The sequence below is a fragment of the Croceibacterium salegens genome, assembly GCF_009827435.1.
GTDB lineage: Bacteria > Pseudomonadota > Alphaproteobacteria > Sphingomonadales > Sphingomonadaceae > Croceibacterium_B > Croceibacterium_B salegens.
Map to the genome: position 1 here is coordinate 1 of NZ_WTYM01000032.1, position 57,343 is coordinate 57,343.

51 protein-coding genes (1 of these 51 cut by a window edge) are annotated in these 57,343 nt (G+C 65.4%); 29 read left to right on the plus strand and 22 right to left on the minus strand.

The genetic code is table 11. The features are described from left to right. From GRI89_RS05575 to dhaK, 5 genes are all read left to right on the plus strand, one after another. Positions 1-351, plus strand: a 351-nt coding sequence (locus tag GRI89_RS05575; RefSeq protein ID WP_159793063.1) for a DUF6152 family protein, incomplete at its 5' end; no start/stop codon positions are given. A 212-nt stretch (positions 352-563) separates the two neighbouring features. After that, positions 564-1,442, plus strand: a complete 879-nt coding sequence (locus tag GRI89_RS05580; RefSeq protein ID WP_159793065.1) for a class II fructose-bisphosphate aldolase — start codon at positions 564-566, stop codon at positions 1,440-1,442. After that, positions 1,435-2,178 (plus strand): HAD-IA family hydrolase, encoded by a 744-nt coding sequence (locus GRI89_RS05585; RefSeq protein WP_159793067.1) that lies wholly within the window; start codon positions 1,435-1,437, stop codon positions 2,176-2,178. The genes GRI89_RS05580 and GRI89_RS05585 overlap by 8 nt, the downstream gene beginning before the upstream one ends. A 14-nt stretch (positions 2,179-2,192) precedes the next feature. Continuing rightward, positions 2,193-2,867, plus strand: a complete 675-nt coding sequence (gene dhaL, locus GRI89_RS05590) for a dihydroxyacetone kinase subunit DhaL (protein ID WP_201290873.1) — start codon at positions 2,193-2,195, stop codon at positions 2,865-2,867. 28 nt (positions 2,868-2,895) lie between these two features. Then, complete coding sequence (gene dhaK / locus GRI89_RS05595) at positions 2,896-3,888, plus strand: dihydroxyacetone kinase subunit DhaK (protein ID WP_159793069.1); 993 nt, start codon at positions 2,896-2,898, stop codon at positions 3,886-3,888. Positions 3,889-5,230: 1,342 nt separating this feature from the next. On the opposite strand, the gene GRI89_RS05600 is transcribed toward dhaK, so the two are convergent. Then, the gene (locus GRI89_RS05600; protein ID WP_159793071.1) at positions 5,231-6,469 is read right to left on the minus strand and encodes an RsmB/NOP family class I SAM-dependent RNA methyltransferase; all 1,239 of its coding nucleotides are present in this window, start codon (positions 6,467-6,469) and stop codon (positions 5,231-5,233) included. A 55-nt stretch (positions 6,470-6,524) separates the two neighbouring features. Between GRI89_RS05600 and GRI89_RS05605 the strand changes: the two genes are divergently transcribed. Next, positions 6,525-6,683 (plus strand): DUF1674 domain-containing protein, encoded by a 159-nt coding sequence (locus tag GRI89_RS05605; protein WP_159793072.1) that lies wholly within the window; start codon positions 6,525-6,527, stop codon positions 6,681-6,683. A gap of 9 nt (positions 6,684-6,692) precedes the next feature. On the opposite strand, the gene hemH is transcribed toward GRI89_RS05605, so the two are convergent. Genes hemH through GRI89_RS05620 form a run of 3 tightly spaced genes read right to left on the minus strand, consistent with a single transcriptional unit; the run spans position 6,693 to position 10,963 of the window. After that, positions 6,693-7,718 (minus strand): ferrochelatase, encoded by a 1,026-nt coding sequence (gene hemH, locus GRI89_RS05610; protein WP_159793074.1) that lies wholly within the window; start codon positions 7,716-7,718, stop codon positions 6,693-6,695. Beyond that, complete coding sequence (locus GRI89_RS05615) at positions 7,715-9,988, minus strand: xanthine dehydrogenase family protein molybdopterin-binding subunit (RefSeq protein ID WP_328598107.1); 2,274 nt, start codon at positions 9,986-9,988, stop codon at positions 7,715-7,717. Before GRI89_RS05615 ends, hemH begins: the two co-directional genes overlap by 4 nt. 3 nt (positions 9,989-9,991) lie before the next feature. Continuing rightward, positions 9,992-10,963 (minus strand): Mrp/NBP35 family ATP-binding protein, encoded by a 972-nt coding sequence (locus GRI89_RS05620; protein WP_159793076.1) that lies wholly within the window; start codon positions 10,961-10,963, stop codon positions 9,992-9,994. Between the two features lie 135 nt (positions 10,964-11,098). Between GRI89_RS05620 and hflK the strand changes: the two genes are divergently transcribed. From hflK to GRI89_RS05635, 3 genes are all read left to right on the plus strand, one after another. Beyond that, positions 11,099-12,199, plus strand: a complete 1,101-nt coding sequence (gene hflK / locus GRI89_RS05625) for an FtsH protease activity modulator HflK (protein WP_159793078.1) — start codon at positions 11,099-11,101, stop codon at positions 12,197-12,199. After that, positions 12,199-13,053 (plus strand): protease modulator HflC, encoded by an 855-nt coding sequence (gene hflC / locus GRI89_RS05630; RefSeq protein WP_159793080.1) that lies wholly within the window; start codon positions 12,199-12,201, stop codon positions 13,051-13,053. The genes hflK and hflC overlap by 1 nt, the downstream gene beginning before the upstream one ends. A gap of 117 nt (positions 13,054-13,170) precedes the next feature. Beyond that, positions 13,171-14,697, plus strand: coding sequence for a Do family serine endopeptidase (locus GRI89_RS05635; RefSeq protein ID WP_328598112.1), 1,527 nt, complete (start codon positions 13,171-13,173; stop codon positions 14,695-14,697). Between the two features lie 13 nt (positions 14,698-14,710). Here GRI89_RS05635 and GRI89_RS05640 read toward each other — a convergent pair whose 3' ends face one another. Beyond that, complete coding sequence (locus GRI89_RS05640; protein WP_159793082.1) at positions 14,711-16,873, minus strand: transglycosylase domain-containing protein; 2,163 nt, start codon at positions 16,871-16,873, stop codon at positions 14,711-14,713. Positions 16,874-17,078: 205 nt separating this feature from the next. Here GRI89_RS05640 and GRI89_RS05645 point away from each other — a divergent pair, with 205 nt between their 5' ends. After that, the gene (locus GRI89_RS05645) at positions 17,079-18,926 is read left to right on the plus strand and encodes a patatin-like phospholipase domain-containing protein (protein ID WP_159793083.1); all 1,848 of its coding nucleotides are present in this window, start codon (positions 17,079-17,081) and stop codon (positions 18,924-18,926) included. 3 nt (positions 18,927-18,929) lie between these two features. Here the strand turns inward: GRI89_RS05645 and msrB are convergent, their stop codons facing one another. The 7 genes from msrB to GRI89_RS05680 form a co-directional block, all read right to left on the minus strand. Continuing rightward, complete coding sequence (msrB, locus tag GRI89_RS05650; protein WP_159793085.1) at positions 18,930-19,334, minus strand: peptide-methionine (R)-S-oxide reductase MsrB; 405 nt, start codon at positions 19,332-19,334, stop codon at positions 18,930-18,932. 171 nt (positions 19,335-19,505) lie between these two features. Then, positions 19,506-20,177 carry a glutathione S-transferase family protein gene (locus GRI89_RS05655; RefSeq protein ID WP_159793087.1) on the minus strand — a complete coding sequence of 224 codons (672 nt, stop codon included), beginning with the start codon at positions 20,175-20,177 and terminating at the stop codon, positions 19,506-19,508. A 70-nt stretch (positions 20,178-20,247) separates the two neighbouring features. After that, complete coding sequence (locus GRI89_RS05660) at positions 20,248-20,607, minus strand: hypothetical protein (RefSeq protein WP_159793089.1); 360 nt, start codon at positions 20,605-20,607, stop codon at positions 20,248-20,250. Positions 20,608-20,664: 57 nt separating this feature from the next. Then, positions 20,665-21,405, minus strand: coding sequence for a ParA family protein (locus GRI89_RS05665; protein ID WP_159793091.1), 741 nt, complete (start codon positions 21,403-21,405; stop codon positions 20,665-20,667). A 101-nt stretch (positions 21,406-21,506) separates the two neighbouring features. Next, positions 21,507-22,421: an SDR family NAD(P)-dependent oxidoreductase gene (locus tag GRI89_RS05670; RefSeq protein WP_159793093.1), complete on the minus strand. Its 915-nt coding sequence runs from the start codon at positions 22,419-22,421 to the stop codon at positions 21,507-21,509. After that, positions 22,418-22,912: a nuclear transport factor 2 family protein gene (locus tag GRI89_RS05675; protein WP_159793095.1), complete on the minus strand. Its 495-nt coding sequence runs from the start codon at positions 22,910-22,912 to the stop codon at positions 22,418-22,420. The genes GRI89_RS05670 and GRI89_RS05675 overlap by 4 nt, the downstream gene beginning before the upstream one ends. Beyond that, positions 22,909-23,508, minus strand: coding sequence for a nuclear transport factor 2 family protein (locus tag GRI89_RS05680; protein WP_159793097.1), 600 nt, complete (start codon positions 23,506-23,508; stop codon positions 22,909-22,911). The genes GRI89_RS05675 and GRI89_RS05680 overlap by 4 nt, the downstream gene beginning before the upstream one ends. A 135-nt stretch (positions 23,509-23,643) precedes the next feature. Between GRI89_RS05680 and GRI89_RS05685 the strand changes: the two genes are divergently transcribed. The 7 genes from GRI89_RS05685 (at position 23,644) to GRI89_RS05715 (ending at position 32,374) form a co-directional block, all read left to right on the plus strand. Further along, positions 23,644-25,047 carry an MFS transporter gene (locus GRI89_RS05685; protein ID WP_159793099.1) on the plus strand — a complete coding sequence of 468 codons (1,404 nt, stop codon included), beginning with the start codon at positions 23,644-23,646 and terminating at the stop codon, positions 25,045-25,047. An 81-nt stretch (positions 25,048-25,128) separates the two neighbouring features. Continuing rightward, on the plus strand, positions 25,129-25,887 hold the full coding sequence (locus GRI89_RS05690) for a nuclear transport factor 2 family protein (protein WP_159793101.1): 759 nt from the start codon (positions 25,129-25,131) through the stop codon (positions 25,885-25,887). Between the two features lie 93 nt (positions 25,888-25,980). Next, complete coding sequence (locus tag GRI89_RS05695; protein WP_159793103.1) at positions 25,981-27,411, plus strand: NAD-dependent succinate-semialdehyde dehydrogenase; 1,431 nt, start codon at positions 25,981-25,983, stop codon at positions 27,409-27,411. Continuing rightward, positions 27,408-28,463: an amidohydrolase family protein gene (locus tag GRI89_RS05700; protein ID WP_159793105.1), complete on the plus strand. Its 1,056-nt coding sequence runs from the start codon at positions 27,408-27,410 to the stop codon at positions 28,461-28,463. The genes GRI89_RS05695 and GRI89_RS05700 overlap by 4 nt, the downstream gene beginning before the upstream one ends. 28 nt (positions 28,464-28,491) lie before the next feature. Then, the gene (locus tag GRI89_RS05705) at positions 28,492-30,123 is read left to right on the plus strand and encodes an MFS transporter (RefSeq protein WP_159793107.1); all 1,632 of its coding nucleotides are present in this window, start codon (positions 28,492-28,494) and stop codon (positions 30,121-30,123) included. 116 nt (positions 30,124-30,239) lie between these two features. Continuing rightward, the gene (gene mdlC, locus GRI89_RS05710; RefSeq protein WP_159793109.1) at positions 30,240-31,778 is read left to right on the plus strand and encodes a benzoylformate decarboxylase; all 1,539 of its coding nucleotides are present in this window, start codon (positions 30,240-30,242) and stop codon (positions 31,776-31,778) included. Beyond that, complete coding sequence (locus GRI89_RS05715) at positions 31,778-32,374, plus strand: 2-hydroxychromene-2-carboxylate isomerase (RefSeq protein WP_159793111.1); 597 nt, start codon at positions 31,778-31,780, stop codon at positions 32,372-32,374. The genes mdlC and GRI89_RS05715 overlap by 1 nt, the downstream gene beginning before the upstream one ends. A 15-nt stretch (positions 32,375-32,389) precedes the next feature. Here GRI89_RS05715 and GRI89_RS05720 read toward each other — a convergent pair whose 3' ends face one another. Further along, positions 32,390-33,502, minus strand: a complete 1,113-nt coding sequence (locus GRI89_RS05720) for a hypothetical protein (protein WP_159793113.1) — start codon at positions 33,500-33,502, stop codon at positions 32,390-32,392. Positions 33,503-33,538: 36 nt separating this feature from the next. Beyond that, on the minus strand, positions 33,539-34,612 hold the full coding sequence (locus GRI89_RS05725; RefSeq protein WP_159793115.1) for a hypothetical protein: 1,074 nt from the start codon (positions 34,610-34,612) through the stop codon (positions 33,539-33,541). Between the two features lie 151 nt (positions 34,613-34,763). Here GRI89_RS05725 and GRI89_RS05730 point away from each other — a divergent pair, with 151 nt between their 5' ends. Next, positions 34,764-36,422 carry a GMC family oxidoreductase gene (locus GRI89_RS05730; protein WP_159793117.1) on the plus strand — a complete coding sequence of 553 codons (1,659 nt, stop codon included), beginning with the start codon at positions 34,764-34,766 and terminating at the stop codon, positions 36,420-36,422. Positions 36,423-36,435: 13 nt separating this feature from the next. Here the strand turns inward: GRI89_RS05730 and GRI89_RS05735 are convergent, their stop codons facing one another. Further along, on the minus strand, positions 36,436-36,732 hold the full coding sequence (locus tag GRI89_RS05735; RefSeq protein ID WP_159793119.1) for a hypothetical protein: 297 nt from the start codon (positions 36,730-36,732) through the stop codon (positions 36,436-36,438). Between the two features lie 29 nt (positions 36,733-36,761). Further along, positions 36,762-38,147 carry a L,D-transpeptidase family protein gene (locus tag GRI89_RS05740; protein ID WP_159793121.1) on the minus strand — a complete coding sequence of 462 codons (1,386 nt, stop codon included), beginning with the start codon at positions 38,145-38,147 and terminating at the stop codon, positions 36,762-36,764. Positions 38,148-38,309: 162 nt separating this feature from the next. On the opposite strand from GRI89_RS05740, the gene GRI89_RS05745 reads away from it, so the two are divergent. Further along, positions 38,310-39,194, plus strand: a complete 885-nt coding sequence (locus GRI89_RS05745) for a DMT family transporter (RefSeq protein WP_159793123.1) — start codon at positions 38,310-38,312, stop codon at positions 39,192-39,194. Here the strand turns inward: GRI89_RS05745 and GRI89_RS05750 are convergent. Continuing rightward, positions 39,191-39,367, minus strand: a complete 177-nt coding sequence (locus tag GRI89_RS05750) for a hypothetical protein (RefSeq protein ID WP_159793125.1) — start codon at positions 39,365-39,367, stop codon at positions 39,191-39,193. The genes GRI89_RS05745 and GRI89_RS05750 overlap by 4 nt on opposite strands. 228 nt (positions 39,368-39,595) lie before the next feature. Between GRI89_RS05750 and acnA the strand changes: the two genes are divergently transcribed. From acnA to GRI89_RS05770, 4 genes are all read left to right on the plus strand, one after another. After that, entirely contained in the window at positions 39,596-42,268 is a 2,673-nt protein-coding gene (acnA, locus tag GRI89_RS05755; RefSeq protein ID WP_159793127.1) for an aconitate hydratase AcnA, read from the plus strand. Between the two features lie 80 nt (positions 42,269-42,348). Beyond that, a complete protein-coding gene (locus tag GRI89_RS18240) occupies positions 42,349-42,975 on the plus strand; it encodes a prolyl hydroxylase family protein (protein ID WP_159793129.1) in 627 nt (208 codons plus the stop codon). A 66-nt stretch (positions 42,976-43,041) separates the two neighbouring features. Beyond that, complete coding sequence (locus GRI89_RS05765; protein WP_159793131.1) at positions 43,042-43,755, plus strand: prolyl hydroxylase family protein; 714 nt, start codon at positions 43,042-43,044, stop codon at positions 43,753-43,755. A gap of 38 nt (positions 43,756-43,793) precedes the next feature. Further along, positions 43,794-44,870: a hypothetical protein gene (locus tag GRI89_RS05770; RefSeq protein WP_159793133.1), complete on the plus strand. Its 1,077-nt coding sequence runs from the start codon at positions 43,794-43,796 to the stop codon at positions 44,868-44,870. Positions 44,871-45,433: 563 nt separating this feature from the next. Here the strand turns inward: GRI89_RS05770 and ruvB are convergent. Continuing rightward, positions 45,434-46,471, minus strand: a complete 1,038-nt coding sequence (gene ruvB, locus GRI89_RS05775) for a Holliday junction branch migration DNA helicase RuvB (RefSeq protein WP_159793135.1) — start codon at positions 46,469-46,471, stop codon at positions 45,434-45,436. Positions 46,472-46,548: 77 nt separating this feature from the next. On the opposite strand from ruvB, the gene GRI89_RS05780 reads away from it, so the two are divergent. Next, positions 46,549-46,884, plus strand: coding sequence for a GIY-YIG nuclease family protein (locus GRI89_RS05780; RefSeq protein WP_159793137.1), 336 nt, complete (start codon positions 46,549-46,551; stop codon positions 46,882-46,884). 38 nt (positions 46,885-46,922) lie between these two features. Here the strand turns inward: GRI89_RS05780 and ruvA are convergent, their stop codons facing one another. Beyond that, positions 46,923-47,528: a Holliday junction branch migration protein RuvA gene (ruvA, locus tag GRI89_RS05785; protein WP_159793139.1), complete on the minus strand. Its 606-nt coding sequence runs from the start codon at positions 47,526-47,528 to the stop codon at positions 46,923-46,925. Positions 47,529-47,936: 408 nt separating this feature from the next. On the opposite strand from ruvA, the gene aroC reads away from it, so the two are divergent. Continuing rightward, entirely contained in the window at positions 47,937-49,007 is a 1,071-nt protein-coding gene (gene aroC / locus GRI89_RS05790; protein WP_159793141.1) for a chorismate synthase, read from the plus strand. Here aroC and GRI89_RS05795 read toward each other — a convergent pair. Together GRI89_RS05795 and GRI89_RS05800 are read right to left on the minus strand one after the other, a co-directional pair. Next, entirely contained in the window at positions 49,004-49,438 is a 435-nt protein-coding gene (locus GRI89_RS05795) for a DUF1801 domain-containing protein (protein ID WP_159793143.1), read from the minus strand. The genes aroC and GRI89_RS05795 overlap by 4 nt on opposite strands. Position 49,439: 1 nt before the next feature. Further along, positions 49,440-50,204 (minus strand): enoyl-CoA hydratase-related protein, encoded by a 765-nt coding sequence (locus tag GRI89_RS05800; protein ID WP_159793144.1) that lies wholly within the window; start codon positions 50,202-50,204, stop codon positions 49,440-49,442. 210 nt (positions 50,205-50,414) lie between these two features. On the opposite strand from GRI89_RS05800, the gene ahpC reads away from it, so the two are divergent. The 3 genes from ahpC (at position 50,415) to katG (ending at position 55,170) form a co-directional block, all read left to right on the plus strand. Further along, positions 50,415-50,981 carry an alkyl hydroperoxide reductase subunit C gene (ahpC, locus tag GRI89_RS05805; protein WP_159793146.1) on the plus strand — a complete coding sequence of 189 codons (567 nt, stop codon included), beginning with the start codon at positions 50,415-50,417 and terminating at the stop codon, positions 50,979-50,981. Between the two features lie 235 nt (positions 50,982-51,216). Continuing rightward, positions 51,217-52,806: an alkyl hydroperoxide reductase subunit F gene (gene ahpF, locus GRI89_RS05810; protein ID WP_159793148.1), complete on the plus strand. Its 1,590-nt coding sequence runs from the start codon at positions 51,217-51,219 to the stop codon at positions 52,804-52,806. A gap of 171 nt (positions 52,807-52,977) precedes the next feature. After that, complete coding sequence (gene katG / locus GRI89_RS05815; RefSeq protein WP_159793149.1) at positions 52,978-55,170, plus strand: catalase/peroxidase HPI; 2,193 nt, start codon at positions 52,978-52,980, stop codon at positions 55,168-55,170. A gap of 95 nt (positions 55,171-55,265) precedes the next feature. Here katG and GRI89_RS05820 read toward each other — a convergent pair whose 3' ends face one another. Beyond that, a complete protein-coding gene (locus GRI89_RS05820) occupies positions 55,266-56,366 on the minus strand; it encodes a BamA/TamA family outer membrane protein (protein ID WP_328598108.1) in 1,101 nt (366 codons plus the stop codon). Between the two features lie 178 nt (positions 56,367-56,544). On the opposite strand from GRI89_RS05820, the gene GRI89_RS05825 reads away from it, so the two are divergent. Continuing rightward, positions 56,545-57,343 carry the 5' portion of a porin family protein gene (locus GRI89_RS05825; protein WP_159793153.1) on the plus strand. It continues 404 nt past the right edge of the window, so the window shows 799 of its 1,203 coding nt (coding positions 1-799); it begins with the start codon at positions 56,545-56,547; the stop codon falls past the right edge of the window.

Genomic DNA, 57,343 nt, shown 5'->3' on the forward strand with positions numbered 1-57,343 from the left:
GCCCACCACTCGTTCGCCGCTGAATTCGACCGTAACAAGCCGATCAAGCTGGAAGGCTCGGTCGTGAAGTTCGAGTGGGTCAACCCCCACTCGTGGATCCACATCAAGCTTCCCAACGGCCAGGTCTGGCGCGTTGAGGGCGGTGCCCCGTCGGCTCTGCTGCGTCGCGGCTGGAACAGGAACTCGCTGCCGGCCGGCACCAAGATCATCGTCCAGGCCTTCCAGGCCCGCGACGGCGATACCCGCGCCAGCGCCGCGGAAATCAGCTTCCCCGACGGCCGCGAGCTCTCGCTCGGCAACCCGACGACCGAAGCGGTCGCCGCCGCCGCCAAGCGCGCCGAAGGCAACTAAGCCGGATTATCCGCCCGCCGCGCAGGCTGCGCAGCGGGCGGATGCAGGAGTGCCGTGGCCGCCTGCGGCTGCGGCATTTTTGTTGCCCGCCCGGCCTGCGAAGTGCCGCAGCGCCGGGTCCGATGGACAAGACTCGGGCGGCCTGCTCGGCTAGGCTGCCTCGAAGCGAATCGCCTTCGCCAGCGGGGGTGAGGACAGGGAGTTATGGCACCATGCCACTGGTGAATATGAAGCCGCTGCTGCGCCACGCGATGGACAACGGCTATGCTGTCGCGGCGTTCAACCTGGTCGATTACGGTACGACGAAGGCCATGGTCGCGGCGGCCGAGGAACTCAACGCCCCGGTGATCTGCCAGACCAGCGCCAAGACCATCCAGTACTGGAGCCATCGCGAGATCGTCTCGTGGGTGCGCACCGTCGCCGACGATTCCGCCGTGCCGGTCGTGCTCCACCTCGATCACTGCAAGGACCTCGCGATGATCGAGGCCTGCGCCCGCGAAGGCTGGACCTCGATCATGATCGACGCATCGAGCATGCCCTTCGATGAGAACCTCGAAGTCTCCAAGCGCGTGCGCGACATCGCCGAGAAGTACGGCGTCGGCATGGAAGCCGAACTCGGCCAGATCATGGGCGTCGAAGACGACATGCACGTCGCCGAGGAGGACTCGGTCCTGACCGACCCCGAAGACGCCAGGGTGTTCTGCGATGCGCTCGACCTTTCCGCCTTCGCCTGTGCCGTCGGCACCGCGCACGGCTTCTACAAGGGCGAGCCCAAGGTCGATTTCGACCGCATCGAGGCGATCAACAAGGCGACCCGCACGCCGATGGCGCTACATGGCGGCACCGGCCTCTCGGACGATACCTTTGCCAAGGCGATCGCCCGCGGTAGCGCCAAGGTGAACATCTCGACCAACCTCAAGCACGTCTTTGTCGACAGTTTCGTCCAGTACACCAAGGACAAGCCCGGCGACTACGAGCCGCTCCGCGTGATCGATGCGCAGTACAAGGCCTGCAAGGACCTGTTCGGCGGCTTCATCGAGAAGTTCGGCGGCAAGGACCGTGCTCCCGCTTTCATGGCGCAGCATGGCTGAGGCGCGGATGATCGAGGCACTGATCTTCGACTGCGACGGCGTGCTCGTCGATACCGAGCGCGATGCGCACCGGGTCGGCTTCAACAAGGCCTTCGGCGAATTCGGCATCGACGCCGAATGGAGCGTCCAACTCTATGCGAATCTGCTGCTCACCGCGGGCGGCAAGGAACGCATGAAGGTCTATTTCGACGAGTTTGGCTGGCCCAATGACAAGGTCGCCGAATACGGCGGCAGGGACGAGCTGATCGCCGCCTTGCACAAGGAAAAGACCCGCATAACCTCGAAGCTCGTTTCGAGCCTGCCGGTTCGCCCGGGCGTGTTGCGGCTTGTCGATGAAGCGATTGATGCAGGTGTTCGGCTGGGCGTTTGCACCACTTCGAACCCGAAATTCATCGATGCCGTGCTCGACCTGTTCGGCCCGGCGCGGAAGGCGAAATTCGAGTTCGTCCATGCCGGGGACGTCGTCTCGAAGAAGAAACCCGCCCCGGAAATCTACGAGCTGGCCAAGCAGTCGCTCGGCCTGCCGCCCGAACGCTGCGTGGTGATCGAGGACAGCCGCAACGGCCTGCTCGCCGCCAAGGGCGCGGGCTTCCCGTGCCTCGTCACCACCAGCACCTACACCGTCGACGAGGACCTGTCCGAAGCCGACCGCATCGTCCCCGAACTGGGCGACGAACCGAATATCAACGTGACGCTCGCCGACCTGGACGAGCTGGCCGCGGCCCACGCGGCCTGAGGGAGAGAGTGGGAATGTCCGATATTACCCAGGCGATGATCGAGAAGGCGCTGCAGACCACCGCCGAGACGGTCCTGCGCAACGAACACTATTTTTCCGACCTCGACGGCCTCGCCGGCGACGGCGACTTCGGCACTTCGCTGGCCTCGGGCTTCAAGGCCATGAACCGCGAATGGGACGAGATCGACAAGAGCTCGATCGGTACGATGCTGCTCAAGATTTCGATGATCTGCTCTAAGCACGTTGGCGGCAGCTCGGGTCCGATCTGGGGCACCGGCTTCATGAAGGCCGCAATGCCGACGCGCGGCAAGACCGAGATCACGCTCGCCGAAGCGGCCGAGCTGCTGCAGAGCGCCATCGACGGGATCATGGCCCGCGGCGGCGCCAAGCGTGGCGACAAGACGCTGCTCGATGCGCTGTTCCCGGTGCAGGAAGCCATGGCCGCACACTCCGCTGCCGGTGACACCGCCTCCGCGCTCAAGGACGCCGCCGCCGCCGCCGACGCAGCGGTCGACGAGACCCGCTCGCTGCGCGCCGGCCGCGGCCGCGCCAGCCAGGTAGGCGAGCGCAGCACCAACACCCCCGACCCCGGCATCGTCGCCATCGCCACCATCCTGCAGGACTGGTGCAAGGCGTTCGGCGTGGAGAGCGCACCGACGGCCGAGGAAGTCAAGAAAGCCATCGCCTGATTTCAAATTCGACGGAGAGGAAAGACCGATGAAGAAGTTCGTCAACGACCCCGAACAGTTCGTACCCGAGTTCATGGCCGGCGTTGTCGCCGCCAATCCGGACCTGCTGGAAGCGATCCCGGAATTCCAGCTGATCAAGCGCAAGAACGTCGATGCCAGCAAGGTGGCCATCGTCCAGGGTTCGGGTTCGGGCCACGAGCCGGCGCACGTCATGGCCGTCGGCCCGGGCATGCTGACCGCCGCCTGCCAGGGTCCGGTCTTCGCCGCCCCGCCGGTCGACGCCTGCTACGAGACGATCAAGTCAGTCGCGACCGATGCCGGCGTGCTGGTGCTGGTCAACAACTACCAGGGTGACCGCATGGCGTGGGACATGGCCTGCGAAATGGCCGAAGCCGACGGCGTCACACTCAAGCAGTTCTGGATCAACGATGACGTCGCGGTGCAGGACAGCCTCTACACCGTCGGCCGCCGCGGCGTGGCCGGCAACTTCTTCGTTTTGAAGGCCTGCGGGGCTGCCGCGGAAGCCGGTGCCGACCTCGATGCGGTCTATGCCATTGCCGACAAGGTCAACTCGAACGTGCGCACGATGGGCCTGGCGCTGACCAGCTGCATCCCGCCGGCCAAGGGTACGCCGATCTTCGACATCGGCGACGACGAGATGGAAGTCGGCGTCGGCATCCATGGCGAACCGGGCCGCGAGCGGGCCAAGATCAAGCCGGCTGACGAGATCGTCGAGATGCTGTTCGATGCCGTCGCCAACGACCTGCCCTACAACTCGGGCGACCGCGTGGCGCTGATGATCAACGGCCTCGGCGGCACCCCGCCCGCCGAGCTCTACGTGCTGTACAACAAGGCCGCGCAGCTCTGCGCCGATCGTGGCCTGACCATCGCCCGCAACTATGTCGGCGAATACTGCACCGCGATCGAAATGGCAGGCTGCTCGCTGACCCTGCTCAAGCTCGACGATGAGCTGGAAAAGCTGCTGGCCGCTCCGGCGACGACAGCCTGCCGCATCTTCTGAGCCGCAAGGCTTGGCAACGAAAAGGGCCCGCCAGCCGGCAAGCTGGCGGGCCCTATCTTCGTTGCGCCTACTTATCGAGAACCAAAAACATTGCTGTCCACAAAATTCAGAGGCAGGCAATCCGCAAGCTAGAACGGCGCCTATGGAAACGTGCGCGGTTCTCTCGAAAAGATTATCCTCGCGCCACCCCATGAGGCCTTTGGAGGGGAGAGGAACGGCGATCATATGCGCCAGTTCGAAATCTATTGTAAATAGCAGTGCCTAGCCAAGCTCATCAATTAATGGCGCCTCGCCGATCGAATCGTGCGCATGACATCAAACGATCAGCATTATGTTGAGCCGGGAGTAATCGATTGTAGAGGGCAATTCGATCGGATCTCCGATCCTGTTCAGTGTAAGCCGAGCTGAGAGAAGTGCATTCTTCAGGAGATTCGAGTAGGCTACCATCTGCCCTCCATGCCGGAATGCGCTTTAGTGATGGGTTGCACCCAGCTCGGTGCCCGGATCAGATTTGATTGGAACAACGTAAATTGTAAGGAATGAAGGATTAGCCTGCTCTATTAAACGACGATAGATTTGTTTCAAGATTATCGCAGCCAAGGGGGCGCCGTCTTGGATCAATGCTGTCCAGCTAGGTGGATCCACCGCAAGACTACACGTCAGCTCCTTTCTGCCGGCAACTCGAGTGTGGCCAAAACGACTGCTCGTCGGTGCCATGACATGAACTGCATCCCTGGCGAGGACGATGTCACCTGCGGGACATGCTTCTGCATTCCCTGCCACGGCCGCCTATGGTTCGATTTCCTCTGCTATGACTGGTATGACTGGAGAGTCTCCGGCCACCAGTAGAGTTTTGCATACGAGGCACAAATCTATCTGCATCTGACGCTCGCGATTGAGCAGCACCTTACGTTACGAATCTTCGCTTGTAGCAGCAAAGAAGTCCACAACACCCGCGACAGAAAACCGAGGAAAGGCCAGCAGTTGCAGGCAGCTGAAGTATATAGCACTGAATTCACAGCACGGAATTCATGGTCGCAATACGATGGTCGGATGTCCAACTTGAAGCAAATCGATACGCAATGGGCGATATCTTCGCGACCTGTAACATATATGCCAAATTTGCTTCTAGTGGAGTCAAAATCACCTCCTGCAGCGATCATTTATTACGCAAGCACGTCGTTCGTGAGCACCTTGATTCGAAAGCACCTAAGCAATGACACCTACATCGTTTACCAAGAATTCCGTCGTTTCAGTTACAAAGCGTACGATAGCCTTCGGCAAGTCCCTGCATTGCCTAAGCTCCTGTTCTAGAGTGCTTTAAATGAATAATCGACGACGGTTAGTCGATCGCTAACCACCGCGCGATGAAGAAACCGTCAAGGCCTCCCTCGTCGGCGAGCATGCCCGGGTCGGTCATCACCCAACCCTCGGGTGTCGGCTGCAATCCGGCGGGCAGTTCCTCCGCACGGACCGGGTCCGGCGTCAGCGAAACGCCGTCGGCCTGCGCCTCGCCCTCGGCGCTTTCCAGCGAACAGACGGCGTAAACCAGCCGCCCGCCCGAGGCGAGCCAGGTGGCGGCGCGGGCGAGCAGGGCGGCTTGCAGTTCGGCCATTTCCTCGATGTGCCGCTCGCGAATGCGGTGAAAGACGTCGGGGTGGCGGCGGCAAGTGCCGGTGGCGGTGCACGGCGCGTCAAGCAGGATGGCGTCGAAGCGGTGCTTCGGTTCCCACTCCAGCACATCGGCGCGGACCGGCGAGGCCTTGAGACCGGTGCGCTTGAGGTTGTCCTTGAGCAGGTCGAGCCGCCGCGCGCTCATGTCGAGCGAAGTCACCTTCCAGCCCGCCGCGGCGAGCTGCAGGGTCTTGCCGCCTGGCGCGGCGCAGAGGTCGAGCGCGTGGCGCCCTTCACCCGGCCCGAGCAGGCGCGCAGGGATCGAGGCGGCAAGGTCCTGCGCCCACCACTTGCCTTCCTTGAACCCCGGCAGCTTCTCCACCGACGTCCCGCGCGGCAGGCGGACGTGGCCCGGCGCGAGCGAGAAGCCGCCCATCTCCAGCGCCAGTGCCGCAGCTTCGGCCGGGTCGCGCGTGGTCAGGTCGAGCTGCGGCGGGTAAGCGAGACCGGCGGCGATGGCCGGGGCCCGCTCGCCCCAGCGCTCGGCCACTTCGGGCGGCAGGGTCGGGACGTCGGGTAGCGTCACGCCCTTGCGATTGAGCGTCGAGAACACCCCGTGCGCCAGCCGCCGCGGTCCGCCGGCGAGCAGTTCGAGCCCGGTCGCCACCACCGCGTGCGGCGGGGTGTCGAGCCGTAGCCACTGCGCCAGCATCATGCGCAGCACCATGCGCGGCTTGGCATCGTCGGGCAGGCGCTGCTTCGTGGCGGAATCGATCAGGGCGTCGAGATCGACCAGCCAGCGCAGCACTTCGCTGGCGATGGCGCGGGCCAGCGCCCGGTCGGCGTGGTCGCGCAGGCCCTGCGTCGCCGCGCCTGCCGCCTGGTCGAGCGTCTCGCCCCGGCGCAGCACGGCATCGAGCAACTTGAGCGCGGCGCGGCGAGCGGGAAGTCCTGCGGTCTGGGGCATGCGCGCGGCCCTATCCGCGATTGCATCGCCGCGCCATAGCGGCCATCTTTCCGACATGACCAAGCGTGCCACAAAGCGGCCGGGGAAGTTCGCCAAGCCGGCCCACTGGACCAGCGAACCGCCGCCCGAGCCGAAAGCCGGATCGGACCACGAAGACCTGAGCCCGACGCGCTACGGCGACTGGGTCAAGAAGGGCATCGCGATCGACTTCTGACGCCGCGCGTCAGCCGATCCACCCCGCCAGTTCGCGACGGACGAGCGCTTCGAGCATGTCCATGCCGACCTCCCCGTCATTGAGGCATGCCAGCGCGGCATAATACGTGCCGCCAGCCGCGAGGAACTGTTCGCGGCCGCGGATAGCCAGTTCTTCGAGCGTTTCGAGGCAGTCGGCGGAAAAGCCCGGGGCAGCGACGGCGAGGCGCTGGGTGCCCTTGCGCGCCTCCTCCTCGAGCACGGCGTCGGTCGCCGGTTCGAGCCACTTGGCGCGGCCGAAGCGGCTCTGGAAGGTGGTGACGAAGCGCAGGCCGGGCCGGTCCATCGCGGCTTCGAGGAGGCGCGCGGTCTTGCGGCACTGGCAATGGTAGGGATCGCCGAGGTGCAGCGTGCGTTCGGGCATGCCGTGGAAGCTCAGCAGCAGGACCTCGGGCGCAAAATCCAGCGCATTGAGCTGCGCGCCGAGATCGCGCGCAAGCGCAGCAATGTGCACCGGATCGTCGTGGTAGGCGGGGAGCGTGCGCAGCGCGGGTTGCCAACGCATTTCCCGCAACTTGTCCCCGGCCTTGTCCACAACCGTCGCCGTCGTCGCGCCGCTGTATTGCGGGTAGAGCGGCGCGAGCAGGATGCGCTCGCAACCCTCGTCCATCAACGCCTGCAGCTCGTCGCCGATGGCCGGCTTGCCGTAGCGCATGGCGTGGCGCACCACCGCCGCATCGCCCAGCCGTTCCTGCAGCATGACGGCCTGCCGGGCTGTGATTGCTGCAAGTGGGGATCCTTCCTCGGTCCAGACCTGCGAATAGGCATGGGCCGACTTCTTTGGCCGTGTATTCAATATGATACCGCGCAGTATCGGTTGCCACGCCAGTGCCGGAATCTCGACCACGCGGCGGTCGGAAAGGAATTCGAGCAGGTAGCGTTTGACCGACTTCGCATCGGGCCCATCGGGGGTGCCGAGGTTGACCAGCAAGACGCCCACGGCGCCGCTCTTCACTGCAGCATGATCGGGGGGAGGATCTTGGCTCTGCCAGGTCATAGACTGCCCGATAGCAGCGGCAGGTGCCGCAGGCGAAGCCCGGTTGCCGAAAACAGCGCGTTGGCCACGGCCGGGGCGACCGGCGGCACGCCGATTTCGCCCGGATCGAAGGGCGGCGCTTCGCTGTCGATCAGTTGAATGGTGATTTCCGGGCAATCTTCCAGGGTCGGTAACTGGAGAGCCGCGAGACGCCCGTTGACGGGAAGCCCGCGCTCGTACTCGGCCGCCGAACTGAGTGCGAGGCCGAGGCCGTAGATGAGCCCGCCCTCGATCTGTTGCAGGGCGATGTCGCGGTTGACGACGCGGCCGATATCGACCGCGGCAAAGAGCTTGCTGACGCGAACCCCGCCTTCGCCGGCCCCGGCGGTTGCGACCAGCGCGATGTGCCCCCCGCTCTCGGCATCGCCCATGCGGTGGCAGGCGATGCCCTGCCCGCTGCCGCCCTCGCCGCCGCCCCAGCCGCCGAGCTGAGCCGCGGCCTGCAGGCACTGCGCGAGGCGCGGACTGCCGCCGAGCATCGACATGCGGAAGGCGAGCGGCTCCTGCTCGTGACGATGCGCTACCTCGTCGACGAAGCTTTCGACCATGAAGGCGGTGTAGCCGTGGGCGTTGCCGCGCAGGCGGCCGCTTGGCAGGCCGATCCTGACCGGCACCTGGTCGATCGCGACGTTGGGGATCGAATAGGCCGGCATGAGCCCTTCGAGCACCATCGGGTCGGTCTCGTCCTCGACGTCGTCGATGGCGGCCCACGTAGTTCGGTTGTCGAACAGGCGGCGTCCGAATTCCTGCGCGGCGGGTGGAACCGCGAGCCGGGCGCGGAAGGTGTCGATGTAGCCGCTCTCGCCGAGCCGGGCGCTGAGCACGGCGGAGACTGGCGGTCGTGGGCGCTCCATCAGGTGTTCCTGCCAGCGCGACCAGACGAGCTGGACCGGCCGCCCCGCCTCGCGGGCGATCAGTGCGGCCTCGATGGCGTGGTCGTGTTCGAGCCGGCTGTCAAAGCTGCCGCCCGCCGGCATCGGATAGAGCACGACGTCGTGGCTCGACATGCCGAGCGCCTTTGCCGCGGCCTTGCGCGCGGCTTCGGGGGCTTGAGAGGCGAGCCACAATTCGAGCCGCCCGTCCGCGAGGCGCGCGGTGCAGCTGGCGGTCTCGATTGCACCGTGCGCCGCAGGGAGGACGTCGTAGCGCAGCGCCAGCGACGGCTTGGTCATCTCGCCGTCTCCCTCGCCGCGCTCGGCCACCCGCTGCGGCTTGCCGTTGCGAACACCATCGTCGAGCGCACCGGCGATGCGATCACTCTCGAGCGGGTTGGCGACCTGGAAGCGCGGGGCGAGCGCGCCCAGCGCCTGCTCGGCGGCCCACCAGGTCTCGGCGACGGCGGCGATCCAGCGCTTGCCCTTGACGACGTTGAGCAGCCCGGGCGTGCCCGCTGCCGCGCGCTTGTCGAAACTCGACAACTCGGCGCGGCTCAGCGGACCGTGGCGGATTGCAGCGTAGGCCATGTCGGGCAGGCGCACGTCGCCCGCGAACTGGTGGCTGCCGTCGACCTTGGACGGCAGGTCGAGCCGCGGATAGTCGGTCTGCAGGTCTTCGCTGTCGAGGAAACGCGCGCTCGTTTCGGACATGTCGTCGGTGCGCAGCGGCGGGCGCGAGGGCGGATCGTATTCCGCCGCCTCCGCCGCGAGTTCGCCGAAGGTCGCGCGCTTGTCCTGGTGGGTCACGAGCCCGGCGGACGTGTCGCATTCCTCCCAGTCGACGTCCCAGCGGTCGGCGGCGGCCATGCACAGCATCGCCCGCGCGCTAGCGGCGGCCTCGCGGCATGGCATTTCGTAGGCCGCGAGAGTGGTACCGTCGGCTGTGAGGGTGAAGCTTTCGTCTTCGGCCCAGCGGCGCAGCAGGAGGTCGTCCGGCTCGTCGGCCAGCGCGGCAATTTCCGGGCGCCACAACGGCGACCACTTCGCCGCCAGCGGCAGGTTGGCATAGGCCCCGCTGACCGGTGCCGGAACCGCGGCGACCTGACGCCAGTCGGCCCCGAGTTCCATCGCCACGACTTGCGGCAGCAGAGTGGTGACCCCCTGCCCCATCTCGAGCTGCGGAACCGCGACGGTGATGACTCCGTCCTCGCCGATGGTCAGCCAGGCCCCGAAGGCCTGTTCGCCCGGCCCGGTCGGCAACTGCGCACCGTAGCGGCGCGGGAATAGAGACCACGCGACAAGCAGGCCGCCGCCGACGGCCGCGCCGGCGATCAACCCGCGGCGCGAGACCCGCACCGGTTAGCGGCTCCCTTCCCGGTCCAGCCATGCGGCTAGACGCGAGGCGATGACGGCGAAGGGCTTGCTCAGCGGACCGGGATTGGCTGCGGGTGGCTGGCCGGTGTCGCTGGCCACGCGAATTTCCATCGCCAGCGGCACGCGGCCGAGGAACGGCACGTCGAGCGCGCGGGCGGCCGCTTCCGCCCCGCCCTGCCCGAACGGGTCGGAGCTCTCCCCGCAGTGCGGGCAGACATAGCCGGCCATGTTCTCGACCAGCCCGACCACGGGCACGCCGACCTGGTTGAACAGGTCGATGGCCCGGGTGGCGTCGATCAGGGCAAGGTCCTGCGGCGTGGTAACGATGATCGCTCCGGCGGGCCGATGCTGCTGGATCATCGTCAGCTGCACGTCACCGGTGCCCGGCGGCATGTCGACCAGCAGCACCTCGGTTTCGCCCCAGTCGGCGCTCATCAGCTGGCCCAGCGCCTTTCCGACCATCGCCCCGCGCCAGGCGATCGCCTTGCCCGGCTGGATCAGCTGGCCCATCGACAGGAAGCGGATACCGAAATCGGTCTCGACCGGGATGAGCGTGTTCTCGTTGGCCCGCGGCTTCTGCTCGGCGGCGTCGAGCAGCATGACCTGGCTCGGTCCGTAAACGTCGGCATCGACCACACCGACCTTGCGGCCCGTTGCCGCCAATGCAACCGCGAGGTTGGCGGTCAGCGTCGACTTGCCCACACCGCCCTTGCCCGATCCCACGGCGATGATCCGCCGCGTCGGCTTGTCGGCCATCAGCGCGACGCGAACCTCGGAAATGCCCTCCACAGCGCCCAGGTGCTGTCTGATATCCTGTTCAAGCGCCTCGGCGTCGGCCTTCGCCATGCCGGAGGCATCGACCACGAGCGTCGCCGCTCCGCCCCGCGCCAGCACCTGCCTGACCCGGCCCGCCGCAGTTGGCGGCAAGGCTTCACGTATCGTAGTTTCTTCGATCATTGGCGCGCGTGCTAGCGCAAGGTCCGGTTACGTGCAGCGAAAACTTGGCCGCGGCCCCTGTTTTTCCGGCATCGGCCACCTATAAGGGTTGTCATGGAACACTCGAGTGGGTGGTTAGAGAGGATCGCGCTGGCAATGGCGGGCAAGAAGAGCCCTTGGGGAAATCCGGCTGGCGGAGGCGACGGCGAACCTGAAGGCAACGACGGCAACGAGCCGCGGAGCGAAGACAAGCCGCGCGGACCGCGCAATCCGTGGCTGCCCGGTGGCGGCAGCGACCGGCCGCGCCGTTCGGCGAACATCGAGGACATCTTCAAGCATCGCGGGCCCGAAGGTCCGCGCCGTGGCGGCGGGGGCGGTTCGAACTTCCGCCTGCCGCAGCGTCCCGGCGGTGGATCGTGGTTCCCGGTGGCGATCGGCGCGATTGCGCTCGCCTGGCTGGCATTTTCGATGATGCACCAGATCCAGCCGAAGGAGCAGGGCATCGTCACCACCTTCGGCAAGTACTCGCGCACGCTGCAGCCGGGCCTCAATTTCACGCTGCCCTGGCCGTTCCAGCACGTCGACGTTCAGCCGGTGTCGCAGATCCGCATCGAACAGATCCCCGAAGGCGCCGCGCAACGCCTGATGCTCACCGGCGACCAGAACCTCGTCGACCTGAGCTACCTCGTGCGCTGGAATATCAAGGACCTGAAGCAGTTCGAATTCCAGCTGCTCGATCCCGAAAGCACGGTGAAGGAAGTCGGCGAGGCCGCGATGCGCGCCTCGGTGGCCGAGGAACCGCTCAACCGGGTGCTGTCGGGCGCCGGGCGCGCCGACATCGAACTGCAGGTGCGCAACCGAATGCAGCAGGTCCTCGACGCCTATCGCTCGGGCGTCGCCATCCAGGGCGTCGAAATCCGCAAGACCGACCCGCCGACCGAAGTGGAAGAGGCGTTCAAGGATGTTTCCGCCGCGCAGCAGGAAGCGGAGAGCTACGTCAACCAGGCCGAGGCGGTGGCCCAGCAGGTCCTGGCCCGCGCGCAGGGCGACGCGACGGCCTTCAACAAGGTCTACGAACAATACAAGCTGGCCCCGGAAGTGACCCGCCGCCGCATGTATTACGACACAATGGAGCGCGTGCTGCGTAACACCGACAAGACCGTGATCGAGGCGCCGGGCGTGCAGGCCTACCTGCCACTCAACGAGCTGAACCGACGGGCCCAGACGGCACCCTCGAACACGCCGGGAGGCCAGTGATGGAAACCTTCTGGCATAACCACAAGATGAGCATCGTCGCGATCGTGGTGCTGGTCGTCGCGGCGCTTTCGACGATGATCGTCGTTCCGGAAACGAAGCAGGCAGTGATCGTCCGCACCGGTGAGCCGATCACGGTGGTCAACAAGTTCAAGCCGAACCAGCCCTATGGGCAGACCGGCGCAGGCATCTGGTACCGCATTCCGATGGTCGATACCGTGCAGTACATCGACAAGCGCGTGCTGACGGTCGACATGGACACCCAGCAGGTGCTCTCGACCGACCAGCTGCGCCTCAATGTCGATGCCTATGCCCGATACCGCGTGATCGATCCGGTCAAGCTGGTCGAAACCGTCGGCACTACCGAGAACTTCGAGGCCCAGTTGGCTCCGATCCTCTCGTCGGTGGTCCGCCAGGAACTCGGCCGCCGCAGCTTCGCCTCGCTGCTCACTGCCGAACGCGGCACGACCATGCTCAACATTCGCAACAAGCTCGACACCCAGGCACGCGAATACGGCGCCCAGGTCATCGACGTGCGGATCAAGCGCGCCGACCTGCCCGACGGCACTCCGCTGCAGTCCGCCTTCGCCCGGATGAAGACCGCGCGGCAGCAGGAAGCGGCGACAATTCGCGCGCAAGGCCAGAAGAACGCCCAGATCATCCGCGCCGACGCCGACGCCGAGGCCGCCAAGATCTATGCCGATGCCTATAACAAGGATCCGGGGTTCTACGATTTCTACCGCGCCATGCAGAGCTACGACCTGACCTTCGCCAAGCAATCGGGTGACGGCAGTGGATCGAGCCAGATCATCATGAGCAACGACAACGAATACCTGCGGCAGTTTCGCGGTCGCTAGCGGTGGGACATTAAACCGAGGTTCAGCCAAACAGGCGTGAAAGACTTCGGGGACAGTTGTAGATTGTTGGGGTGCGATGCACCCCGGAACAAGAGGATTACGAAGGACGTGAAGCCCGTGCGCTACTCATACGGAATCACCTCGGCCCTGCTTCTCGGTGGAGCGGCAGCAACTCTCATCACTGGCTTTCCTGCCGGCGCCCAGGTGGCGCAGAACGACGATCGGGCGATGGACCGGATCGTGCCCAAGCAGGGCGCGCCCACGAGCTTCGCCGACCTGACGGCGCAGCTGCAACCCGCGGTGGTCAACATCGCCACCAAGCAGCGAGTCCAGGTCAGCCAGAATCCGTTCCAGGGCACCCCGTTCGCCGACCTGTTCGGCAACCAGGGCGGCGGCACTCCGGCGACGCGCGAGGCACAGTCGCTCGGCTCCGGCTTCATCGTCTCGGCCGACGGATACGTCGTCACCAACAATCACGTCATCACCGCCGACGGACAGGGCAAGGTCGAGGAAATCTCCGTCACGACCGCCGACGGCACCGAATACCCGGCCACGCTGGTCGGTTCCGACGCCGATTCCGACCTCGCGGTGCTCAAGATCTCCGGCAAGAACGACTTCCCGTTCGTGCATTTTGGCGATTCCAAGCACGCCCGCGTCGGTGACTGGGTAATCGCCATCGGCAACCCGTTCGGCCTCGGCGGGACGGTGACGAGCGGCATCGTTTCGGCGGTCTATCGCGCCACCGGCGGCGGCGCCTACGATCGCTTCATCCAGACCGACGCCAGCATCAACCGGGGCAACTCGGGCGGCCCGCTGTTCGACATGCAGGGCAACGTCATCGGCATCAACAACGCGATCTTCAGCCCCTCGGGCGGCAGCGTCGGTATCGGTTTCGCGATTCCCGCCGACACCGCCGAACCGATCGTGCAGAAGCTGATCAGCGGCGAGGAAATCCTGCGCGGCTACCTCGGGGTGCAGATCAACCCGGTATCGGAAGACTTCGCCGATGCGCTCGGCATTCCGGCCAATCGCGGCGAGTTCATCCAGCGCGTCGAGAAGGGCGAGCCGGCGGACAAGGCAGGCCTTCAGGCCGGCGACGTCGTGCTCAAGGTCAACGGCAAGGACATCACGCCGGACCAGACGCTGTCGTTCATCGTCGCCAATATTCCGCCGGGCACCCGCGTGCCGCTCGAATTCATCCGCAACGGAAAGCGCGAGACGGTCCAGCTGGTCGTCGGCCGCCGGCCCAGCGCCGAGCAGCTCGCCAGCCAGCGGTTCGACCCGAGCAACAACAACGACCAGCAGGATAGCCTCGCCCCGGCCGGCAGCGGCCTCGTCGAGCGCGCGCTGGGCATTCAGGCGCTTGCCCTGACCCCGCAAATCTCGCGCCAGCTCGGCCTGACCGAAGGAACCTCGGGCGTTGTCGTGACGGCGGTCGATCCCAATTCCGATGCGGCCCAGAAGGGCCTTCAGCGCGGGACGGTGATCTACCAGGCCAACTACCGTGACATCGCCTCGCCGAAGGACCTCGAAGCCGCGGTCAGCGCGGTCAAGTCGGAAGGCCGCGAGGCCATCCTGCTGCGCCTGCAGCCGCGCGGCGGCCCGACCATCTCGGCGCCGATCCGCTTGCGCAACGACAACTGAGCGCGGCTGGGCGCTACTGACCCGGCGTCGCGTTCCGGCGCGGCGTCGGCCGGTCCTGCGGCAGGTCGCCACCCGTCGCCCGTTCCAGGAAATCGTCGCTGGCGGCTTGGGGAGTCGGTGACGGAACGGCCGGCTGCGGGCGTGCCGGAGCCGGCTGCTGGCGCGGCACCGGCGTAGCGGTGCGATCATCCGGCAGTGTCAGTGCGTCGCGGTCGTCACCGGCCCGGCTGGGTTCGACCAGGTTTCCGTTCTCGTCGATGAAGTAGTAGTCCTGCGGATCGCCGTAGAGATACTCGTCGTCGGGCTCGAGCTGCCATTCGGGCAACTGCACGTCGGTATCGAATTCCTCGACCGGACGGTCGCGCACGGCATAGCGCATGTATGCGGCGAAGGCGCGTGCCGGCGCGGTGCCGCCCTGCAATCCGCTCACCGGCTTGGCGTCGTCGCGGCCCATCCAGACACCGGTGGTAATGCCGCTTGAAAAACCGAGGAACCACCCGTCCTTGTTAGAATTGGTTGTGCCAGTCTTGCCCGCGACGGGACGGCCGATCTGCGCCGCGCGGCCGGTGCCGGTGTTGACCGCGGTCTGCAACAGATCGGTGATGCCCGCGGCAACGTAGTCGGGCACCAGTTGGTTGCTGCGCGCCTGCGCGTGCTGGTAGAGAACGCGGCCATCGGTGGTGGCGACCTTGACAATGCCGTAGGGTTCGACCGACCGGCCGCCGGCGGAGACTTCGGCGAAGGCACGGGTCATGTCGATCACCCGGGTTTCGGACGTGCCGAGAACCATCGAGGGGTAGGTCGAGATTGGCGTGGTAATCCCGAAGCGCCGGGCCATCGAGGCGACCGTGCCGAACCCGACCTCGTTGCCGAGCTGCGCCGCAACCGTGTTCTTGGAATAGGCGAAGGCCGCGCGGACGTCGATTGCGCCAGCGTAGTTGCTGCTGCGCGGTGTCCAACCGTTGATCGTGGTCTCCTCGTCATGCACCGTGGAATCCGGCGTGTAACCGGCTTCAAGGGCAGCAAGGTAGACGAACAGCTTCCATGCCGAACCGGGCTGGCGCACCGACTCGGTGGCGCGGTTGTAGTTCGTCGCGACGTAGTCGGTTCCGCCGACCATCGCGAGGATCGCGCCGTCACGGTCTAGGCTGACCATGGCGCCTTGCGCACCCGAAGGAACATTGGCCTTGATCGCCGCCGTGGCCGCACGCTGCATGCCGAGGTCGATCGTCGTCCACACCTCGATCGGCTCGTAGCTGTCGTAGGGCAGCAGGAGGTCGAGCTGGGGCAACGCCCAGTCGGTGAAATAGCGGACGGAGTTCTGCCCGCCTTCGCCCTTGATCTTGACGGTGTCGAGATCGACCGAAGCTTCGGAATGCGAGATCATCCCCTGTTCGCGCATCAGCTGCAGCACGACGTTGGCCCGCCCAACCGCGGCATCTACGTCGGCCGTCGGCGAATAGCGGCTCGGCGCCTTGACCAGGCCGGCGATGATCGCCGCCTCGGGGACGCTGAGCTCGGTCGCGGGGTGACTGAAGAACTTCCGCGAGGCGGAATCGATGCCATAGGCTCCGCCGCCGAAATAGACCTTGTTGAGGTAGAGCTCGAGAATCTGTTCCTTCGAGAACTTGGCTTCGAGCGCCATCGCCAACACGGCTTCGCGAAACTTGCGGTCGATCGTGCGGTTCGAATTGAGGAAGACGTTGCGGGCCAGCTGCTGGGTAAGCGTCGAGGTGGCGCCGAGCCGCCGGTCGCCCGTCCCCCAGACATAGACCGCGCGCATCAGCCCGATCGGGTCGACGCCGAAGTGCGAATAGAACCGGCGGTCCTCCACCGCGACCATCGCATCCTTCATCGACTGCGGAATCTCTTCCGATGTCAACCACTTGCCGTAGCTCGGACCGAGCACGACGATTTCCGTCCCGTCGCGGGCCCGCACGACGACGTTCTGCCCGTTCTGGCTGCTCATCAGCGACGAGTAATTCGGCATCGAACGCGCGGCGAAGAGTACCGCGCTGCCGAGCGCGATCACGCCGAGCAACGCCAGCGCGCCACCCCACACTATTCCGCGCCGCAGCCACAGGCGCCAGCCCGACTGCGTCTTTTCCCTTTCCGCGCGGCGGCTAGTTTCCTGCCGTTTCCGTTTTCTGGAGCGCTCGCCCCGCCTGATCGCCATCCGTACCCGTCAGCTTCGCCGTTTGAAATCGGTCCCGATTAGTCCCGACTTGGTCCCGCCGCCATGCATAAGCTAAACCGAACACCGCGTTAACGGTGCGGAGCAGCGCTATCCCGCCTTTTCGTATGCCAATCGCCGCCAATTGCCTTCCACGAGCCGTTCGGCAAGCAATCCCGCCGGGGACAGTGCAGATCGAGGGGACACCATGAGTACCGCAACCACATCGCCCGAACAGCCGTCGCTGCGCTATCGGACGGAGGATTTCGCCCATCCTCTGGGCGATTGCGACATGATCATGAAGGGCGGCGTCACCTCGGGTATCGTCTACCCCTACACCGTGCTCGAGATTGCCAAGCAGTACCGCTTGCGTGGACTTGGCGGCACCTCGGCCGGGGCGATCGCCGCGGCTTTCGCCGCTGGCGCCGAATTCGCCCGCCGCAACGGCGACCTGGGGGGATTCAAGCGCTTGCAAGAGCGGTGCGAGGAACTCCCGCGCATCCTCTTGTCGCTGTTCCAGCCAGATCGCGAGCTCAACCCGACCGTCAAGCGGCTCTACGCCGCGTACAAGAGTGGCGGCATCGCGACGATCCTACCGCGCCTCCTGACCGCAGGGGCGCTTGTCGGGGTGCTGATCGGCATCCTCGGCTGGGCATGGAGCCGAAACTGGGTGATCGGCCTACTCGCAGGGTTGTTAGCTGCCATCCTCGCGTTCGGCGTGGCAGTCTACGGCAACTACGTGCGCCCGATCCACAAGGCGTGGAAGCAGTTACCCGACAACGGCTTCGGCATCTGTTCGGGCCTGTCCAACAGCGAGGGTGGACCGCCCGCGCTGACCGAATGGCTCCACGACGCACTGCAATACATTGCCTACGGCGACACGGCTGCGGGCAAGCCGCCGCTGACCTTCCGCGACCTGACGACGCTGCCGACACCCGATGCCGTCCCGATCGAATTGATGATGGTGACGACCAACCTGTCGATGCGTCGCCCGCACACCCTGCCCGACCTCGGCGTCAGGGCAGGGTTCGACCTGAATCGCTGGAAAGAACTGTTCCCGCCGCCGATCATCGAGCACCTCAAGGCGAAGACGACCCCATGGCCCGGACACGCCAGCAACGTGCGCTTGATGCCCGGCGCGAAGCCCTCTCCCGACGCTGCACCTGGCACCTATCCCGAGGTGGGAGAACTCCCGGTCCTTGTCGGCGTACGGATGAGCCTCAGCTTCCCCCTGTTGTTCTCCGCGGTTGACCTGCTCATGGAAGACACCGAGCTGCCCGAGACACTCGCGAAGCTGGGAGCCGAACGCGCGTCCGGGGCGGGCGTGGATGCGCTGAAGCGGGTTACCTTTTCCGACGGCGGGTTGAGCAGCAATTTCCCGATCCACCTGTTCGATTCGCCGCTACCGACCCGCCCGACATTCGCCATCAGCCTCGAGGAACTGCCGGTAAGAGGCGACAAGGTGCGCAAGCGTGTGGCGTTCCCTGGGGACGCGACGGAAACCGCCGGCGTGATGATCAAGGAGCTATCCTCGGTCAAGGAATTCGGTTGGCAGCTGGTCGATTCGGCCAAAGACTGGCAGGACCAGTTGATGTCCGAGCTGACCGGGCAGCGCGAACGTGTCGTGCGCGTCTACCTGACGTCTGAAGAAGGCGGGCTCAACCTGGACATGGATCCCAATCGCTCGCGCACGCTGATGGATTTCGGGCTCGAGGCCGGGCAGGAGTTCTGCAAGGGCAGCGAAAGCGGCGGGTTCGACTTCGACGAGCACCGCTGGCACCGTCTGGTGGTGCTCTACGATCACCTCGACCGGATGCTGACCAAGCTCGACCAGGTCTGGACGCCGGCCTACCATGACTGGTTCGACACCTATCGCGCCAAGGTCAAGAGCTACGGCGTCATCGACCCGGCAGAGCGCGAGAATATCCTTGAAACCGTTAACGGACTCGTCGGAGCCTATCGCGGACTGTCCGAGCGCTACCCGATCAAGCTCGAACGGCGCGACGAGACCTTCCCCAAGAAGCGCGGCAAGATGGGCATCGGCCCGAAATACTGAGCGCTAATCCTCGGGCTCGAAATCGAGCGCGGCGCTGTTGATGCAGTAACGCATGCCGCCTCGGTCGCTCGGCCCGTCGGGGAAGACGTGGCCAAGATGGCCCTGGCACGTGGCGCAGACCACTTCGGTCCGGATCATGCCGTGCGACATATCGCGGTGTTCCTCGACTGCATTGCTGTCGGCAGGCTTGACGAAGCTCGGCCAGCCCGAGCCGGAATCGAACTTGTCGTAGCTCTCGAACAGCGGCTGCCCGCACCCGGCGCAGCGATATTCGCCGGCCTCTTTGTTCTGCTCGTACTCTCCGGTGAAGGCGCGTTCGGTCACACCCTGGCGCAGGATGGCATATTGCTCCGGCGTCAGCCGCTCGCGCCACTCCGCATCGGACAGGTGGATTTTCTCATCGGGCATGGGATCCTCCTTTGCTGGAGATATCGGGTTCAATTCCTCCCTTGCAAGGGGAGGGAGACCATCCGCAGGATGCTGGAGGGGCACGTTCGGCAAAGAATGAGCCGATGTGGCGATCATCCGATGGCGCCCCTCCACCACGTCGTGGTCCCCCTCCCCGTTCCGGGGAGGAATTCAAGAGTTCGGATCGTTATAGCCCGGGGGCGGCGGCAGGCCTTCCATTTTTTCGGTCAGCAGCGGGCGGAAGCTCGGGCGGCTCTTCATGACCCGGTACCAGCCGCGCGCCTCGCCGTGTCCCGACCAGTCGATCCCGCCGAGGTAGTCGGCGACCGAGATCTGCGCCGCGGCAGCAAAGTCGGCGAGGCTGAGCTGCGCGCCGGCGATCCAGCGGCGGTTGTCGATCAGCCAGTCTATGTAGTCGAGATGCTCGTGCGCCAGACGCATCGCCTCGCGCAGGGTCTTACTGTCAGGCGAGGAACGCAGGACCAGCCGCTTCTTCATCCGCTCGTTGAGCAGCGGCAGCGTGACCTCGCCGAAGAACTGCTCGTCGAACAACGCCACGAGGCGGCGGATTTCGGCCCTTCCGGCGGCGGTGCCGAGGATCAGCGGCGCCTTGTCCTCGGTCTCCTCAAAGTATTCGCAGATCGCCTGGCTATCGATCAGCGTGATGCCCTTGCCCTCGTCGCGCACAACGGGTGTGCGGCCGGCCGGATTGAGCGCGAAGAAGGCGTCGCTGCCTTCCCAGGGATTGGCGCGGCGTAGCTCGAACGCGACGCCCTTTTCGGCCATCGCGAGGCGCACCTTGCGGCTGAACGGACAAAGGGGGAAGCAATGGACCTGCCACATGGCGGGCCGCAATGCCGCATGCGGGGCGGCGCGTAAATAGCGCTGTGGACCAATGTCCTAGGTTATGAGTTCAGAGCCCCGATGCTTCGAGCGACGCGAGGCACCCGGGCATTGCCCTGGCCAGTGCGTCGTCCTTTGTGAGCGATTTGATTTCTTCCTTGAGCAGGGCCGAAACCTGCGCGCGGCTGAGCGAATTGCTGTCCATCAGCGAAGCCATGGCGCGCACGAAATATTCCATCCCGCGTGCCCGCAGTTCAGGAATTTCGCCGAGCGACTTGTCGCCATGTTCCTGCAAGTTGGCCGCTAGCGAGAATGCTGCCGAGCAGCGCACCAGCACCTTCTGGTCGGGCGTGAGCTGCGGGGCTTCCTGCGCCGAGACGCCGGTGGAGGCGGCAACGAGCAAGACGGAGGCAAGGAGAATCTTTCGCATGGCGAGCGCCTATAGCAGCGCGATTGCCCCGAAGTGAACGCGCCGCGGGAACGTCTGTCAGGACTGGCCCATTTCCTCGAGCTTGCGTTCGACTGCCGTCCACAGCCGCTCCATGCCCTTCGAGGTGTCGCTCCAGTTTGCGAAGGTCGGCACGGGCGCACGGCGCGCGGCGGCCTGTTCGCCCCAGGTGCTCGCTGGGATGACCGGCCAGCCCTGTGCGAAGCCCTCACGCGCTTCGCGGTGCAGGCGTCGGCGAGTGTCGTACATGGAAAGCACCGGCAGGACCGGGGGATGCCGGTCGTGCCGCGCCAGTTCGGCCCGAACTTGCGCCATGGCCCGGGCGGAGAGCGGCGACGGCGGCAGCGGCAGGACGATGACATCGGCGGCGCGGATGATCTGGTTGCTTACCTCGTTCATCATCGGCGGGCAATCGCGAATGATCCGGTCATAGTCCGACGAGAGGGATCGGCAGATCTTGCTGATCCGTTTGCGCGCAACGATGCGAACGAGCTGGACCGGCATCTCGCACAGGCTGATGTCGCCGGGCAGCATGTCAAGGTTGGGATAGCGGCTCGCGGTTATGAGCTTGCGCGGCTTGCCGTCGTTGCCGAACACGCTGATTGCCCGCGCTCGGCTGGGCGGTTCCTTGTCGAGCAGGTATCCCGAGCCACCTTGCGGATCAAGGTCCCAGATCTGGGTACGATGGCCGGAAACCGACGCGCAGCGCCAGGCGAAGTCGACAGCGAGCGTCGTCTTCCCCACGCCTCCCTTCACGCTGTAAACAGCAATGACCGTCAAGGACCCGTTAACCGTCTTTCTCAGGTGTCAGGACTACCAAGGTATGGCGGGTAACAATCGGCCGAAAGGTCAGTGTCCCACGCCGCAACAGGCGGCGGCGATTAGATCTCGCGGGCTTTCCGGCGAGTTTCCTTGAAATTATCGTGTCTTATCTTTTCGAAGGCCACGCGCTGCCCGTACCCCGTGTCGGCCGGATAGTCCCGATAATCACCCAGGATCTCATCGAAAAGGACCCGCAGTTCGTCCTTGTGATCGGGGTGGGTGAAAATGTTGGTCCGATTTTCCCGGACCCCTTCGAGGATTCGCGCCCCGATCACATCGGGTTCCATGCCGAACTCGTGGATCCCGGCGAGTCGCTCGACCGCGGCCGGATCGACCGGCTTCATCGCGCCCTTGAGCTCGTCGGGGCGGACGTCGTCGCTGGCGTAGATCACGCTTTTCACAAGGCCGGGGTGAACAACCGAGACGCCGACGCCGTACTTGTACATCGAGTGGCGCAGCGAATAGCTGAGGCCGCGCACCGCGAACTTGGCGGTGTTGTAGATGCCGGGCGCGCCACCGGCGATGAAACTCGCCATCGAGGCCGTGTTGGTGATGTGGCCGCCCACCTGCTCGCCCGCCTCGACGCAGGCCTTCATGCGCGGGGCGAAGGTCTGCACGCCGTTGATGACGCCTCCGAGGTTGACGCCCAGCACCCAGTCCCAGTCGTCGTAGGAACTGTCCTCTATGGTCTGGAAGAGGTTGATCCCGGCGTTGTTGAACAGCAGGCTGACCGGCCCGAACTTCGCTTCCACTTCGTCTGCCGCCGCCGCGAATCCGGCGCGGTCCATGACGTTCAGCTGGACGCCCATGACCTCACGGTTGTCGAGCGTGGCCAGCGCCTTGTCGATCGCATCCTGGCGGATGTCGGCAATGGCGACCTTGGCCCCGGCTTCGAGCAGGTTGCGCACGATGCCGATGCCGACACCGTTGGCACCTCCGGTGACAAACGCTGTGCGCCCGGCAATGTCGGTCATGCCGCTTTCTCCGCTGCTGCATCCATCGCGATAACGGGGTTGACCGAGCCGCTTTCCCGGCCCGGCAGGAACTCGTTGCAGATCTTGCGCCGCTTGAAGAGCCAGCGCCCATCGACCCGGACGAGTTCATCTTCGTAAATGCCGAAGCTCGGCAAGGCGATCGAGCCGTCCGGCCCGCCGTTGGTCATTTCCCACCAGAAGCCGGTGTTCCAGGCAAGGTCGCCCTCGACCCGGATCACCTTCTGGTTGACCACATGGCGCAGCTTGGCCGGATTGCCCTGATGGTCCTTGAAGATTTCGCCGATCTTCGAAGCGAAGGTCCGCGCCTCGGCACGGATTGCCTCGCGTCCGCTTGCCACACCCATCGCCCAGTCGAGCTCGCCGTCCTCGGCGAAACATTCCGCGTAGGCGTCGGCATCGTGGAAATCCATGGCAAGTAGGTAGCGCGCCATGAGATCCGCGATCTCCGCCCGGTCAGAGGCGTAGCTCACCTTGCCAGTGCCGCGGCCGCTTCGTCCATCGCGCGGACGGGGTTCTCCGGACCCGAATGGCGATTGGGAATGAACTCGTTGAGCACGCGACGCTTGGCGATCAGCCAGCGGCCGGAGGCCTTGGTGAACTCGTCCTCGTAGAGGCCGTAGGTGCCCATCTTCATGGTGTCACCCGGGCCGTGGTTGGCCATCTCCACCCAGATCGTGCTCGCCCAGGCGTGGTCGCCTTCTACCCGCACCGAGCTTTGCAGGACCACGTGGCGGAGGATCGCGGGCTTACCGTCCTCGGTGTGATAGAACTGGCCGATCCGGCTGCTGAAGCTGGTCACCGCCTCGCGGATGGTATCGCGGCCCTTGTACGAACCGCTGGCGAATTCGAGTTCGCCATCGGGGGCGAACGTGGCTACGTAGGAATCCCAGTCGAAGTAGTCGATGGCGAAGAGATAGCGCGCCATCAGGTCCTCGATTTCCGCGCGATCCACCGCGTATGTTTCATCGTAAGTCTGCTGCGCATGGGCAGTGGTCATTGGTATTGCTCCGGCTATGGTCATGGCGGAAATGGCGGCAAGCACCCGTCGGGCGCTGGACTTCGGCATCGTTCTCTCCCCTCGGCGAAACGCGACGCCACAACTGGCGACAATTTTTCGCTTCGCCGTTTTGTAGTTGCCACTTACAAAAAGCTGCAAGAGAATTCACCGCCCGAACAAGGGACGGGGACCAGGGAGAACGCAATGGCTATCGCTCCGACCGCCGGCGAGCCGTCTGTCACGACGTCCGAAACCGTCACCGGCCAACCCTGGCCGTCCGAGAGCCGCGGCTGGTTCGCACTGTTCGTCGTGGTCTTTGCGACCTTCGTGACGTTTTTCGACCAGACCGTGTTCGGGATGCTTTCCGAGCGCATGAAGCAAAGCTTCGGCATTTCCGATTCTACTCTCGGCCTGCTCCAGGGTCCGGTCACGGTCGTCGCCTACGTTATCGTCGGCATCCCCCTTGCGCGTCTCGTCGACATCTTCCCGCGCAAGTACGTTCTCGGCGCAAGCATCGCCGTGCTCGGTTCGATCATGGCGCTGGGCGGGCTGGCGCAAAGCTTTCGCCAGCTGGTCTTCACCCGTCTGTTCGTCGGGGCGGCGAGTTCGGCCAACGGTCCCGGATCCTATTCGCTGCTGGTCGATTCCTTCCGCCCGTTCCGTATTCCGCTGGTCTTCGCGCTGCTCCAGCTCGGCTTCATCGGCGGCACCTCGCTCGGCGCGATCATCGGCGGCCAGATGATCGGCTACACGTCGACATTACCCGAAACGATATCGTTCCTCGGCCTGCCGATCTTCAACTGGCAGCTCGTCCTGCTGATGATCGGTGCGCCGGGCCTCGTCGCCGGCCTGCTCTATATGCTGGTCAAGGAACCGCCGCGGCGCAGCCCGCCCGAGGCTTCCGCCCTGACCGCACCCGACGCCCCGCTCGCCCGCAAGTTCGCCGCCTTCATGGGATGGGATGCGCTCAAGGCAATCTGGGCCCGCAAGGCAGTGTTCCTGCCGCTGTTCGGGGCGCTGGCCATGTCGGCGATCGAAAGCCAGGGGCTGATCCCCTGGCGCGTGCCCTTCATCGCCCGCACCTATGGCTGGAACGAGGCGGAGATCGGGGCGCTGCTCGGCACGCTGTTCCTGTTCGCCATGCTGGCCGGGATCACCGTTGGTGGCATTTTCGTGACCTGGATGGGCAAACGCTACAAGGACGCAAACATCCGCGCGACGGCGATCATCTTCGTGTGCACCACAACCGTGACGATCGTCACCCCGCTGATGCCAACGGCCGAACTGGCGATCGGCATGATGGCGCTGGGTACGTTCTTCGGCCTCGCCGGTGCGCCGGCGCAGAACGCGGCCATCCAGCGCATCGCGCCCAACGCCATGCGAGGGCAGGTGAGCGCCTTTTACCTGTTCATGTTCACTTTCTTCGGCGCGCTCGGCAGCTGGGTAATCGGCGCGGTCAGCACCTACATCGTCGGCGACGAACAGCAGCTGTGGAAGGCGCTGCTGATTACCGGCGTCGCCTTCCTGCCCCTTGCCACCTTCCTGATGTGGCGCGGCATCCGTCCCTATCGCGAGGAAGTGGAACGACTTGAGGCAGTGGGCCTCTAGAAGTCCTCCGATGCCCCGTTGACTCGACTCCGCGAACCGCCGAAAAAGTAAGCAACACATACAAAATCTGGAGAGAGTCGAATGTCTGAAACGAGCGTGGAATCGCTTGCCAACAAGGTTGCCGAACTCGAGCGACGCCTGACCAGGCGCGAGGACGAGATCGACGTTCGCAACCTGCAGTACCTATACGGCTACCTGATCGACAAATGCATGTACGACCAGGTCGTCGATCTCTTCACCGACGATGCCGAAGTGCGCTTCTTCGGCGGCGTGTGGAAGGGCAAGGAAGGCGTTCGCCGCCTCTACGTCGACCGCTTCCGCAAGCGCTTCACGCACAACACCAATGGACCGATCGACGGCTTCCTGCTCGACCACCCGCAGTTGCAGACCATCGTCACCATCTGCGACGACGGGCGCACCGCCAAGCTGCGCGGCCGCAGCACGATGCAGGCCGGGCGGCACAAGGATTTCGAAGGCGACGCGCCGCACCTCAAGAAGCGCCAATGGTGGGAAGGCGGCCTCTACGAGAACACCTACAAGAAGGGCGACGACGGCAAGTGGCGCATCCATGTGCTCAACTACTTCCCGCACTGGCACGCCAATTTCGAGGACGGCTGGGCCAACACCGACCCCGAGTTCACCCCCTTCATCCGCGAGACCTATCCGACCGACCCGGCCGGGCCCGACGAACTGATCGACGAGCACTGGCTCTGGCCGATCCACAAGCTGCTGCCTTTCCACATGAAGCACCCGATCACGGGTGAGGAAATGGTCGCGGAGCGCTGGGAAGGCGACGCCAAGAGAGACGCGGAACGGGCTGCCAAGAAGGCGGCGGAGTAAGCGTCGTCCCAGCGGAAGCTGGGACTGGTTTCTATCCAGTGAAGCGCAAGAGGCGCGCGATCCCAGCTTCCGCTGGGATGACGGAGTATCAGAATGACCGACTACCCCTCCCTCCACATGATCATCAACGGCGAGAAGGTTTCCGGCGGTGGCCGGCGCACCTTCGACGTGATCAACCCGGTGACCGGCGAGCCGATCGGCGCGCTGCCGCTGGCCAGCGCCGAGGACCTCGACCGCGCGCTCGAAGTGGCGGCCGAAGGCTTCCGCATCTGGCGCCGCTCGACCCCGCAGGAGCGCGCCGCGGTGCTCAGCGGCGCGGCACGGCTGATGCTCGAACGTGCCGACGACATGGCGCGCATCGCGACAATGGAGCAGGGCAAGCCCTTCGCCGAGGCGAAGATCGAGCTGATGATGAACGTCGGCCTGTTCAACTTCTACGCCGGCGAGGCGAGCCGCCTCTATGGCCGCGAACTGGTCCGACCGCTCGGCCAGCGCTCGACCGTGCGGTGGGAGCCCGTTGGCCCCGTCGCCGCCTTCGCGCCGTGGAACTTCCCGCTCGGCAACCCTAGCCGCAAGCTTGGTGCGCCGATCGCCGCGGGCTGCTCGGTTATCCTCAAGGCGGCCGAGGAAACCCCCGCCAGCGCGCTCGGCGTGCTGCAGTGCCTGCTCGATGCCGGCTTGCCACCTCAGGTCGCGCAGGCGGTGTTCGGCGTGCCCGACGAGGTCAGCCGCCACCTGCTCGGCAGCAAGGTCATCCGCAAGCTCAGCTTCACCGGTTCGACCGTGGTCGGCAAGCACCTGATGAAGCTCGCCGCCGACAACATGCTGCGCACCACGATGGAGCTCGGCGGGCATGGCCCGGTGCTGGTGTTCGACGATGTCGACGTGGACACGGTCCTCGATACCGCGGTCATGGGCAAGTACCGCAACTGCGGCCAGGTCTGCGTCAGCCCGACCCGCTTTATCGTGCAGGAAGGCGTCTTCGAGAAGTTCCGCGACGGCTTCGCCGCACGCGCCAGGTCGGTCAACGTCGGCGACGGCCTCAAGGACGGCACGCAGATGGGCCCGATGGCCAACGCCCGCCGCCCCGAGGCAATGGACCGCCTGATCGGCAACGCCCGCGACAAGGGCGCCAGCGTCGACACCGGTGGCAAGCGCTTCGGCAACCAGGGCTACTTCTACGAGCCGACCGTGCTCAGCCAGATCCCGCTCGACGCCGACATCATGACCGAGGAGCCCTTCGGCCCGGTCGCGCTGATCAACCCCTATGGCAGCGAAGAGGACATGATCGCCGAGGCCAACCGCGTCGATTACGGGCTCGCCGGCTATGCCTGGACCAACGACGTCAAGCGCCAGCGGCGCCTCGCCGACGCCATCGAGACCGGCATGGTCGGCATCAACAGCCACATGATCGGCGGGGCGGACAGCCCGTTCGGCGGCGTGAAGTGGTCGGGCCACGGCAGCGAGGATGGCCCCGAAGGCGTTCGCGCCTGCATGGTGCTCAAGGCGTTGCACGAAGGATGACCCACGAACTCAAGACCGGCGGCGATCGCGGCTACCTGCGCATCGCCACCGAGGAAGCCTTCGCCACCCAGGAGCAGCTCGATGCGATCATGCGGCTGGTCCGCGAGGGCCGCGCCGACGAGGGCACGGTCAGCCTGTGGGGCTTCTACGGCACGAGCGCGAGCGAGCGCACGACCTTCATCCGCGAACGCCTGCTCGATCTCGGCGAGCTGCGGCTGCAGGCGATGGACGATGCCGGGATCGACAAGGCAGTGCTCGCCCTGACCAGCCCCGGCACGCAGTCGATGCACGACCCGGAAGAAGCCCGGCGCATCGCCCGCAACGCGAACGACCGGCTCAAGGACGCCTGCGAGAAGCACCCCGACCGCTTCTACGGCATGATCGCCATCGCCCCGCTCGATCCCGAATGGTCTGCCGAAGAACTGCGGCGCGGCAAGGAGGAGCTCGGCTTCCACGGGGTGCAGGTGAACAGCCACACCCACGGGCACTACCTCGACGAAGAGCAGTTCGACCCGATCCTGCGCGCCTGCGCCGATCTCGACCTGCCGCTCTACATCCACCCGCAGGGCCCGCCCGACGGGATGATCGGCACGATGGTCGAGGCGGGGCTCGATGGTGCCGTGTTCGGCTTCGGCGTCGAGACCGCGTTCCACGGGCTGCGCATGCTGACCACCGGCGTGTTCGACCGCTACCCGGGTCTGCAGATGATGCTCGGCCACGGCTGCGAGGCGATCCCCTACTGGATCTACCGTCACGACTACATGCACCGCGCCGGCGTGCGCTCGAACCGCTATCCGCGGCTCAAGCCCTTGCAGCACGACCTGTTCCACTACCTGCGCAACAATGTGCTCGCCACAAACAGCGGCATGGCCTTCGAGCCGGCGATCAAGCTGATGATCGAGGTGATGGGCGAGGACCGCGTCATGTACGCGATGGACTATCCCTACCAATACCTGCCCGACGAGGTGCGCTGGATGGACGACATGGACATTTCGGCCGAACAGAAGAAGAAGTTCTTCCAGACAAACGCGGAGCGCTGGTTCAAGCTCTAGGTTCGAAGACTTTTTGGGAGAGAGGGAAATGGCAACTACGGCTGAGGCGGGAACGCCGACGCAGGCCGCGAAGGTCAGCCGCGCCGGCTGGTACGCGCTCGCGCTGGTATCGTCGGCGCAGGGGCTGAGCCTGCTCGACCGGCAGATCCTGTCGATCCTCGCGCCCTCGATCCGCGCCGATCTCGGCATCGGCGATGCCGAGCTTGGGCTGCTCTACGGCACGGTCTTCGCGCTGTTCTATGCGTTGTTCTCGCTGCCGCTCGGCCGTCTGGTCGACGGCTGGATCCGCACCCGGCTGCTGGCGATCTGCATCCTCGGCTGGTCGGTCTTTGCCGGGCTTTCGGCCTTCGCCAAGGGCTTCACCCTGCTCGCCATCTCGCGCCTTGGCGTGGGCATCGGCGAAGGCGCGGCGCAGCCCGGCGCCAACTCGATCATCTTCGACACCTTCCCGCGCAGCCGCCGGGGCACTGCGATGGCCGCGATGGGCGTGACGACCGCGCTCGGCCTCGGCCTGTCGATGGCGCTCGGCGGGTTTGCGGCGCAGTGGTGGGACGCGCGCGTCGCCGCGGGCGGCGCTTCGTTCGGCTTTTCCGGCTGGCAGTTCGCCTTCCTCATCGCCGCATCGCCCGGAATCCTGCTCGCCGCGCTGCTCTGGCGTATGAAGGAGCCCGAGCGCGGTGCGATCGACGGCGTGACCTCGCCGCCCGACCCGCATCCGTTCAAGGCCAGTGCCGCAGTGCTCGGTTCGGTCACCCCGCTGGCCAACTGGTTCTACCTCTGGCGGCGCGACGCGGGCGCGCGGCAGTGGACGATCAACCTCGTAGGCCTCGCCGTCATCCTGGTGTTCTGCTGGATCATGACCGGCGTCACGCAGTCCTTCAGCCCGCGCCCTCCGCTCCAGGTGCTCGGCCTTTCGATCGACCCGCACGTGCTGCAGTGGTTCGTCGTCGGCTTCGGGATGTTCGTGATCCTCAACCTGTTCCAGGCGCTCAAGCTGACCGACAGGCCGACCTACGCCGTGGTGCTGAGCCCCTCGCTGATCCTGCTGATGGTCGTCGGCGGGCTGCAGACCTCGATCAACTACGGCGTGATGGGCTTCACCCCCAGCTTCCTGATCCGCGAATACGGAATGGACCAGGCGACGACCGGCCTGCAGTTCGGCCTGCTCGCCGCCGCGCTCGGCTTCTGCGGGCCGGTGGTGGCGGGTCCGCTGAGCGACTTCCTCACCGGCAAGCTCGGCGCCCGCGGACGGGTGTGGCTCACCCTCGCCTCGCTCGGCATTTCGCCGTTCTTCGGCATCTGGACCTACAGCGCACCCGATCCGATGAGCTTCTATGTCCGCTTCTCCGCCTACAGCCTGATCCTCACGCTGTGGCTGCCGCCGATCTATTCGCTCTACTACGACCTCGTGCTGCCGCGCATGCGCGGGATCACCAGCAGCACTTACATCATCATCTCGACCCTGCTCGGGCTCGGCATGGGGCCGTACTTCGTCGGCATCGTGTCCGACCGCAACGGTGGCGACCTCGGGCAGGCGATCATCTCGATCAACGTCGTCGGCCCATTCATCGCAGTGATCCTGATCTACGTCCTGACCCGCATCCAGCGTGACGAGGACTCGGTCCTCCCCCGCGCCCGCGCCGCCGGAGAACCCGTCTGATGCCTCGTTTCGTCATTGCGAGCATCGCGAAGCAATCCAGTGCGTTGCGCGATACCGCCCTGGATTGCCGCGTCGGCTTCGCCTCCTCGCAATGACGAGAAGAAAGGTCTGAATTCATGCCCACCGTCCGCGATGCCGCCTTTGCCGTGTTCGAGCATTTCGGGGTCGACCGGCTGTTCGGCAATCCCGGCAGCACCGAGCTGCCGATGCTCAAGGGCCTCCCCTTCCCCTACGTCATGGGGCTCAACGAGGCGGTGGTCGTGGGCATGGCCGACGGTTTCGCCCGCTCGGCGCGCAAGCCGGCGCTGGTCAACCTGCACAGCGCGGCGGGCACCGGGCATTCGCTCGGCAACCTGTTCACCGCGTGGAAGAACAATGCGCCGGTGGTCGTCACCGCCGGGCAGCAGGCGCGCTCGATCCTGCCCTTCGACCCGTTCCTCTATGCCGAGCGGCCGACCGAATTCCCCCGGCCCTACGTCAAGTACTCGGTCGAACCTGCCCGCGCCGAGGACGTGCCGCAGGCGCTGATCCGCGCCTTCGTCACCGCGCTGACGCCGCCGATGGGGCCGGTCTTCATCTCGATCCCGGTCGATGACTGGGACCGCGAATGCGAAATGTCCGCCTTGCCCGAACTGACCTTGGATGCGGTGCCTTCGGCCACGGGCATCGAACGCATCTCGGCGATCATCGACGGCTGCGAGAAGCCCGCGCTGGTGCTCGGCACCGGCGTCGCCAATTCGCAAGGCTGGACCCATGCGATCCGCCTTGCCGAACGCTGCGGTGCGAGCGTGTGGACCGCACCCTACAACGCACGCGAGACCTTCCCCGAGGACCACCCGCAGTTCGCCGGGTTCCTGCCCGCCTGGCGCGACCAGATCCGCGTCCTGCTCGATCCGTTCGACGCGATCCTCGTCGTCGGCGCGCCGGTCTTCACCTATCACGTCGAGGGCCAGGGCCCGCACTGGCCCGAGCACGCCAAGCTCATGGCGCTGTCCGACGATCCGCAGCACCTTGCCGCCATGCCTGGCGGCGGGGGTGTCCTCGGCGACGTCGGGGACGGGCTGGCGCAGCTCGCCGAGCGGGTCAACGCGCGCAAGTTCACCGGCAAGCAGCACCAGCTCAAGAAGCCAGCCAGGGAAATGACCGCCGCCTACGTGCTCAGCCGCGTCGCCAAATTGCGGCCGGAAGAGGCTATCATTGTCGAGGAAGCCCCGACCGCGCGCGGCCCGGAGCACGACGTGCTGCCGATCACCCGCGAGGGCGGGTTTTATTCCTGCGCCAGCGGGGGCCTCGGCTACTCGCTCCCCGGCAGCATTGGCGTCGCACTCGGCCAGGAGGACAAGGTCCTCGCCGTCCTCGGCGACGGGGCAGCGATGTACACCATCCAGGGCCTGTTCGCGGCGAAGGAGGAAGCGGCCAACGTCAGCTTCCTCATCATGAACAACCGCGCCTACGCCGCGTTGACCGGCTTTTCCGGCGAATTCGGGATGAACCACGTGCCGGGCTGCGACCTGACCGGGCTCGATTTCGTCAAGATCGCCGAGGGCCACGGGGTCCCAGCCAAGCGAGTTGAAACGGTCGAGGAACTGGACTCGGCCCTCAAATGGAGCTTCGATGCGAGCGGTCCCACACTGCTCGACATACGGATTTCCTGATGATCGATTTCTGGTTCGCGATCGGCAGCACCTACACGTACCTCTCAGTCATGCGGATCGACGAACTCGCCGCGGGCGTGGAAGTGCGCTGGCGGCCGTTCGACATCCGCCACGTCCTGATCGCGCACGACAACATCCCCTATGCCGGGAAGGTAGAAAAGTCGGCCTACATGTGGCGCGACCTGCAGCGCTGGTCCGATGCCTACGGCCTCTCTCCCCGCTTTCCGGCACCCTACCCGCTCGCCGATTCCCCGCAGGCCAATCGCATCGCCGCACTTGCGGCCGAGGAAGGCTGGGTTGAACCCTATGTACGGGCCACCTACCGGCGCTGGTTCGAAGACGGACAGTGCGCCGGTGAGGAGCCGAACCTCTCGGCCAGCATCGCCGAGGCCGGACAGGACCCTGCGCGGGTACTTGCAGAGGCCAATTCGCCTGATGGCCATGCCCGCCTGCTGGCGGTGACCAAAAGGGCCATGGCCCTCGGCGTCTTCGGAGCCCCCACTTTCGCTGTTGGAGGCGAACTGTTCTGGGGCAACGACCGGCTCGAGGACGCAATTGCCTGGGCCAAGTCGGGCGGGCTGGCCAGTCGCGGCTAGGACGCGGCCCGCGCCCTACCCTGGTGGAAACCTGTAAGGCAGCTCGATGTCTTCGACTTCGACCCCGTTCGCCTTGTCGCGTCGACGCGCCCGCGATTCATTGATCATGTAGCGAAGCTGCACGTTGCCTTCATGGCAGGCGAACTCGTACATCTTGTAGCCTTCGTCGCGGGTCCATTCGAGCCGGGCCGTCCATGGCGCGGTGAACACATCCGGATCGCTATAGGTGACGTCATAATTCATGCGCCCTTCGTCAAGCATGGTGAGCCGCTCGACCACCGTTGCGTTCGCGCTCGTTGGTGTGCCGCCAATCCTGACATAGGGGCTGGCTGCACGCTTGCTGACGTCGTGGGTTGCGCCATCACCGGCGATGATATTGGTCGTTTCAATCACCAGCGTATTGCCTTCCCAATGACCAATGCCCTGTCCCATCCATGTCCGGGTGACTGAAGGCCACCGTTTGGGCTCAGCATCTTCATCAATGATCGGAATGATGCGGGTCGACATCATCTCGTGCTGGATCACGACAAAGCCTGGTGTCTGGAAGATGCGCACAGCGTTGTTGTTTTCTCGGAACGGAAACATCGTTGCAGGAAAGCCGCTGGTGACGCAGCGTTCATAGACGTCGAAATCCTGCATCCAGTCGAAGTTCTGCCCCTCGACAAAGCTATCACTATGGGCATCCTTCAGCGCCTGCGCTTCGGGCGTCAGGGCAGGAAAACGGCCGTTTGGCGGATCGATCAGCAGTGAGTTGCGTCGCCCGAAATCGGTCGATTCAAGCCATGCAGTAAGCCCCCTGGTGTCTCGGGCACGCCATTCGTCTGCAAAGGACTCTTCCAGCTTTCGCGCCTGCGCCAACCGCTCGGCATAGGCCTCGTCGCTCAGCCAGGCCTGGGTGCCGAACTCCTCGGCACGCTCCATCTGGTAGTCCATCTCGTTGAGCCGATTGAACGGCCAGGTGCCGCTGAAATCGGGGTCCCCCCAATCGGTGCGGGCCGGAACGTAGTCGGTCGCAACCGGAGGAACTTGCGTGAGGCTCTCCGGATTCTGCTGCGCGCTAACTGCCAGGGGTACAAACGCAGCCAATGCGAAAGCGATTGCCGAGATCAGCGTCGTTCCAGCCCGCACTTGCCTTCCCCTCTTTGCCTCGTCTTTCAGCGGAACTCAGGGCGTCGCCTGCTCCACACCTGTTGCAGCCGCCGCATCGAGCTTTCGCTGGGCGCGGCTGGAATTGATCATGTGGCGCACTTGCGAATTGCCTTCGTGGCAGGCGAATTCGAAGAACTGGTAGTTCTCGTCGCGCACCCAGTCGAGCCGGGCGGTCCACGGGGCCGAAAACACGTCGGGATCGCTGTAGGTGATCTCGTAGATCAGCCGGTCGGGGTCGAGCATGGTCAGCCGTTCGACCGCCTTCGCATCCGGCCCTACCGGGATGGCCTGGTCGACGTCGTAGGTCGGCGAGGCGGCACGCTTGGCAACGTCGTAGGTCGCGCTGTCACCGGGAACGATGTTGGTCGTCTCGACGACGAGGGTATTGCCCTCCCAGTGGCCGAGACTGCTACCCATCCAGCCGCGCACCGCGGCGGGCCAGTGCCCCTCCTTGCCCAGCGGGATGATCCGTGCGCCGAGCATGGCGCGGTCGATCACGACGTAGCCCGGCGACTGGAACACGCGGATGCCGTTTTCGTAAGGGAACGAGAACATCGCCGCGGGAAAGCCCGGACTCACGCAGCGGTCCCAGATGTCGAGATCGGTCACCCAGTCGATCGGCTGCCCCTCGACCCAGCTGGCCCGGCCGGACTCGTGCCGGGTCCTGGCATCGGGCAGGAGCGCCGGGCGCCGCCCATCCGGCGGATCGATTATCATCGAGTTCCTGTGACCAATCTCGGTCCGCTCGATCCAGTCGGCGAGGCCCGAGGTGCCGTTGTTGCGAAGGTCCGCCGAAAAACCGCCGTCGGAATCCTGCGCCTTCTTCAGCCGTTCGGCGTATTCTTCAGGCGTCAGCCAGGCGCGAGTGCCGAACTCTTCCTCCCGCTCGATGGGAATGCGCGCTTCGTTCACGTGCTCGATCGGCCAAGTACCGCGCAGGTCCGGATCGCCCCATTCGGTCTTCGCGGGCACGTAGTCGGTCCTGACCGGAGAAACGCTGGCAAGGTCTTCGGGGGCTTCCTGTGCAACGGCCGGATACGGCTGCGCCAACAGTGCCAAGGGCGCCCAGACCATTCCGATACGCTTCATAGACTTCCCCCAAAGCGATTGCCCCGTAACCGTACCCAGGATCAATTCGATGGCACACGGTTTTCCGTGACCCGGGGAGTGCACTTTCCTAGGCTCATTTCCAAGCGAATCGCATGAATGTTGCATCCACGAGGCGCTGGAGGAGAGGAAAATGGCGGCGGATCTCTACGCGGACTATGTCATCGTCGGCGCGGGCAGCGCGGGTTGCGTCCTGGCGGCGCGACTGACCGAGAGCGGCGAGCACAAGGTGGTCCTGCTCGAAGCGGGCGGCGACGACCGGCCGCTCAAGGAACCCGGCCAGTTCATGTCGAACATGATGATCCACACTCCGATCGGGTTCGGCAAGACGCTCAACGATCCTAAGGTCAACTGGCTCTACGACACCGAGGTCGACGAGGGCACGGGCGGGCGGCCGCACAAGTGGCCCAAGGGCAAGGTGCTCGGCGGTTCCTCGTCGATCAACGGCCTGCTCTACGTTCGCGGACAGGCCGCGGACTATGACGGCTGGGCGCAGATGGGCGCGCGCGGCTGGAGCTGGGACGAGTGCCTGCCCTACTTCAAGAAGTCCGAGAACCAGCAGCGCGGCGAAATCGACACCCACGGCGTCGGCGGCCCGCTGCAGGTCAGCGACTTTCCGGAAAAGCACCCGGTCTCCGCCGCGCTGATCGACGCCTGCGTCGAAGCCGGCATCCCCTATCGCGACGATCTCAACAGCGGCGACCAGGAAGGCTGCACCTGGTTCCAGCTGACCGCCAGCAAGGGCAAGCGCAATTCGACCGCGGTGGCCTTCCTGCACCCGGCGATGAACCGCCCCAACCTGCTGGTCGAAAAGCGCGCCATGACCACAAGGATCATCTTCGACGGCAAGAAGGCGGTCGGCGTCGAGTTCATGCAGAACGGCGAGCGCCGCAAGGTGATGGTCGCGCGCGAGGTGATCCTTTCCGCCGGCTCGGTGGAATCGCCCAAGCTGCTCGAGATCAGCGGCGTCGGCCAGGGCGCGCTGCTACAGGATCTGGGCGTGGGCGTGGTCCACGAAAGCAGGATGGTCGGCGAGAACCTGCAGGATCACGTGATGATCGGCTGCCAGGCCCGCCTGCGCGAAGACTGGCAATCGATCAACCATCGCTCGACCGGACTCAACCTCGTCAAGGAAGTCGCCAAGTACGGCTTCGCCAAGACTGGCATCCTGAGCATGGCGGTGGCGCACGGCTGCGCCTTCGTGAAGACGCGCCCCGAGCTCGAACATCCCGACATGCAGATCCACATGATGGCGGCGAGCATGGACCTCGAGGTTCTCGCCACCAAGCAGGCGCTGCAGCTCGAGAAGGAACCCGGCATGGCGAGCAACCCTTGCCAGCTAAGGCCGGAATCGCGCGGCTCGATCCACGCGAAGTCGCCCGACGGGATGGTCAACCCGAAGATCGTGCCGAACTACTTCAGCGATCCGATCGACCAGGCCATGGCGGTCACCCAGCTCAAGGTCATCCGCAACATCTGGAACCAGCCGGCGATCCGACAATACATCAAGGACCCGGGCGATCCCTTCGGCGACACCGACGAGGCGATCTTCGAATACGCCAAGGTCGCTTCCGCTACGGTCTACCACCCGGTCGGCACTGTCGCGATGGGCGACGATCGCTTCCCGGTGACGCCCGACCTCAAGGTTCGCGGAGTGGAGGCGCTACGGGTCATCGACGCGAGCGTGTTCCCCAGGATCACCAGCGGCAACACCAACGCCCCGACGATCATGATCGCCGAGCGCGGCGCCGAGATGATCCTGCAGGATGCCAAGGTGGCGGTCGCCGCCTGACCGGGCCGGCCGCTCAGACCTGGTAGGCGCGCCGGGTGTGGCTCGGCTTGACCGGGCCGACGGTGAAGAACGCGAAGTTCAGCGTCTGGCTGTAGGTCATGATGATATCGACATAGGCCGAGCCGTTGTTGGTGCCATGAACAAATGTCGGGTTGCTGAGACCGGCGCTCTTGAGCCCGTATCCGCCATTCTTCACGACACTCGAGATCTGCGCATCGGTCGGCCGCGGGTAGATCGTGGCGTAGCGCGCGCCGCGCCTCGACCGCCTGTCCCAGTCCGGTCTATGCCGAACCGCCAGAACGCGACCCATCGAATGGTTAAGCCTGCCCCTACCTTCGGTTAGGAATCCTGCAGGTCGTCGACGATTTCAATGACCTTCTCATCCGAAACGCGGGCGCGGTTACCGACCCGTGGCTGGTCCAGCGCGGCAAGGACCGGCGCATCGCGGCCGTAGATGTCGTTAAACGATCGCAGGTTGCCGTCGATGTCGCGGCCCATGGTGAAGTAGGTGATGTAGACCGGCATGGTCTTGACCACCGGAACGCGCGTGTACTTGCGCGAAGTGGAGATCGCGACGGCCTCGTCCTTGGTTGCACCCTGCCCGAGAATCGCGATGGTCATCGCCAGTTCGAGCGCCCGCTCCGTGCGGATGCAGCCGTGGCTGAGCGCCCGGTTGTCCTGGTTGAACAAGCCGCGGCTCGGCGTGTCGTGGAGGAAGATCGCGTGCGGATTGGGCATGTCGAGCTTCATCATGCCGAGCGAATTGCTCGGCCCGGGCTGCTGCACCACCGAGACATAACCATTGGCGCCCCTGGTCGCGACGTAGCCGGCCGATTTGGCCCAGCCCGGATTGCCAAGGACCCTGGCGCCGAGCCCTTCGCCCTTCACGATCGATTGCGGGACGGTCCAGGTCGGGTTGAAGATCACGCCTTCGACCGTCTCGGCCAGTTGCGGCGTCGCCGTGCGGCCGGGCTTCCCGACGATCGTCTTGTAGGTGCGGATGATCTGGTCATTTACCGTCAGGCGCAGCTGCATCTCCGGAACGTTGGTGATCAGGTATTGTCCGCCGAGATCGCGGGCGAGCCAGCGCCAACGGTCCATGTTGGCGCGGATCATCTTGCGCTTCGCCGTGTTGCTCGCGGGCGTCGCAGCGAGCAACACCTTGAGCGCGGCATAATCGGGATTGGTCGGGTCGAGGCCGGCAAGAGTCCCGGCGATATCGTGGCTCGCAAGCGCATCGGCCAGAACCTTGCCGGTCGGCATCAGGTCGGGATCGGGATCGACCACGAACCACTGCTTGCGCGCTTCCATCGGCGTGCGTCCGTCACGCAGGTCCTCGACCAGCCAGCCGAACACCTCGCTCGCCAGTTGGTCGAGCTGGGGGCTGGCGCCGAAAGCAATGGCCTGGCGCAGCGCATCGGGGCGGTAGTCGCGCGAATCGAGCCCCTCGCTGTCGATATGCTCGATCGCATCGAGCAGCCCCTGCGCATCCGCGAGGGACCACGGCTGCACGACCGGGAATTGCGGAGCGGGTGGGAGGTCGCCCTGAATGACCGGGTTCGAAACGACTTCGACGGCATCGTTTTCGAGCACGTCTTCGGCCTGGAAGGGGGCAAACTGTTCGGCGAAGCTCTGCTCGCGCGTCTGCTGCCGGGCAGCAGCCGGCGCGGCCGCAAGAACTGCGGCGCCGGTAGCGAGGAGGAGTTTACGCGTCAGGTTGGTCATTGTTTCCCATGCCCCAAGGCCGATGTGTGAAGATAACGCACGCGGCGGCGGAATTGTGCCCGTTTCGCTTCATTCCATCAAGCATCTGGCCTTGCTGTGGGCTGAATCGATGAAACGCGTGCGCGCCATTGCCCGGCGCACGCAAAGGCGTAAAGGCCGGACATGAAGCCGCCGCGCGATTTGCTGCCGTTCCTCGTCACTCTGGCAGCCGTGGGGCTGCTTTCGCTTATGGACGCGGTGATGAAACTCGCGGCCCTGGCGGCAGGCACCTACGCGACCCTGGTGGTCCGTAACGGCTTCTCGCTCGCAATTGTCGGACCCGTCTACCTCGCAACGCGAAAAGGCCGGCCGACGCGCCAGGTCCTGCGGTTGCACGCCTTGCGCGGCGTGGTCATAGCCGGGATGAGCTTCACCTTCTTCTGGGGCCTCACCCGGCTGCCGCTGGCCGAGGCGATCGCGCTGAGCTTCACCGCACCGCTCGTCGCCCTGTACCTTGCCGCCGTGCTGCTTGGCGAAAAGATCGCGCGGGGTGCCATTGCCGCCTCGCTGCTCGGCCTCGCCGGGGTGCTGATCATCGCCTGGGGCCGGATGGACGGCCCGGCGGCGGACGAGGGAACAGCGCTGGGCATTGCCGCGGTGCTGGTCTCCTCGCTGCTCTATGCATGGAACCTCGTGCTGCAGCGCCAACAGGCCCTGGTCGCCAAGCCGGTGGAGGTGGCGACTTTCCAAACGATCGTTTCGGGCTTCGTCTTCCTCCTGTTCGCCCCATGGTTCTTCACCTGGCCGGACACGGCGTCGCTGCCGTGGATCGCGGCGGCCGCGGCGATGTCGGTCGGCGGGGCGATGTTGCTGGTCTGGGCCTATGCCCGGGCCGAGGCGCAGGCGCTCATCCCGCTCGAATATTCGGGGTTCCTGTGGGCCATGCTGTTCGGCTGGCTGTTCTTCCGCGAACCGGTCTCCGCACCGACGCTGGTCGGCGCCGTGCTGATTGTCGCGGGGTGCTGGATCGCTGCGCCGCGCAAGCCGCCGGAACTGACCGCCGCCTAGTTCGGCGAGGGGCTCGGGACCTTGGGCGGCGCCGCGCTCGGCGTGGGAGTGGGTTCTGCCGAAGCGGCCTCCGAAAGGGAGCTCTCCTCGTCTGCGCTGTCCTCGGTCAGCCAGTTCCACACCAGCCCCGCCGCACCCCCGGCGAACGCCGCCAGCGCCAGGCCCAAGGCCATGACGAAGACGTGGAGCCGTACTGGCGGTCTGCTGGGCGATCCGAATGGCATGGTGCGAGGTACCGAGTCCTGAGGGCTGGCCCCTAGCCGCTGCGGGGCTCCATTCCAATCCCGCCCCCTTGATTTTACGCCGCGGAACGCGCAGGGCCCCGCGTAAATCCGGCCCTTGCGCAGACGCGCGATTCCCTCCTCAGGTCGGACCCGACAAACAGGAAGGACCAGCCGTAGATGACTCAGGTCGGCAAGAACTCGCTCGGAACCCGCTCGACGCTCGAAGTGGGGGGCAAGTCCTACGCGTACTATTCGCTGGCCAAGGCGGCCGAGACGGTGGGCGACGTCAGCCGCCTGCCCTTCAGCATGAAGGTCCTGCTGGAGAACCTGCTGCGCTTCGAGGACTCCGGCTTCACCGTCTCGCAAGGCGATATCCAGGCAATTGCCGACTGGCAGAACAACCCCGTCACCGGCAGCGAGATCCAGTACCGCCCGGCGCGCGTGCTGATGCAGGACTTCACCGGCGTTCCTTGCGTAGTCGACCTCGCCGCCATGCGTGACGCCATCGCCCGGCTTGGCGGCGACACCAGCAAGATCAACCCGCTGGTTCCGGTCCATCTCGTCATCGACCACTCGGTAATGGTCGACGAGTTCGGTACGCCCAAGGCCTTCGCCAAGAACGTCGAGCTCGAATACCAGCGCAACGCCGAGCGCTACGACTTCCTCAAGTGGGGTTCGAAGAGCCTCGACAACTTCAAGGCCGTGCCCCCGGGCACCGGCATCTGCCACCAGGTCAATCTCGAACACATCGCGCAGTGCGTGTGGACAAGCGTCGACGAGAGCGGCGCGACGGTCGCCTACCCCGACACCTGCGTCGGCACCGATAGCCACACCACGATGATCAACGGCCTCGGCGTGCTCGGCTGGGGCGTCGGCGGGATCGAGGCGGAGGCGGCCATGCTTGGCCAGCCGGTCTCGATGCTCATTCCCGAAGTCGTCGGCTTCAAGCTGACCGGCAAGCTGGCCGAAGGCGTCACCGCCACCGACCTCGTCCTCACCTGCGTGCAGATGCTGCGCCAGGTCGGCGTGGTCGGCAGCTTCGTCGAATTCTACGGCCCGGGCGTCGCCCAGCTGAGCCTTGCCGACCGCGCAACGATTGCCAACATGGCCCCCGAATACGGCGCCACCTGCGGCTTCTTCGGGGTCGATGAGAAGACGATCGAATACCTTGCGCTGACCGGCCGCGACGAAGAGCAGCTCGCCCTCGTCGAGGCCTATTCGAAAGCGCAGGGCCTTTGGTTCACGCCCGAGAACGAGCCGGTTTTCACCAAGACACTCGATCTCGACATGGCCAGCGTCGTCCCCTCGCTCGCCGGCCCCAAGCGCCCGCAGGACAAGGTCGCGCTCCCCGAGGTCGACGAGCTGTTCAACAGCGACCTGCAGAAGCTTTACGGCAAGAGCGCCCCGGCCCGCGTCGGCGTCGATGGCAAGGACCACGACATCGGCGACGGCGACGTGGTCATTGCCGCGATCACCAGCTGCACCAACACCTCCAACCCCGACGTGCTGATCGCCGCCGGCCTCGTCGCCAAGAAGGCGCACGAGAAGGGCCTGAAGCCCAAGCCGTGGGTCAAGACCAGCCTCGCGCCGGGATCGCAGGTGGTCACCGACTACCTCGTCAAGGCCGGGCTGCAGGAGCATCTCGACGCCATCGGCTTCGACCTCGTCGGCTATGGCTGCACCACCTGCATCGGAAATTCGGGCCCGCTGGCCGAGCCAATCTCCAAGGCGATCAACGGTAACGACATCGTCGCCGCTTCGGTGCTCTCGGGCAACCGCAACTTCGAAGGCCGCGTTTCGCCTGACGTGCGCGCCAACTTCCTCGCCAGCCCGCCGCTGGTCGTCGCCTACGCGCTCAAGGGCACCGTGACCGAGGACATCACAACCACCCCGCTGGGACAGGACCAGAACGGCGCCGACGTCTTCCTCAAGGACGTCTGGCCGACCACCGCCGAAGTGAACGAGATCCGCTCCGGCTCGATCGACCGCGGCATGTTCCAGAGCCGCTATGCCGACGTCTACAAGGGCGACGAGCACTGGCAGGCGATCAACGTCACCGGTTCCGACACCTACCAGTGGCGCGCCGGCAGCACCTACATCGCCAACCCGCCCTACTTCGAGGGCATGACGGTGGAGCCCGCGCCGGTGACCGACATCGTCGAGGCCAAGCCGCTCGCGGTCCTTGGTGACTCCGTCACCACCGACCACATCAGCCCCGCGGGCTCGATCAAGGCGGATAGCCCGGCCGGCGAATACCTGCTCGGCCACCAGGTCGCGAAGCAGGACTTCAACTCCTACGGCAGCCGCCGCGGCAACCACGACGTGATGATGCGCGGCACTTTCGCCAACATTCGCATCAAGAACGAGATGGTCCCCGGCGTCGAAGGGGGCATGACCCTCTACGGCGGCGAGGTCATGCCGATCTACGACGCGGCCATGAAGCACAAGGCCGATGGCACCCCTCTGGTCGTCATCGCCGGCAAGGAATACGGCACCGGGTCGAGCCGCGACTGGGCGGCCAAGGGCACCAACCTGCTGGGCGTGCGTGCGGTCATCGTCGAGAGCTTCGAGCGAATTCACCGTTCCAACCTGGTCGGCATGGGCGTGCTGCCGCTGCAGTTCACCGGCGGCGACACCCGCGCAACTCTGGGCCTGAAGAGCGACGATGCTTTCACCATCCGCGGCCTCGCCGACATCAAGCCGCAGCAGGACGTCGAGGTAGAGCTGACCCGCGCCGACGGCACCGGGTTCACCTTTACCGCCAGGTGCCGCATCGATACCGCCAACGAGCTCGAATACTTCCGCAACGGCGGCATCCTGCACTACGTCCTGAGGAAACTCGCCTCCTGAGCCTGCTGAGCCGCCTCGGCTTCGACAAGATCGCGGACGAGAGGGCTGATCCGGCCCGTCTCGCCGCGGTCGGGAAGAAAGTGCGGGCGCGGCTGCTGGCCGATCCGCGAGCCCGCCCGCTCGGAGGGCGCAAGGCGGACCTGTTCACGCTGCCAGGCTTCATCGGCGCGGACCGATGCCGCGAGCTGGTCGCGATCATCGAGGAGCGCGCTACGCCGTCGCCGCTGTTCAACGACAGCCCGACCGGCCGCAAGGGCATCCGTACCAGCTCGACCCACTACTTCCGCGACGATCCGCGGGCGCTGCTGCTGGGCGAGCAGATCGACGCCTTGCTCGGCCTCGACCGGGCGAACGCCGAACCGATGCAGGGGCAGCGCTACTGCCTCGGCGAAGAATACCGCGTCCACCGCGACCATTTTCTCGAGGATCGCGAACACTGGCAGCGCGAACGCCTTCGCGGCGGGCAGCGCAGCTGGACGGCCATGATCTACCTCAACGAGGTGGAAGCCGGCGGCACCACCGATTTCCCCGATCTCGGCCTGTCGATCCGGCCGGAAACCGGCATGCTGCTCGCCTGGAACAACATGGACAGGCGCGGCCGTCCCAACAAGGCGACGCGCCACGGCGGCAGGCCTGTCGAGGTAGGGTCCAAGTACATCGTCACCCAGTGGTACCGGCTTGAAGCGCACAACTGGGGCCCGGAATGAACCCCACCGCGCACACGCGCCGGCGCGCTTAGGTCTTCATCAACCCGCACCTGCTAACACATCGGCATGAACGCCGCCGTGCAGACACCGTCCAACGAGGACCTGAGCCGCCGCTTTAGCGACGCGACGAAGCTCGCCAAGCTGGGAGAACTCGTGCGGTTTCGGCTGGCGGGTATCCCGGAGGTGCAGAAGGTCGACGTCAGCGGTGCCGAACTGTTCCTCGTCCCCGGCTTCATGGACCCGAGGGACTGCCGCGAGGTGGTCCGCGTCATCGATCGCAAGGCGGAGCCCTCGACGCTCTATGACGGCCAGGGGAATGAAGGTTTCAGGACCAGCTTCACCCACCATTTCGATCCGGACGACCCGCTGACCGAAGACATCGAGCTCTACATTTCGGACCTGCTCGGGATCGACGACGACTATTCGGAAATCATGCAGGGCCAGCGCTACAAGCCGGGCCAGGAATTCAAGGCGCACCACGACTTCTTCCATCTCGGCGAGCGTTACTGGCGGGACGAGGCCCTGCGCGGCGGGCAGCGGACCTGGACGGCGATGGTGTTCCTCGACGAACCGCGCGAGGGCGGATGCACGCAGTTTCCGCTGCTCGACGTCACGATCCGGCTGCAATGCGGAATGCTGGCGATCTGGAACAACATGGACCTCGACGGTCGTCCCAACATGAAAACGCTCCACGCCGGAATGCCGGTGATAAAGGGCGTCAAACACGTCATCACGAAGTGGTACCGCCAGGAAGCCTGGCGCCAACTCAACCCGCTCTGATCGTGATCTGCTGAGTAGCAAAGAAGGCGGCCGGCACCTTGGGACTGCCGACCGCCAGTATTCGGTCCCTCGCGACAGCTCAGTCTTCTGCGGACTTTCTGCGTTTTCGCCGACCGAAGGCCACTGCGGCACCAGCGCCGAACAGGAACAACATTGGCGGGGCAGGGACTTCAGTACCCGATGATGACCCGTGCGAAGAGCTGCTGCTCCCCGAAGAGCCACTCGAACTGGAAGAAGAAGAAGAAGAAGAAGAAGACGAGCTGCTCGAACTCGAGGTACTTGAGGTAATGTTGCCCGAAGTCGAACTGGAGCCTGAGGTCGACGTGCTTGTCGAGACGTTGCCCGAAGTCGAACTTGAGGTTGAACTGGATGAGGAGACGTTTCCCGAACTCGAGCTCGAGAGGTTTCCCGAGGAACTTGAAGTCGAGCTTACGTTACCCGATGAAGACGTCGTCGTGCTGGTTAGGCCGCCTGTCGAAGTCGAACTGGAAGTCGATGAACCGCCGGTCGAACTGGAGGTAGACGAACCACCGGTCGAACTCGAGGTCGAGGAACCTCCGGTCGAGGTCGAAGAGCCGCCGGTCGACGTGGAGCTGCCGCCAGTCGATGTCGAGCTCCCACCCGTGGAAGTCGAAGATCCTCCTGTCGATGTTGTCGACGTGAAACCACCGGTCGAAGTCGAGCCGCCAAAGCTCGAATTATTGATGTTGATGTTGATGTTAACGCCGCTTGTCGAGCCCGAGCTGCCCGAAGTCGAGGTCGAAGTCGAACCACCAGATGTGGATATTGAACCGCTGGAGGACGAAGTCGAACCGCCGGATGTCGATGTCGAGCCGCCCGAGGACGAGTTCGATCCGCCGGAGGACGAAGTCGAACCGGATGTGCTTTGGCTTTGTCCCCCGCTGGTCGTTGTGGTGGTCGAGAGGCTCACGTTACTTCTGCCGTTAGAGCCGCCGAAGAAGCCCCCGAAGAAACCACCGCCGAAGCCGCCGAAGCCGCCCGAACCGCCGATTACCACCGGGGTACCGCCGCCACTGCTGCCGACCATGCCGCCCTGTGGCGGCAGCGGCACGCTGACCGGGACCATCGCCATCTGCGGCGCGGCCTGCGAGTAGCAATAGGCCTCGCTGCGCGCCGCCATTCCGTTCGGGCCGAGTTCGCCCGGCTTGACCATGGTTTCGCCCGGCACGCATTCCAGCGTGATCGTCCGGCGGATACGCTTGACCTTGCGCGGGATCGTGCGCTCGGCGGTCTTGGTGTACTTCACGGGCGCGGCGCCCTTGGCGTACTTCCCTGCGTGATATTCCGGATTGCTGGTTGCGGGTGCCTCTGCGACGTGCACCGCACCGCCAACGGCAACCGCACCGATCGACGCCGCTGCAGACAGTTTCGCGAGGGCCATACGTACAGACATGGTCGTTCTCTCAAGCTTTCCCGAAATTGCCTGACCCGCCTGGATTGGAGGGCACGGCGCATTCGGTTCCGGCCAAGAACAGCCAAAAAACCTTACCCAGCAATTGCGTTAACCAAGAAAAGTACCCTTAGGAGGACTTTTTTTGGGCCCGGAACGTCGCGAGAACCCGGGTTGTCCCACAGTGGCACCGAATGGCGGGCAATCGATAAGCTAAATTAAGGATTTGCGCGGGTTTTCCGCCTTTTTGCCATTGTCACCCAAGCCCTATTTGGCCTCAGGAGAATCACCGAACAGGCCGCCCTGGACACCCTTCGGAGGGGTCATTTTGAGGTGTTTCCAGCCCCCTTCGTTAAGACATCTTCCGCGCGCCGTGCGGGCCACCAGGCCGAGCTGGATGAGGTAGGGTTCGACCACTTCCTCGATCGTGTCGCGCGGCTCGGCGAGGCCCGCAGCGAGCGTCTCGACGCCCACCGGACCGCCGCCGTAGATCTCGGCGATCATGGTCAGATAACGCCGGTCCATCGCATCGAGCCCAAGCCCGTCGACCTCGAGCCGGGTCAGCGCGGCATCTGCAACATCGCGCGTCACGACGCCCGATTTCGCGACATCGGAGAAATCCCTGACCCGGCGCAGCAGCCGCCCGGCGACGCGCGGCGTCCCGCGCGCGCGCCGCGCGATCTCGCGCGCGCCCGCGGCATCTATCGCCAGGCCGAGCAGCCGGGCACCACGCCTGACGACCTCCTCCAGCTCCTCGACGGTGTAGAAATTGAGCCGCACCGGGATGCCGAAGCGGTCGCGCAGCGGGGTGGTCAGCAGCCCCTGCCGGGTGGTCGCGCCGATCAGCGTGAACGGCGGCAGGTCGATTCGCACCGAGCGCGCCGACGGCCCCTCGCCGATGATCAGGTCGAGCGCACGGTCCTCCATCGCCGGGTAAAGCACCTCCTCGACCACCGGATTGAGCCGGTGGATCTCGTCGATGAACAGGACGTCGTTGGGCTCAAGGTTGGTCAGCAGCGCGGCGAGGTCGCCGGTCTTGCCGATCACCGGCCCGCTGGTGGCGCGGAAGCCGACGCCCATTTCCTTGGCCACGATCTGCGCCAGCGTGGTCTTGCCGAGGCCCGGCGGGCCGAAGAACAGCACGTGGTCCATCGCCTCGCCCCGCCCGCGCGCCGCCTCGATGAACACCCGCAGGTTCTCGCGCGCCGCCTCCTGCCCGATGAACTCGCCGAGCGACTTCGGCCGCAGCGCGGCGTCGGCATCCTCCGGCTGGCGCTGGGGGGAGAGGGTGGGGTTATCGGTCAACCAAACAGCTCCAAACCCGACACTTTTTCGTCACCCTGAACTTGTTTCAGGGTCCATCCCCCGGCATGCTCAGACTCATGCGTCAAGAGCGGCAACCATGCGTCTACTTGCTCACCAACGGGCTTTACGGTGCGATCTACATCGGCGTCACGTCGGACCTTCTCGGTCGGCTCGTGCAGCATCGCGAGGGGCTGATCTCGGGTTTCACCAGCCGCTTCAAGATTCATCGGCTCGTTCATTTCGAGATATTCGACACGATGGAATCCGCCATCGCGCGCGAGAAGCAGTTCAAGAACTGGCGGCGGCAGTGGAAGATCAACCCGATCAATTCCGGGAACCCGCAGTGGGTTGATCTGGCGGTGGGGTTCGGACTGCCACCGCTGGCGCGGAGCGGACGGACGAATGGATCCTGAAACGAGTTCAGGATGACGGAGTGTAGAGGCGGTGGCCATCACCCAGCCGCCCTCTTTAGCGCCACGCGGACCAGCTCGTTCAGCCCCGCGCCCTCGCCCAGTTCGCCTTGCGCGTGAGCGACGGCGCTCGCCGCCACTGCAGGCTTGAAGCCGAGGTTCTGGAGGGCCGACATCGCATCCGCCGCAACCGTGCCGCCCTTCGGCGTGACCACGCTGGCCCCTGCCAGCCCGCTGCCGGGCAGCGCGCCGGCCTTGTCCTTGAGTTCGTTGACGATGCGCCCGGCCAGTTTCGGCCCCACGCCCTGCGCCCTTGCCACGGTCGCGGCGTCAGTCGCGGCGCAGGCGTCGCGCAGTTCGCCGGGCGAAAGCGCCGAGAGGATCGCCAAAGCAACCTTCGAGCCCACCCCCTGCACTTGCGTCAGCAGGCGAAACCAGTCGCGCTCCCCGGCCTCGGCGAAGCCGAGCAGGCGCATGTCGTTCTCGGAAACCTGCAGGTCGGTGAAGACCGTGCAGCCCTCGCCTACCTCGCCCAGTGCGGCGAGCGTCTTCGACGAGCAGTGGACGAGGTAACCGACGCCGGCGACGTCGATCACCGCCCAGTCGCTCCCCGTCTCGTCGAGCACCCCCCGGAGTTTCGCAATCATGCTTTGTTCCTGCCCGTTCGGCGCAGGTTTGGGAAGTGGCGGCGCGCCCGCTGTCCCCCAAAGTTCGGGCAAAGTTCAGTGCGAAACTTCGCTGAGATTTGCCGTCCAGCCGGTGCGCCAAGGTCACGCCGGGTTGACACATCTGACAGTGTCCTGGGGCAAAACTCCGCACCGCCCTTGAAGCCATGTCGCGTGGGGTCGGATCGATGCGGCAGGCCGGTCATGCAGCGGTGCTGGCACAGGTTGGGGCCTGTAGGACAGCGAAACTTCGTCATTGCGAGGAGCGAAGTGACCATGCAATCCAGGGCGTTGTAGCGTGCCGCCCTGGATTGCCGCGGCGACTGCGTCGCCTCGCAATGACGAAGGGGAAGTGGACAGCGCGCTCGGTTTCGGCAAAAGCGTGCGCCCATGAGCTGGAACACCTTTGGACGGGTATTGCGCTTTACGACCTGGGGCGAAAGCCACGGGCCGGCGCTGGGCGCGGTCGTGGACGGCTGCCCTCCGGGCCTGACGCTGAGCGAAGAGGCAATCCAGCCCTTCCTCGACGCGCGCCGTCCGGGGACGAGCAAGTTCACCACCCAGCGCAAGGAGCCGGACCAGGTCCGCATTCTCTCGGGCACGTTCGAGGGCAGGACCACCGGCACGCCGATTTCGCTGATGATCGAGAACGTCGACCAGCGCTCGAAGGACTATTCGGACGTCGCCAAGGCCTATCGCCCGGGCCACGCAGACTACGCCTACGACGCCAAGTACGGCTTCCGCGACTATCGCGGCGGCGGGCGCAGTTCGGCGCGCGAAACGGCGGCGCGGGTCGCTGCAGGCGCCGTGGCGCGGCTGGTGGTCCCCGAAGTGACGCTGCTGGCCTACGTCTCCGAAATCGGCGGGGATGCGATCGATCATGCGAATTTCGAGGCGGCCGAAATCGGCAACAACCCGTTCTTCTGCCCCGATGCGGCGGCTGCCAAGCGCTGGGAAACGCTGGTCGACGACGCGCGGCTGGCCGGGTCCTCGCTCGGCGCGGTGGTCGAGTGCGTAGCGACCGGCGTTCCCGCCGGCTGGGGCGCGCCGATCTACGCCAAGCTCGACGCCGACCTCGCCGCCGCGATGATGGGCATCAACGCGGCCAAGGGCGTCGAGATCGGCGAGGGCATGGCCGCGGCCCGACTGCGCGGCGAGCAGAACGCCGACCCGATGCGGCCCGGTTCAGACGGACCGGAGTTCCTCGCCAACCACGCGGGCGGCATCGCCGGGGGCATCAGCACCGGCCAGCCGGTCGTGTGCAGGGTGGCGTTCAAGCCGACCAGCTCGATCCTGATCGCGCAGGAAACGGTGACGCGCGAAGGCGAGGCGACCGAACTCGCCACCAAGGGCCGCCACGACCCATGTGTCGGCATCCGCGGCACGCCCGTGGTCGAGGCGATGATGGCGCTGGTGCTGGCCGACCACAAGATGCTGCACCGGGCGCAAGTGGGTCGCTAGTCTGCATTCTCCCGGTCGGCCATGCCGAAGCGCAGCAGTTCTTCCAGTACGCCCATGTCGAGATCGGCAAGCGCCCGGAACTTTACGCAGTACCCGGTCACCGCCGCCTTTCCGAGCCGACCGCCGAACGCTTCTGCCAGGTACTTCCGGTCGTCGAGACCCATGACGTAAATCGACAGGCCCGAGGTATTGGCGCTCGTGCCAACCCGGTAGAACGGTTTGCTGGTGCCGTTGGCGTAGCGGATTTCCAGTCTCCCGTAGCCGATGTTCGGGTTGGACACGACCTTGCCACTCTCGTCCTTGCCGTCGAGTAACCACAGGCTGCAGCCCGGCGCGATGGCCTGGATCGTGGCATGAAGCCGACGCAGGTCGTCCTGCTTGGCTGCGGGGAGGCTGGCGACGTAGTCTTCGATTTCCTGCTCCACGGTCATCTCAGCACCTCGAAAAGTCGGGTGGGCGGCGTTCCATGAAGGCGGTGAAGGCCTCGCGCGCTTCGGCGCTCTGCAGACGGTCGCGGAAGACCGCGCTTTCGGCCCGCGTCTGCGCAACAAGCGCTTCGGCGTCGCGCATCAGGCGCTTGGTTGCCACGAGCGCGCCGAGCGGCTTGGCGGCCAGACGAGTTGCCGCCTCGCGCGCGGCGGGGAGCACCTCGTCCTGCGACAGGACCGCGTTGGCGAGGCCCAGTTCGAGCATCTCGGAGGCATCCAGCGCCTCGCCCAGGGCGAACATCGCGAAGGCGCGGACGTGGCCGATGTGCGCCGGCAGCAGCAGGCTCGACGCCGCTTCGGGCACCAGCGCGAGGTCGACGAACGGTGTGGTGAAGCGCGCGCCCTCGGCGACGTAAACGAGGTCGCAGTGCAGCAGCATCGTAGTGCCGAGGCCAACCGCGAGGCCGGGCACCGCAGCGACGATCGGCTTGTCGGCACGGGCCAGCGCCTCGACGAAGGGCAGCGCTTCAACCACATCGCTCTTGCCTGTCGCCACGGCAGCGAAATCGGCGAGGTCGTTGCCCGCGGTGAAGGCGTCGCCCTCCCCGCTTAACAGCACGACACGGACCGCCGGATCGCCTTGCGCCGACTCGAGCGCCTCGCGCGCGGCACGGTACATCGCGTTCGAGAGCGCGTTCTTCTTGTCGGGCCGCGCGAAGGTGATCTCGCGCACCCCGCCGCTGTCCTCGATCCTGATGTGTTCGCTCATCGGCCTCTCCGATTCCGGCCCGGCTTCCATGCCACGAAGCGCGCTCGATTGCGACAATCGCAACACCTGTTGCGCTTTTCGAAAGTGTCACGCGACTGATTGAAAATTTCGATATTCGCAATCGCAACAAAGCACTTTGCTGCGCTGCAACACTCTCTATCTGCTGGCCGCGAGTTTTACACCCGAACCATCAACCGGACAGGAGAATTTATGGGTATTATCGGCAGCACCATCAAGCTGTTCAAGGCGACCGCGTTCCAGGCGGGCAAGGACTTCTTCGAGGTCACCAATGAGGACATCGCCGGCAAGTGGGCGGTGTTCTTCTTCTACCCGGCCGACTTCACCTTTGTGTGCCCGACCGAACTGGAGGACCTGGGCGAGAAGTACGCCATGCTCCAGTCGATGGGCGTCGAGGTCTATGCCGTGTCGACCGACACGCACTTCAGCCACAAGGCCTGGCACGACACCTCCGAGAAGATCGGCAAGTTGCAGTACGCCTTCCTCGGCGACCAGATGCACACGCTGTCGAACAACTTCGGCGTGTTGCGTGACGGCGTCGGTCTGGCGGACCGCGCGACCTTTGTGGTCGATCCCGACGGCGTGATCCAGATCATGGAAATCACCTGCGAGGGCGTGGGCCGCAACGCCAACGAGCTGACCCGCAAGATCAAGGCCGCACAGTACGTCCGCGCCCACCCGGGCGAAGTCTGCCCTGCGGCGTGGGAAGAAGGCGCCGAGACGCTGGCCCCCTCACTCGACCTCGTCGGCAAGATCTAGGCCGGATACGGCCGCTTCTCCCAAGCGGCGGCCGCGAGACCCGGGGCGGCACCCTCTCCCCCCCAAAGCCGCTCCGGGCCTCCAACCAAAGTTCCTCCCCGTGCCGGGGAGGTGGCAGACGCCGAAGGCGACTGACGGAGGGGACTCTCCGCAAGCGCCGGCGCTGGTGGAGAATCCCCTCCACCAACCTTCGAACGGCCCCCTCCCCGTGCCGGGGAGGAATTTGGAGAAGACCATGCTCGACGCGACCCTGACCCAGCAGCTCAAGACCTACCTCGCCAACCTGCGCGAGCCGATCGAGCTCGTCGCCACGCTCGGCGAAGGACAGAAGTCGGACGAGACGCGCGAACTGCTGACCGAGATCGCCGCGCTGCACGACATGGTCAGCGCCCGTTTCGATGGGACCGCCGCCCGCGCGCCGAGCTTCCTCATCCGCCGCGTTTCGGATGAGAATGCCGCGGTCGAGTTCGCCGGGCTGCCGATGGGCCACGAGTTCACTTCGCTGGTGCTCGCGCTGCTCTGGGCCGGCGGTCACCCCCCCAAGGTCTCCGACGAGGTCATGGCGCAGGTCCGCGCGCTCGAGGGCCAGTACGCTTTCGAGATGTACTTCTCGCTGTCGTGCCACAACTGCCCCGAGGTGGTGCAGGCACTGACCCTGCTGGCGCTCAACAACCCCGGCGTCACCGCCACGCTGATCGAAGGCGGGACCTTCAAGGACGAGGTCGAGGGCCGCGGCGTCATGGCCGTGCCCGCCATCTTCCTGGGCGGCGAGATGTGGGCCAGCGGCAAGATGGGCGTCGAGGAAATCCTTGCGAAGCTCGACAGCAACGCCGGCGCGCGAGCCGCCGCCAAGCTGGCCGAAAAGAAGCCGTTCGACGTGCTCATCGTCGGCGGCGGTCCGGCGGGTGCCGCGGCCTCGATCTATGCCTCGCGCAAAGGCTTTGCCACCGGCATCGCCGCCGAGCGCTTCGGCGGACAGGTGCTCGACACGCTCGGCATCGAGAACTTCATTTCGGTCCCCTACACCGAGGGACCCAGGCTCGCTGCGCAGCTCGAACAGCATGTGGCTGAGAACAACGTCGACGTGATGACCCTGCAGGTCGCCGACAAACTGGTCCCGGCGAAGGTGCCCGGGGGCCTGCACGAGATCCGCTTCGCCAACGGCGGCAGCCTCAAGGCGCGTAGCGTGGTGCTCGCCACCGGCGCACGCTGGCGCCAGCTCGGCGTTCCCGGGGAGAATGAGTACCGCAACAAGGGCGTGGCCTATTGCCCGCACTGCGACGGCCCGCTGTTCAAGGGCAAGCGCGTGGCCGTGATCGGCGGTGGCAACTCCGGCGTTGAGGCGGCGATCGACCTTGCCAATATCGTCGGCCACGTCACGCTGGTCGAATTCGCCGACGGACTGCGCGCCGACCAGGTGCTGCAGGACAAGCTCTACTCGCTCAAGAATGTGACGGTGTTGCTTAGCGCCGAGACGACCGAGATCACCGGCGACGGCGGGCGGGTCGACGGCCTCGTCTGGCGTGGTCGCCATTCGGGGCAGGAACACCGCGTCGAGCTGGAGGGCGTGTTCGTGCAGATCGGCCTCGTCCCCAACACCGAGTGGCTCGCGGACAGCGGCATCGAACTGTCGCGCCATGGCGAGATCGTTATCGACCACAAGGCGGCGACGAGCCTGCCCGGCGTCTTCGCCGCAGGCGACGTCACCACGGTGCCCTACAAGCAGATCGTCATCGCCATGGGCGAGGGCTCGAAGGCCGCGCTGTCGGCGTTCGACTACCTGATCCGCACCGAACCGGTGAACGACATCGCCGAGGCTGCCTGAGCCGCCCTGCGATTAATCGAGTGAGTCGTTCGATAGGCGGTGATTGATTAATTCGCTCAACCTTATCGGACTATCTCGTTTCGGCCCCGGCTGGCCTCTTGGTAGTCTCCTCCTGTCACATAGGCACGGCATGAGTCGTGCCCGCAAAACACGTCGACAGGAGAGTGAGTCATGGACGCCAAGACAGGTTCGATGGGCGGTTGCCCGATGCATGAAGGCGGCGTTCGAGCGCTGCTCGGCCGCACCAACAAGGACTGGTGGCCGGAAATGCTGGCGACCGAGATCCTCAATCCCAATGGTCCGACCAACCCGCTGGGCGATGACTTCGATTACGCCGAAGCGTTCAACGCGCTCGACTACAAGGCGCTCAAGGCCGACCTCACCGCGCTGATGACCGACAGCCAGCCGTGGTGGCCGGCGGATTATGGCCATTACGGCCCGTTCTTCATCCGCATGGCCTGGCACGCGGCCGGCACATATCGCACGGCCGACGGCCGCGGCGGCGCCAACAGCGGGCAGCAGCGCTTTGCCCCGCTCGACAGCTGGCCCGACAACGGCAACCTCGACAAGGCCCGCCGCCTGCTCTGGCCGATCAAGCAGAAGTACGGCAACAACATCTCCTGGGCCGACCTCTTCATCCTCGCCGGCAACGTCGCCATTGAGAGCATGGGCGGTCCGGTGTTCGGCTTCGGCGGCGGCCGCGCCGACGTTTTCGAGCCGGAGCGTGACATCTATTGGGGTTCGGAAGACAAGTGGGTCAACGAAGGCGTGCAGACCCGTATCGATCCGGCCCACGGCTTCGAACAGCTCGAAGGGCCGCTGGCCGCGATCCAGATGGGCCTGATCTACGTCAACCCGGAAGGCCCGGGCGGCAACCCGCACGATGACGAGGGCATGGCGCGCGACATGAAGGAAACCTTCGCGCGCATGGCCATGAACGACGAGGAAACCGTCGCGCTCACCGCCGGCGGCCACACCTTCGGCAAGGCCCACGGCAACGGCGATGCCTCGACGCTCGGCGCAGCTCCTGCCGGTGGCGATCTCGCCGCGCAGGGCTTCGGCTGGGTCTCCAACCAGGCACACGGCGGTATCGGTGAACATACCGTCACCAGCGGCATCGAAGGGTCGTGGACCAACGTGCCCAACAAGTGGACCGAGAATTATTTCCGCCTGCTGCTCGACTACGACTATGAGCTGGTGAAATCGCCCGCGGGTGCCAACCAGTGGCAGCCGATCAATCCGAAGGAAGAGGACATGGCCCCGGCGGCCTGGGACCCGAGCATCAAGGTCCCGACCATGATGACGACCGCCGACATGCAGCTCAAGCGCGACCCGGCGTACCGCGCGATCTCGGAGAAGTTCCGCCATGACCACGAAGCGTTCAAGGACGCTTTCGCCCGCGCCTGGTTCAAGCTGACCCACCGCGACATGGGCCCCAAGGCCCGCTACCTCGGCCCGGAAGTCCCGGCCGAAGACCTGATCTGGCAGGACCCGATCCCCGCCGGCACCATGCCTTCGGACGCCGACGTGGCGGCGGTGAAGAAGAAGATCGCCGACAGCGGCCTCACGGTCAGCCAGCTGGTCAAGACCGCCTGGGCTTCGGCCTCGACCTACCGCAAGTCGGACCATCGCGGCGGTGCCAACGGCGCACGCGTTGCGCTGGCTCCGCAGAAAGACTGGGACGTCAACGAGCCGGCCATGCTTGCCAAGGTGATCGACACGCTGAACGGCCTGCGCGGTTCGATGTCGCTAGCCGATGCCATCGTGCTCGGCGGCGTGGTCGGTCTCGAAGTGGCCGGCGCCAGGAACGTGCCATTCACCGGCGGCCGCGGCGACGCGACGGCCGAGCAGACTGACTGCGACAGCTTCGACGTGATGGAGCCGCAAGCCGACGCCTTCCGCAACTACCTGCCCAGGAAACTGGCGGTGAAGACCGAGGAAATGATGCTCGACAAGGCCAGCCTGCTCGGCCTCTCGGTTCCCGAGATGACCGTGCTGATCGGCGGCCTGCGCGTGCTCGGCGCCAACCATGGCGATCGCGGCCACGGCCACTTCACCAAGCGATCGGGCCAGTTGACCAACGACTTCTTCGTCAACCTGCTCGACATGACCAACGTGTGGAATGCCGTCGATGGTTCGGGCGACGAGGAATACGTCGCCACCGACCGCAAGAGCGGCAGCGAGTGCTGGCGCGCGACCCGCGCCGACCTCGTCTTCGGCTCCAATTCCGAGCTGCGCGCGGTGAGCGAGATCTACGCCCAGAACGGGGCGGAGAAGAAGTTCCACGACGACTTCGTCGCCGCCTGGACCAAGGTCATGAACGCCGACCGTTTCGACCTGACCTACGCCAAGTATCACAAGTAGGCAGGTGCTACATTTCAGTCGGCCCCTCCCCCCCGGGCCGTACGGACGGACCCCCGGCAGAGATGTCGGGGGTTTTGTCTTGGTCTAAAGGCGGCTCAGAACGCCTCCCCGATCCCGACATAGAAGGCGGCGCCGTCCTTTCCGTAAGCTACATCGACCCGCAAATTCACGTTCGCCTCCTTCGAGGCGAGATAGCGCGCGCCGATCCCGCCCGCGACAAGCACCTTGCTGTGCTTGAGCACGTCGCCTCCGCTCGCTGCGATGCCGCCCACGCCGAAGAAGGCCGCCATGCCGAACTTGCCCTTCAGGTGCCTGCGCCATTCCGCCTGGATCGCCCAGGTCGCACGGTCTCGATAACGCCCGGCTTCATAGCCGCGCAGGTCGGCCCCGCTGCCGAACTGGCAAAGATCGAAATAGGGCGTGCTGCCCGAGGCGATACAGGCCTGGCGGCGAATGGCGAGGACGCTGCTCTCGCCGACCTTGAAATAGCCATTGGCGGCAAGGTCGAACCGCCGGTGATCGTAATCTCCGCCCAGCCAGCCGGTGCTGAACAGGTAGGTTCCCTCCACCAGCACGCCCTTGCTCGGGTTGTTGGAATCGTTGCGCGTGTCGAAAGTGAACGACGGGCCGATCTTGAAGGTTTGGGTCCGCTGCTCGATCGTGTCGGGCACGAAATCGGGTAACTGGTCGTTGGGCAGGTCGATGCTGGCGGTGAGATCGAGGTAGGAAATCCGCCCTCCGACGAGCACGTGGCTCAGGAATCCCTTCTTGAAGGGCCGGGTCTGCAGGTCGACATAACCACCGGCCGCGTTGTTGTGCAGCTTGACCGAGATTCCCGCCGACCCGGCATCCGCGCCTATGCCGTAGAAATCGGAATTGATGCTGGCAAAGCCGCCGACGGCCTTGAACCGGATCCGGTCGTCGGCCAGCGACATCTCGTGGAACCCACCCGCGAACCAGGTGCCGGAACTGGTGTATCCGGCACCGCCGCCGCTGCTCCATGCCTTGGGTCCGCCGTTCGGATTGTAATAGAGCACCCCGAATACCGCGAGACCCCCGCCCAGCGAGGGTGTCGAGATCGGGATCGGGGCAATGATCATGTCGGACTTCCCGGCCATTGGCGCGGGGTCCTTCTCAGCCTCCGACATTTCCGGCGAGCGCGCGGTTTCCGCCTGGTCGATGGTCTCTTCGGTCACTTGCGACTGGGCCAGGACAGCGGATGGAAAGACGGCGAGGCCGATTCCGGCCACAAGCAAGGCGGCGCGACGCGTTCTGACCGCTATGTACATCGGGACAATCTATTGGCGGAAGGAGCCGTCGCCATAGGAATAAACCCCGATATACAAGCGTTAATTAGCGTTGTTCGATGCAAGCATGAACGGGGCGGCCATAATCGCGATTTTGGGATTGCCTTTGCTGGCCTGTGCATTACCGGCGCATGCCTCTGAAACGACCGACACGCCGGTACCGGCTGAAATCAGGATCTACGGCCCGGTCGATCCCGAGCCAGATCAAGCGAACAAGGCCGGAGACCGTGAGGGGCCCCAACCAGCGAACCCGCCCTCTCCGCCGGTCGCCCAGCTATCCCGCGCATATGTGCAGTCGTCGCTCGTCTACGCCTTGCCGCCGTCGACAACCAAGGCGACCTATTCCTACGGCCCGGCCGATCCCCAGCCTGCGCGGTTGCCCCCCCCCGGAGAGGACGCGGCACAATCGGCGGCTGGCAGCAGCCCCGAGGAACCGGAAGACGACGGTCCGCTGTTTCCAATCTGGGGCAAGCAGGCGCGCGAGCGGGGGATCGTCCTCCTCCCCGCATTCGGGATGGCGGGATTGGTGGTCGACAACCGGCAGACGCTTACCGGCGAGAACCTAGCCATCGCCCTGGCCAAGGGCGGCACTATCGCCAGCGACGCAAACTTGGCCGACCTGCCCTTCGTGGTACCGACCAAGCTCAAGTCCCACACGACCAATTATCAGTTCAAGGCGGACCTGTGGGTCTTCCCGTTCCTCGACGTATTTGCAACTATCGGCAAGACCAGGGGCAAAATGGATATCGCCGTCGACATCGATCTCGACGCCTTTGTCCCTTTCCCGTTCTGCCGGCCGGCAAAGCCGTGCGGGATCATCAACCTGCCGTTCGAGGCGGATGTCAACAACACCACTTTCACCGGTG

Excerpts from the sequence above, each read along its gene's own strand:
- aroC (WP_159793141.1), top strand. The coding sequence starts at position 47,937 with ATGAGCTGGAACACCTTTGGACGGGTATTGCGCTTTACGACCTGGGGC.
- GRI89_RS05735 (WP_159793119.1), bottom strand. The coding sequence starts at position 36,732 with ATGGGTCGCGTTCTGGCGGTTCGGCATAGACCGGACTGGGACAGGCGG.
- dhaL (WP_201290873.1), top strand. The coding sequence starts at position 2,193 with ATGTCCGATATTACCCAGGCGATGATCGAGAAGGCGCTGCAGACCACC.
- ruvA (WP_159793139.1), bottom strand. The coding sequence starts at position 47,528 with ATGATTGCGAAACTCCGGGGGGTGCTCGACGAGACGGGGAGCGACTGG.
- GRI89_RS05800 (WP_159793144.1), bottom strand. The coding sequence starts at position 50,204 with ATGAGCGAACACATCAGGATCGAGGACAGCGGCGGGGTGCGCGAGATC.
- GRI89_RS05605 (WP_159793072.1), top strand. The coding sequence starts at position 6,525 with ATGACCAAGCGTGCCACAAAGCGGCCGGGGAAGTTCGCCAAGCCGGCC.
- GRI89_RS05655 (WP_159793087.1), bottom strand. The coding sequence starts at position 20,177 with ATGTGGCAGGTCCATTGCTTCCCCCTTTGTCCGTTCAGCCGCAAGGTG.
- ahpC (WP_159793146.1), top strand. The coding sequence starts at position 50,415 with ATGGGTATTATCGGCAGCACCATCAAGCTGTTCAAGGCGACCGCGTTC.
- katG (WP_159793149.1), top strand. The coding sequence starts at position 52,978 with ATGGACGCCAAGACAGGTTCGATGGGCGGTTGCCCGATGCATGAAGGC.
- GRI89_RS05695 (WP_159793103.1), top strand. The coding sequence starts at position 25,981 with ATGACCGACTACCCCTCCCTCCACATGATCATCAACGGCGAGAAGGTT.
- GRI89_RS05685 (WP_159793099.1), top strand. The coding sequence starts at position 23,644 with ATGGCTATCGCTCCGACCGCCGGCGAGCCGTCTGTCACGACGTCCGAA.
- GRI89_RS05705 (WP_159793107.1), top strand. The coding sequence starts at position 28,492 with ATGGCAACTACGGCTGAGGCGGGAACGCCGACGCAGGCCGCGAAGGTC.
- GRI89_RS05680 (WP_159793097.1), bottom strand. The coding sequence starts at position 23,508 with ATGCCGAAGTCCAGCGCCCGACGGGTGCTTGCCGCCATTTCCGCCATG.
- GRI89_RS05580 (WP_159793065.1), top strand. The coding sequence starts at position 564 with ATGCCACTGGTGAATATGAAGCCGCTGCTGCGCCACGCGATGGACAAC.
- GRI89_RS05715 (WP_159793111.1), top strand. The coding sequence starts at position 31,778 with ATGATCGATTTCTGGTTCGCGATCGGCAGCACCTACACGTACCTCTCA.
- msrB (WP_159793085.1), bottom strand. The coding sequence starts at position 19,334 with ATGCCCGATGAGAAAATCCACCTGTCCGATGCGGAGTGGCGCGAGCGG.
- GRI89_RS05585 (WP_159793067.1), top strand. The coding sequence starts at position 1,435 with ATGGCTGAGGCGCGGATGATCGAGGCACTGATCTTCGACTGCGACGGC.
- GRI89_RS05640 (WP_159793082.1), bottom strand. The coding sequence starts at position 16,873 with ATGGCGATCAGGCGGGGCGAGCGCTCCAGAAAACGGAAACGGCAGGAA.
- hflK (WP_159793078.1), top strand. The coding sequence starts at position 11,099 with ATGGCGGGCAAGAAGAGCCCTTGGGGAAATCCGGCTGGCGGAGGCGAC.
- GRI89_RS05690 (WP_159793101.1), top strand. The coding sequence starts at position 25,129 with ATGTCTGAAACGAGCGTGGAATCGCTTGCCAACAAGGTTGCCGAACTC.
- GRI89_RS05645 (WP_159793083.1), top strand. The coding sequence starts at position 17,079 with ATGAGTACCGCAACCACATCGCCCGAACAGCCGTCGCTGCGCTATCGG.
- GRI89_RS05740 (WP_159793121.1), bottom strand. The coding sequence starts at position 38,147 with ATGACCAACCTGACGCGTAAACTCCTCCTCGCTACCGGCGCCGCAGTT.
- dhaK (WP_159793069.1), top strand. The coding sequence starts at position 2,896 with ATGAAGAAGTTCGTCAACGACCCCGAACAGTTCGTACCCGAGTTCATG.
- GRI89_RS05600 (WP_159793071.1), bottom strand. The coding sequence starts at position 6,469 with ATGCCCCAGACCGCAGGACTTCCCGCTCGCCGCGCCGCGCTCAAGTTG.
- hflC (WP_159793080.1), top strand. The coding sequence starts at position 12,199 with ATGGAAACCTTCTGGCATAACCACAAGATGAGCATCGTCGCGATCGTG.
- GRI89_RS05700 (WP_159793105.1), top strand. The coding sequence starts at position 27,408 with ATGACCCACGAACTCAAGACCGGCGGCGATCGCGGCTACCTGCGCATC.
- GRI89_RS05795 (WP_159793143.1), bottom strand. The coding sequence starts at position 49,438 with ATGACCGTGGAGCAGGAAATCGAAGACTACGTCGCCAGCCTCCCCGCA.
- GRI89_RS05725 (WP_159793115.1), bottom strand. The coding sequence starts at position 34,612 with ATGAAGCGTATCGGAATGGTCTGGGCGCCCTTGGCACTGTTGGCGCAG.
- GRI89_RS05670 (WP_159793093.1), bottom strand. The coding sequence starts at position 22,421 with ATGACCGACATTGCCGGGCGCACAGCGTTTGTCACCGGAGGTGCCAAC.
- acnA (WP_159793127.1), top strand. The coding sequence starts at position 39,596 with ATGACTCAGGTCGGCAAGAACTCGCTCGGAACCCGCTCGACGCTCGAA.
- hemH (WP_159793074.1), bottom strand. The coding sequence starts at position 7,718 with ATGACCTGGCAGAGCCAAGATCCTCCCCCCGATCATGCTGCAGTGAAG.
- ahpF (WP_159793148.1), top strand. The coding sequence starts at position 51,217 with ATGCTCGACGCGACCCTGACCCAGCAGCTCAAGACCTACCTCGCCAAC.
- GRI89_RS05780 (WP_159793137.1), top strand. The coding sequence starts at position 46,549 with ATGCGTCAAGAGCGGCAACCATGCGTCTACTTGCTCACCAACGGGCTT.
- GRI89_RS05660 (WP_159793089.1), bottom strand. The coding sequence starts at position 20,607 with ATGCGAAAGATTCTCCTTGCCTCCGTCTTGCTCGTTGCCGCCTCCACC.
- GRI89_RS05620 (WP_159793076.1), bottom strand. The coding sequence starts at position 10,963 with ATGATCGAAGAAACTACGATACGTGAAGCCTTGCCGCCAACTGCGGCG.
- GRI89_RS05765 (WP_159793131.1), top strand. The coding sequence starts at position 43,042 with ATGAACGCCGCCGTGCAGACACCGTCCAACGAGGACCTGAGCCGCCGC.
- GRI89_RS05745 (WP_159793123.1), top strand. The coding sequence starts at position 38,310 with ATGAAGCCGCCGCGCGATTTGCTGCCGTTCCTCGTCACTCTGGCAGCC.
- GRI89_RS05730 (WP_159793117.1), top strand. The coding sequence starts at position 34,764 with ATGGCGGCGGATCTCTACGCGGACTATGTCATCGTCGGCGCGGGCAGC.
- mdlC (WP_159793109.1), top strand. The coding sequence starts at position 30,240 with ATGCCCACCGTCCGCGATGCCGCCTTTGCCGTGTTCGAGCATTTCGGG.
- GRI89_RS05750 (WP_159793125.1), bottom strand. The coding sequence starts at position 39,367 with ATGGCCTTGGGCCTGGCGCTGGCGGCGTTCGCCGGGGGTGCGGCGGGG.